We start from the raw sequence: 43,501 nt of genomic DNA on the forward strand, positions 1-43,501 counted from the left end.
CAGGACCGTGCCGATGATGCTCGCGATCGACAGCACCACCAGCAGCGCAATGGCGAAGCGCATCGAGCTCAACAGCTCGACCGCGCGCTTCGACGCACCCTGACTCGACTTCGACTGCAACCCCGACGTGGTAACGCTCATTCAAACTCCGACTAAGGGGAAACAGCCCCTACGCTCACTATGTTCGCTTGGGGGACGCAGCCCCCATCGCCCTGCAAGCCTCTCCAGCCCGACTTGGTCCGGCGAGTGCCAACAAAAAAGGGCAAGGCGGCCGCAACGTTGCGGCGCCCCACCCTTTTCTTGTTCTGACTCCGGCCGCCCTTCGGGCGACCGGTCATTCCCTTCGCGACCGGCCGGTCAACGCAGGCCCGCGATGTAATCCGCGACGGCCTTGATCTCGTTGTCCGACAGGCGCGTGGCGATCTGATGCATCGCCTCGTTGTTGTTGCGCGCGCCGGCACCCTGCTGGAACGCGGTCAACTGCGCGACCGTGTAATCGGCCCACTGCCCCGACAGACGCGGATACTGGACCGGCATCCCCTGGCCCGTCGGCCCGTGGCAGCTCGCGCAGGCAGGTACGCCCTTCTCCGCGATGCCGCCGCGATAGATCTTCTGGCCGACCGGCACGGTCGCCGCATCGCGTGCGGTACCGAGCTTCGTCGTCTGCGACCCGTAGTACGCAGCGACGTTGCGCATGTCGTCCGCGCTCAACGCGCTCGCGAATCCGACCATCACCGCGTTGTTACGCACCGGCCCCTTCGCGCCCGGCTGCGCCTTGAAGTCGTTCAACTGCTTGACCAGATATTCGGGATGCTGGCCGGCCAGCTTCGGGAAGCTGCCCGACGCGCTATTGCCGTCGGCGCCGTGACACGACGCGCAGACCTGCCCGGCAATCGCCTTGCCGCGGTCGAGATCCGGCTTTGCCGCATCCGCCGCGTTTGCCTCCGCTACGAAACCTACGAACCCTGCTGCAACCTGAAGCACCATCAGAGACTTGCACAGTCGATTCATTCGCACACCCTGTTTCGTCTTGTGGGAATTTGAGGTTCTGCAAAAAACGACGGCGTTCAGTCTACCGCAGAAGCTACATAAAAGCGCGAGGCAGGCGCCCGGTAGCCTTTGGTAAAACCGCCGTATTGTACAATATCGTGTTGAAAGCTCCGGCGCCTATCGGGGCTACCCCGCCTCCACCAAGCGGCTTGCGCCGCCCGTCCTTCCGGTTCCCATGGCCTTTCTGCTCCATCAAGCCCGTTTCTACACGACCGTCAACCATCTGCGCGACCTGCCGCCGACGGTCCAGCCGGAAATCGCGTTCGCGGGCCGCTCGAATGCCGGCAAGTCGACGGCGATCAACGTGCTGTGCAACCAGAAGCGGCTGGCCTTCGCGTCGAAGACGCCCGGCCGCACGCAGCATATCAACTACTTCTCCGTCGGCCCGGCCGCCGAGCCCGTCGCGAACCTCGTCGACCTGCCCGGCTATGGCTACGCGGAAGTGCCCGGCGCCGCCAAGGCGCACTGGGAGATGCTGCTGTCGTCCTACCTGGCGACGCGCTCGCAGCTCTGCGGCCTGATCCTGATGATGGATTCGCGCCGTCCGCTGACCGACCTCGATCGCCGCATGATCGAGTGGTTCGCGCCGACCGGCAAGCCGATCCACACGCTGCTGACCAAGTGCGACAAATTGACGCGCCAGGAAAGCATCAATGCGCTGCGGACCACGCAAAAGGGGCTCGATGCGTATCGTGACCAGGGCGTCCAGGGCAAGCTGACGGTCCAGCTGTTCTCCGCGCTGAAGCGCACGGGGCTCGACGAAGCGCACGAGCTGATCGAGAGCTGGCTGCGGCCGTCCGTCGCCGACGAAGAAAGCGAGCCTGTAGCACAATGATCGGGCAACGCGCGGCCGGGTTCGGCGGCGCGCTCCTGACGGCGCCTGCGGATTCGGCCGGCTCATAAAAAAACCCGCCGTTGAACGGCGGGTCAAACAGCCTAATCGAAAAACGACAGGCACCCGCTCAGGGAGGAGAAGCGGGGAGCTACACGCGACGCGTGCCGCTCGATCGCTATCATATACCAACGCTCCCAAAAATCACCTAAGGGTTCCGTAAGGTCCTTACTGCCCTGATTTCTGCCAAATCGCCATGAGCTTCCATCCGCTTCATCGTCCGCGCAGGATGCGCCGCGACGACTTCTCCCGCCGCCTGATGCGCGAAAACCGCCTGACCACCGACGACCTGATCTATCCGGTGTTCGTCGTCGAAGGCACCAACGAGCGGCAGCCAGTGCCGTCGATGCCCGGCGTCGAGCGCGTATCGGTCGATCTGCTGATGCAGGTCGCCGAGCAATGCGTCGAACTCGGCGTGCCCGTGCTGTCGTTGTTCCCGGCCATCGACCCGTCGGTGAAAACGCCCGACGGTCGCGAGGCAGCCAATCCGGAAGGCCTGATTCCGCGCGCGGTGCGCGAGCTGAAGAAGCGCTTCCCCGAGCTCGGCGTGCTGACCGACGTCGCGCTCGACCCGTACACGAGCCACGGCCAGGACGGCGTGCTCGACGAGAACGGCTACGTGATCAACGACGACACGATCGAGATCCTGATCGAGCAGGCACGCGCGCAGGCCGAGGCCGGCGTCGACATCGTCGCGCCGTCGGACATGATGGACGGCCGCATCGGCGCGATCCGCGAAATGCTGGAAAGCGACGGCCACATCCACACGCGGATCATGGCTTACTCGGCCAAGTTCGCGTCGGCGTTCTACGGCCCGTTCCGCGACGCGGTCGGCTCGGCATCCAACCTGGGCAAGGGCAACAAGATGACCTACCAGATGGATCCGGCGAACAGCGACGAAGCGCTGCGCGAGGTGCGCCTCGACATCGACGAAGGCGCCGACATGGTGATGGTCAAGCCCGGCATGCCGTATCTCGACATCGTGCGCCGCGTGAAGGACGAATTCCGCTTCCCGACCTACGTGTACCAGGTGAGCGGCGAATACGCGATGCTGAAGGCGGCCGCGATGAACGGCTGGCTCGACCACGACAAGGTCGTGCTCGAATCGCTGCTCGCGTTCAAGCGTGCGGGCGCCGACGGCGTACTCACGTACTTCGCGCTCGACGCGGCGCGCCTGCTGAAAGCGCAGCGCTGATCGCGCGTCGGCAGGCCCAAGAAAAAACGGCGGGACACCTCGGTGTTCCGCCGTTTTTTGTTTACCGTCGATCGTGGCCGTGGCCGCGTCGAGCGCCCCGGTTCGCTATACCGTCGGGACGGCGGCGCGATCCAGGCTGCGCAGGAACGTCTCGGCCGCCTGATAACCGACCACGCGACCGATCTCGTTACCGCTGCGATCGAAGAAGATGATGCCCGGCGGCCCGAACAGGTTGAAGCGCTTGAGTAGCGCCTGGTCGTCCGGGTTGTTCGCGGTGACGTCCGCGCGCACGAGGTGGAGCTGCGCGAGGCGCGCCTGCACACGGGCATCGGTGAACGTCAGATGCTCCATCTCCTTGCAGCTCACGCACCAGTCGGCATAGAAGTCGAGCATCACGGGCTGGCCCGACGTCTTCAGCAGCGTGTCGAGCTCACCGCTGGAGCGCACCGATGCAAACGCCGGACCGTCCTGCGCAGCGGCCGTGCCGGCCGTCGCAGCCCCGCCGGACGCCACCGTGCGCGTCGCCAGCACGGCCAGCGGCTTCACGGGATCCGTCGAGCCGGCAGCCAGGCCGACGAGCAGCGTCGCGGCCCAGATTGCGAGCGCGGCGCCCACGCCGCGGCCCAGGCGGCGCCAGATCGACGCGGCGCCGGCATTCGGCGTGAACAGGCCGAGCGCCGCGGCCGCGATCAACAGCCACAACGCGGCGAGCACCATCTTCAAGCCGCCCGCCAGCACCGGCCACACGATCCACAGCGCGGCCGCGAGCAGCACGATGCCGAAGAACACCTTCACACCGTCCATCCATGCGCCTGCGCGCGGCAGCACCGTCCCGGCGCCCACGCCGACGACCAGCAGCGGCACGCCGAGCCCCAGCCCCATCGCGAACAGCGCCGCACCGCCGAGCAATGCATTGCCGGTGTGCGCAATGAAGGCGAGCACCGCGAACAGCGGCGCCGTCATGCATGCGCCGACCACCAGCGCCGACAGCGCGCCCATCGCCGCGACCGCGATGAAGTGGCCGCCCTGGCGCATGCTCGATGCTTCGGCCGCACCGTTCTGCCAGCGTGCGGGCAACGCGATGTCCTTGCCCGAGATCAGCGACACCGCAAACGCGGTCAGCAGCACGCCGAACGCGCCGAGCACCCACGGGTTCTGCAGCCACGCGCCGAGGCTCTGGCCGACCAGCGCCGCGGCGATGCCGAGCACCGTGTAGACGAGCGCCATGCCGATCACATAGGTCAGCGACAGCGCGAAGCCGCGTGCATGCGTCGCGCGCGTGCCCTGGCCGATGATGATCGCGGACACGATCGGAATCATCGGGTACGAGCAGGGCAGGAGGCTCAGTACGACGCCCGCGACGAAATACAGTGCGACGATCGTGAAGAAGCCGTGCCCTTCGAGCAGCGACTGCGCGAAATCGGCGCTCGTGACCTTGTCGAACCAGTTGCCCGCGGCTGCCGTGTCGCCGCCGGACGACGATGCCGCGCCGAGCGCGGCGCCGTCGACCTTCACGACGTGCTCGGCCGGCGGATAGCAGATTCCTTCGTCCGCACACCCCTGCGACGTCACCGCGAGCTCGAACGGCCCGGCCGCCTGCTTCACCGGCACGTGGATGACGACTTCGTCACGATAGGTCTCGACGTTCTTCTGGAACGTCTGGTCGAACTTGACGTGGCCGGCCGGGAATTGCGGTTCGCCGAGCGTCGCCTGTCCGCTCTTCACCGCGAAGGCAAACCGCTCGCGGTACATGTAATAACCGTTGGCTACCTTGAAGCGAACGTCCACCTGTCCCGGCGATTCGCTCGCGCTGAACTTGAACGCGACCGACGGATCGAGGAAATCATCGGCCGCGCGCGCGACCGACAGGCCGCCCAGCATGACCGCGACCGACAACAGAACTGCAAGGAACCGCAGCGCGCGCACGCGCACGGAAAGCGCCATACCGTTAAACATGAAATAGACGTTGAGTTTCGCTGGTCACCCACTGGCCGTACGCGGCCGATGCCGTCGTTTGCCACGAGACGATTTCGGGCGTCTCGTATGGATGATGCGCGAGAATAAATCGCTCCAGTTCGAGCGCCCGCACGGGGCTCGTCTTGAACAACAACTGGATCTCGTCGGCCGTTTCGACCTTGCCCTGCCAGTGATAGCGCGACTTGATCGCACCGAGCTCCGACACGCACGCGGCCAGCCGCGCGTCGAGCGCGCCATCGGACAGCGCCGCGGCCGTCGCCGCATCGGGCACCGTCGTCAGCATCAGCACCACTATCATCCGCGCCCTCCTGACTGGTCTACCGGCTCCGGCCGGCGCGAATTGCATATCCTCGGATCACGCCGGCTGCCCGTATCGTAGCGCAGCCCGCGCAATGCTGCCGGTGCTGGCCTGCGACAATCGATCGCAGCCGGCGCCTCAAAAACAAAAAGGGCCAAGCAATCGCTCGGCCCTTTTCAGATACTGCAGCGTACCGGAAGCTTACTCAGCTTCTTGCACGGTTTCCGTTTCGTCGACTTCCGGACGGTCGAGCAGTTCGACCAGTGCCATCGGTGCGTTGTCGCCCACGCGGAAGCCGAACTTCAGCACGCGCAGGTAGCCGCCCGGACGGTTCGCGAAACGCGGACCGAGGACGTCGAACAGCTTCGCGACCGAGTCACGATCGCGCAGGCGGTTGAACGCCAGGCGACGGTTTGCCAGCGACGGCTTCTTGCCGAGCGTGATCAGCGGCTCGACGACTTTACGGAGTTCCTTCGCCTTCGGCAGCGTCGTCTTGATGACTTCGTGCTCGATCAGCGAGTTGGACATGTTACGGAGCATAGCCAGACGGTGGCTGCTCGTGCGGTTCAGTTTCCGCAGACCATGACGATGGCGCATTTCAGTTTCCTTGATTCAAAGTTTTGATCCAGCTCTTCTATCGCACCTCGAGGGTGCACGGGCCGGTAGCGAAAAAAGCAAGATGCGGATTTTAAAGGAAAATCCGCATCTTTGCCAACTACAGCAACAGCAGCGCTACAAGCGGGCTTACTTGTCGAGACCAGCCGGCGGCCAGTTTTCGAGCTTCATGCCCAGCGTGAGACCGCGCGAAGCGAGCACTTCCTTGATCTCGTTGAGCGACTTGCGACCGAGGTTCGGCGTCTTCAGCAGCTCGTTTTCCGTGCGCTGGATCAGATCGCCGATGTAGTAGATGTTCTCGGCCTTCAGGCAGTTCGCCGAACGAACCGTCAGCTCGAGATCGTCCACCGGACGCAGCAGGATCGGGTCGATCTGCGGAGCGCGCGACGGCGCTTCGGCTGCCGTTTCCGTGCCTTCCAGCGCCGCGAACACGGACAGCTGGTCGACCAGGATGCGAGCCGATTGACGGATCGCTTCTTCCGGCGTGATCACACCGCTCGTTTCGATGTTCATCACGAGCTTGTCGAGGTCGGTACGCTGCTCGACACGTGCGCTTTCGACAGCGTAGCTCACGCGGCGAACCGGCGAGAACGATGCGTCGAGGACGATGCGGCCGATGATCTTGGCCGTGTCTTCGCCGTAGCGACGGACGTTGCCGGGCACATAGCCGCGACCCTTTTCGATCTTGATCTGAACGTCGAGCTTGCCGCCCTTCGACAGGTGCGCAATCACGTGATTCGGGTTGATGACTTCGCAATCGTGGGCCAGCTCGATATCGCCGGCCGTGACAACGCCTTCACCTTCCTTGCGCAGCGTAACCGTCACTTCGTCACGGTTATGCAGCTTGAACACCACGCCCTTCAGGTTCAGCAGCAGGTTGACGACGTCTTCCTGCACGCCATCCAGCGTCGAGTACTCGTGCACCACGCCTGCGATCGTGACTTCGGTCGGCGCGTAGCCAACCATCGACGACAGCAGCACGCGGCGAAGCGCATTGCCCAAGGTATGGCCGTAACCGCGTTCGAACGGTTCCATGACCACCCTCGCGTGGTTCTCGCCAAGCGATTCCACGGCGATGATCTTGGGTTTCAGCAAACTGGTTTGCATGGGCTTTCCTTTTCAATACCCTCGGCTCGTTACACCGATAAGGCTGACCGGTAACAACCAGAAAATAAACAGCCGAGGCCCCTCCTTGCGCAACGCAATCGGGGTACCTCGGCCGTCAATCGGATTAACGCGAATACAATTCGACGATCAGGCTTTCGTTGATGTCGCCTGCGATCTCAACGCGTTCCGGCATTTGCTTGAACGTGCCTTCGAACTTCTTCGCATCGACTGCAACCCAGCTCGGCATGCCGCCTTGCTCGGCCAGCGACAGCGCTTCGACGATACGCGCTTGCTTCTTCGCCTTTTCGCGGATCGCGACGACGTCACCTGCCTTCACCTGCTGCGACGGGACGTTTGCGACGACGCCGTTCACGGTGATCGACTTGTGGCTCACCAGCTGACGCGCTTCAGCGCGGGTCGAGCCGAAGCCCATGCGATACACGACGTTGTCGAGGCGCGACTCGAGCAGTTGCAGCAGGTTTTCACCCGTGTTGCCCTTGCGGCGGTCGGCTTCGGCGAAGTAGCGGCGGAACTGACGCTCCAGCACGCCGTAGATGCGCTTGACCTTCTGCTTTTCACGCAGCTGCGTACCGTAGTCGGACGTACGTGCGCCCGAGGTACGGCCGTGCTGACCCGGCTTGCTGTCGAGCTTGCACTTGTCGGCGAGCGAGCGGCGTGCGCTCTTCAGGAACAGGTCGGTGCCTTCACGGCGGGACAGCTTGGCTTTGGGGCCGATATAACGTGCCACTTTGCATTCCTTTATCAATCAGTCACGCGGATCGAAATCCGCGCTAGTCCGCTCCCTTTGGGGCGAACGGTGGGCTTAGTCAATCAAAAAAGCAACGCCCGTCGACGCTGAGCGGCGACAGGCAATGCGCTAGCACGAACGTGCCAGCACATCCTCAGATACGACGACGCTTCGGCGGACGGCAGCCGTTGTGCGGAATCGGGGTGACGTCCGAAATCGCGGTGATCTTGATCCCGAGGCCGTGCAGTGCGCGCACTGCCGACTCGCGACCCGGGCCCGGGCCCTTGATCCGCACTTCCAGATTCTTCACGCCGTATTCCATCGCGACGCGGCCAGCCGACTCGGCTGCGACCTGAGCAGCGAACGGCGTCGATTTGCGCGAGCCCTTGAAGCCCTGACCGCCCGACGTCGCCCATGCCAGAGCGTTGCCTTGGCGATCGGTGATCGTGATGATCGTGTTGTTGAACGACGCGTGAACGTGAACCACGCCTTCAGCGACGTTCTTCTTAACCTTTTTGCGAACGCGTTGCGCCGCGGTATTCGAAGCCTTAGCCATTACGTTTTCCTGTAACTGTCAGTTCCGCTTACTTCTTCAGCGCTTGCGCTGCACGACGCGGACCCTTACGGGTACGTGCGTTCGTACGCGTACGCTGACCGCGCATCGGCAGGCCCTTGCGATGACGGACGCCACGGTAGCAACCGAGGTCCATCAGGCGCTTGATGTTCATCGTCACTTCACGGCGCAGATCGCCTTCGACGACAAACTTGCCCACTTCTTCACGCAGCTTTTCCAGGTCTGCGTCGGTCAGATCCTTGACCTTCTTCGAAAAATCGACGCCAGCTGCCACGCAGATGCTGCGCGAACGGGTGCGGCCGACACCAAAGATAGCCGTCAGGCCAATCTCGGTGTGCTGGTGATTCGGGATGTTAACCCCTGCGATACGAGCCATTGTTTTTCCTCAAACAAAAAGCGCAAACAAACGCGCGGTCAGCCTTGGCGCTGCTTGTGGCGCGGATCCGAGCTGCAGATCACGCGAACGACGCCTTTGCGCTTGATGATCTTGCAATTGCGGCAAATGCGCTTAACCGATGCCATCACTTTCATGATAATACCCTTTTTTCAAATCACTTCGCCCGGAACACGATCCGCGCACGAGACAGATCGTAAGGCGTCAACTCAACCGTCACCTTGTCGCCCGGCAGGATGCGGATGTAGTGCATCCGCATCTTTCCGGAAATATGTCCCAACACGACATGGCCGTTTTCCAGCTTCACACGGAAGGTCGCATTCGGGAGGTTTTCAATCACCTCGCCCTGCATCTGGATTACATCGTCTTTGGCCATAGTCCTTAACGCATCGGGATGTTGCCGCCCTTGAAGTTCGCCTTCTTGAGCAGTGACTCATACTGTTGCGACATAACGTACGACTGCACCTGCGCCATAAAGTCCATCGTGACGACGACAATGATCAGCAGCGACGTTCCACCAAAATAAAACGGCACGTTCCAGCGCAGCACCAGAAATTCCGGCAGCAGACACACGAAGACGATGTAGATCGCACCGGCCAGCGTCAGACGCGTGAGGATGCGGTCGATATATCGTGCGGTTTGATCGCCCGGACGGATGCCCGGAACAAACGCGCCGCTCTTCTTCAGGTTGTCCGCGGTTTCCCTGCTGTTGAACACCAGTGCGGTGTAGAAGAAGCAGAAAAACACGATCGCCAGCGTGTACAGCAGCACATAGACCGGCTGGCCCGGCTTCAGCGCTTCCGCTACGTTATGCAACGTATTGGAAATCCAGCTTCCCGTCGGCTGACCGGTACTGAACCAGCCGAGAATCGTTGCCGGGAACAGAATGATCGACGATGCGAAGATCGGCGGAATCACGCCCGACATGTTCAACTTCAGCGGCAGATGCGACGACTGCCCACCGTAGATCTTGTTGCCGACCTGGCGTTTCGCGTAGTTCACGAGGATCTTGCGCTGACCGCGTTCGATGAACACGACCAGGTAAGTCACCGCGGCAATCAGAACGACGATGATGATCGCCGAAATGATGCTCATCGAACCCGTACGCACCAGCTCGAACAACCCACCCACGGCATTCGGGAACCCTGCTGCGATCCCGCCGAAGATGATGATCGAGATACCGTTGCCCAGACCACGCTCGGTAATCTGCTCGCCGAGCCACATCAGGAACATCGTACCGGTAACCAGCGTCACGACCGTCGTCAGACGGAACAGCATGCCGGGGTCGGTGACGAGGCCCGGCTGGTTTTCCAGCGCAGCCGCGATACCGAACGCCTGGAAGGTCGCGAGCACCACGGTGAAATACCGCGTGTACTGCGTGATCTTCCGTTGCCCTGCCTGCCCTTCCTTCTTCAGCGCCTCGAGCTGCGGCGATACGATCGCCAGCAACTGCATGATGATCGACGCCGAGATGTACGGCATGATCCCCAGCGCAAAGATCGTGAAGCGGGAAAGCGCGCCACCCGAGAACATGTTGAACATGCCCAGGATGCCGCCCGCCTGGCTCTGGAACAGCTTAGCCAGTTGATCCGGATCGATGCCCGGCACGGGAATGTGCGCGCCGATGCGATAGACGATCAGCGCCAGGAGCAGGAACATCGCTCGCCGACGCAGATCGCCGAATTTCGCCGTGCTTCGACCGGGTTTTGCAAGACTCGGGCTGTTAGCCAAGTACCTTCTCCGATGAATGCAAGTGACGACGCGCTACGCGTGTCACTCGGCGAACGAACCGCCAGCCGCTTCGATCGCAGCGCGCGCACCCTTGGTGGCACCGAGACCCTTCACGACGATCTTGCGCTTCAGTTCGCCCGTCGCGATGATCTTTGCGCTCTTCGTCAGCTCGCCGACCAGGCCGGCTTGCTTCAGTGCGAGCAGATCGATCTCGTCGACCGGCAGCTTCTCGAGGTCGCCCAGGCGCACTTCACCGACGAATTCCTTCGTCAGCGACGTGAAGCCGCGCTTCGGCAGACGACGTTGCAGCGGCATCTGACCGCCTTCGAAACCGACTTTGTGGAAGCCGCCCGAACGCGATTTCTGACCCTTGTGACCACGGCCAGCCGTCTTGCCGAGGCCCGAACCGATGCCACGACCGACGCGACGCTTGGCGTGCTTGGCACCAGCGGCCGGCTTCAGGTTATTCAATTCCATATCAACTCCTTGATCCGTAGGGCCGCTTACGCGATGACCTTAACGAGGTACGAGACCTTGTTGATCATGCCGCGGACCGCCGGCGTGTCCTGGAGCTCGCTGACCGAGTTGAGTCGGCGCAGGCCCAGGCCACGCACGGTCGCGCGGTGCGATTCGCGGGTCCCGATCAGGCTCTTAACGAGCTGAACCTTGACAGTTTTTTCAGACATGGTGACCACCCGGGCTTAGCCCAAAATATCTTCGACGGACTTGCCGCGCTTCGCCGCGATGTCTGCCGGGGTCGACTGCTTGCGCAGACCGTCCAGCGTGGCGCGAACGAGGTTGTACGGGTTCGTCGAACCGTGGCTCTTCGCCACGACGTTCTGAACGCCCATCACGTCGAACACTGCGCGCATCGGGCCGCCGGCGATCACGCCCGTACCTGCCTTCGCCGGAGCGAGGAGGACAGCGGATGCGCCGTGCTTGCCGTGCACTTCGTGCTGCAGCGTGCCGTTCTTGAGCGGCACCTTGAACATGTTGCGGCGAGCTTGTTCCATTGCCTTCTGGACAGCGACCGGCACTTCCTTCGCCTTGCCCTTGCCCATACCGATGCGGCCATCACCGTCGCCAACCACGGTCAGTGCGGCGAAGCCGAGAATACGGCCACCCTTCACGACCTTGGTCACGCGATTGACCGAAATCATCTTTTCACGAAGGCCGTCGTCGCGCTCGTCAGCCTGAACTTTCGCTTGCATCTTTGCCATGACGAATTCCTTCCTTAGAACTTGAGCCCAGCTTCGCGAGCTGCCTCAGCCAGCGCCTTGACGCGGCCATGGTAGCGGAAGCCCGAGCGGTCGAAGGCGACGGATTCGATGCCGGCGGCCTTTGCCTTCTCGGCAATACGCTTGCCGATCAGCGTCGCAGCATTAACGTTGCCGCCCTTGCCCGACTTGTCGGCGAGCTCGGCGCGCACTTCAGCTTCGAGCGTCGACGCGCTGGCGAGCACCTTGGTGCCGCAGGGCGAGAACACTTGAGCGTAGATGTGCGTGTTCGTGCGATGCACGGCGAGACGCGCGACCTGCAGCTCAGCGATCTTGATACGCGTCTGGCGAGCGCGGCGCAGGCGAGATTGAGTCTTATCCATGATTGCGCACCCTTACTTCTTCTTCGTTTCTTTGAGGATCACAACCTCGTCGGAATAACGCACGCCCTTGCCCTTGTAGGGCTCCGGCGGACGGTAACCGCGGACTTCCGCAGCCACTTGACCGACTTGTTGCTTGTTGATCCCCTTGATCACGATTTCGGTTTGCGTCGGGGTTTCAGCCTTGACGCCTTCCGGCATCTGGTGCACCACCGGGTGCGAGAAACCCAGCGACAGGTTCAGCTTGTCGCCTTGCGCTTGCGCACGGTAACCGACGCCAACCAGCGTCAGCTTGCGCTCGAAACCCTTGGTCACGCCGTGCACGGCATTCGCGATAATCGCGCGCATCGTGCCCGACAGTGCATTTGCTTCGCGGCTTTCGTCGACCGGCGCCAGATTCAGCGTGCCGTCGTTGTTCGCCACGTTCACGAGCGGATTGATCGCTTGCGTGATGGTGCCCAGCGGGCCCTTGACGGTGATAGCACCGTCGGCCAGCTTGACTTCCGCGCCTTGCAGCGCGATCGGGCTCTTACCTACTCGAGACATGTTTCTCTCTCCTCGGCTTTAAGCGACGTAGCAGATGACTTCGCCGCCGACGCCGGTAGCGCGCGCCTTGCGATCAGTCATCACGCCCTTCGGCGTCGACACGATAGCCACGCCGAGGCCGTTCATGACCTGCGGAATGTCGTTACGGCCGCGGTACACGCGCAGACCAGGCTTCGACACGCGCTCGAGGCGTTCGATGACCGGGCGACCTGCGTAGTACTTCAGCGCGATATTCAGTTCGGACTTCGCACCTTCCGCCTTCACGGCGAAATCGTCGATATAACCTTCGTCCTTGAGGACTTGCGCGATTGCAACCTTGACCTTCGACGAGGGCATCGCAACCGATACCTTCTCGACCATCTGCGCGTTGCGGATGCGAGTCAGCATATCGGCGATAGGATCACTCATGCTCATTTACGTTTCTCCTATTACCAGCTCGCCTTGGTCAGGCCAGGAATCTCGCCACGGAATGCGATTTCACGAATCTTGTTACGCGCGAGGCCGAATTTACGGAACGTGCCACGCGGACGGCCCGTGATCGCGCAGCGGTTACGCTGGCGGGTCGGGTTTGCGTTGCGGGGCAGTTGCTGCAGCTCAAGGCGTGCTTCGTAGCGCTCTTCTTCCGACTTGCTTTGGTCTTCGACGATCGCCTTCAGCGCATCGCGCTTTGCTGCGAACTTCGCGACCAGGCGGGCGCGCTTCTTTTCACGTTCGATCAGTGCCAGTTTAGCCACGGTAACCTCAGTTTCTGAACGGGAACTTGAAGCTGGCGAGCAGAGCCTTTGCTTCGTCGTCGGTCTTCGCAGTCGTCGTGATGCTGATGTTCAGCCCACGCAGTGCGTCGATCTTGTCGTAGTCGATTTCGGGGAAAATGATCTGCTCTTTCACACCGATGTTGTAGTTGCCACGGCCATCGAAAGCACGACCCGACACGCCGCGGAAATCTCGCACGCGGGGCAGGGCAACCGTTACGAAACGGTCGAGAAATTCGTACATCGCTTGACCACGCAGCGTCACCATCGCGCCGATCGGGTAACCCTGGCGGATCTTGAAGCCTGCGATTGCCTTGCGAGCCTTCGTGACGACCGGCTTCTGGCCGGCGATCTTCGTGAGGTCGCCAACGGCGTTCTCGATGATCTTCTTGTCAGCGATCGCTTCGCCAAGACCCATGTTCAGCGTGATCTTGGTGATGCGCGGCACTTCCATGACCGACTTGTAACCGAACTTCTCGATCAGGCCGGGCACAACCTTTTCTTTGTAAAACTCTTGAAAACGAGCCATTTTTTACTCCGCTGCGTCAGGCGCTCAGTACGGCACCGGTCGTCTTCAGGAAGCGAACCTTCTTGCCTTCCTCGACCTTGATGCCAACACGCGACGCCTTGCCATTCGCGTCGACCAGTGCGACGTTCGAAATATGCAGGGGCATCGTCTTCGCTTCCACGCCACCCGTCGTACCCTTCATCGGGTTCGGCTTCACATGCTTCTTGACGAGGTTGATACCTTCAACCGTCACATGTTCAGCACCGACAGCCAGCACGACGCCGCGCTTGCCCTTGTCCTTGCCAGTGACGACGATGACTTCGTCACCCTTGCGAATCTTGTTCATCGCGACTCCTTACAGCACTTCCGGCGCCAGCGAAACGATCTTCATGAATCGTTCGCTACGCAGCTCACGCGTCACCGGCCCGAAGATACGGGTGCCGATCGGCTCGAGCTTGTTATTCAAAAGCACAGCGGCGTTGCCGTCGAACTTGATCAGCGAGCCGTCTTGACGGCGCACGCCCTTGGCGGTGCGGACCACCACGGCGTTGTAAATTTCGCCTTTCTTCACGCGCCCGCGCGGCGTTGCCTCTTTGACGGTCACCTTGATGATGTCGCCAATGCCGGCATAACGACGCTTCGAGCCGCCGAGCACCTTGATGCACATGACTTCACGTGCACCCGTGTTGTCGGCTACTTCGAGCCGAGATTCGGTCTGGATCATGGTTTGTCTTTCCCAACTTAATCCGGATGCACCACCATGATGCATTCGGTCAGTCTTGGTCCCGTCAGCCAATCGGCTGCTTGGGTTGGAACAGCAGCGACGGCAAACGAAACCCGCCATCGCAATTCGGTGAATCTTTCGGACAGGCAGGCGCCAGTCCGCTTCCCCCACCAACTTCGCCCGCGACGGGGCTCCCATAAAGAGGGAAGACCAGGATTATAACAAATAATCCTGGTCACGCAAGCAAAAACTTTGCGATTTCAAGCACTTCGTGGAGAAGTGCCTGTTACTGCCTACTGCGCTGCCCGCTTAGATGACGCGAGCGGCTTCGACGAGGCGCGACACCGTCCAGGCCTTCGTCTTCGAAACAGGACGAGTTTCCTGGATTTCGACGAGATCGCCTTCGTTGCAGGTGTTCGCTTCATCATGCGCGTGGTACTTCTTCGAGCGCACGACATACTTGCCGTAGATCGGATGCTTGACGCGGTGCTCGATCAGCACGGTGACGGTCTTGTCCATCTTGTTGCTGACGACCCGACCGACCAGCGTCCGCTTCAGCGAGGTTTTCACGCTATCGTTCATTTCTGGTTCGCCTTCTGAGTCATGACGGTCCGCACACGTGCGATGTCGCGACGAACCTTCTTCAGCTGGCTCGTGTTCGTGAGCTGCTGGGTCGCGAGTTGCATGCGCAGGCCGAATTGCGCCTTCAGCAGGTCCGCCAGCTCCTTGTTGAGCGCGGCCTGGTCTTTCTGGAGAAGTTCGGAAGCCTTCATGTTTTCTCCTTAGGCGCCGAGCTGGCGCACGATGAATGCCGTCTTCAGCGGCAGCTTGGCTGCAGCCAGACGGAACGCTTCGCGTGCCAGTTCTTCGGTTACGCCGTCCATTTCATAGAGCATCTTGCCCGGCTGAATCTCGGCGACGTAGTACTCCGGGTTACCCTTACCGTTACCCATACGTACTTCGGCCGGCTTCTGCGAAATCGGCTTGTCCGGGAAGATCCGGATCCAGATGCGGCCGCCACGCTTGATGTGACGCGTCATTGCACGACGCGCCGCTTCAATCTGGCGTGCGGTCAAACGACCGCGACCGATAGCCTTCAGGCCGAATTCACCGAACGACACTGCGTTGCCGCGCGTCGCCTTGCCGGTGTTACGACCCTTCTGCTCTTTACGATACTTTCTGCGTTTCGGTTGCAGCATCGTTATTCTCCAGTCTTGCCGTCTTCGGGCTTGCCGGCGCCACGGCGCGGTGCGCCACGACGAGCACCCGGAGCGCCGCCTTCGCCATCACGGCGCGGACGACGGTCGCCCGGACGCGCATTGCGACGCGGACGCTTGTCTTCGGCTACTTCTTCCACCACCGGTGCGTCGTTGCGGCCGAGCGTATCGCCCTTGTAGACCCACACCTTGACGCCGATGATCCCGTAAGTCGTCTTCGCTTCCGAAGTCGCGTAGTCGATATCGGCACGCAGCGTGTGAAGCGGCACGCGACCTTCGCGATACCACTCCGTACGAGCGATTTCGATACCGTTCAGACGGCCCGCGCTCATGATCTTGATGCCTTGAGCACCCAGACGCATCGCGTTCTGCATCGCACGCTTCATCGCGCGACGGAACATGATCCGGCGCTCGAGCTGTTGCGTGATCGAGTCAGCGATCAGCTGAGCATCGGTTTCCGGCTTGCGGATTTCTTCGATGTTGACGTGAACCGGAACGCCCATGCGGCGTTGCAGTTCCGTCTTCAGCTGCTCGATATCCTCACCCTTCTTGCCGATGACAACACCCGGACGCGAGCTGTAAATCGTGATACGCGCGTTCTTCGCCGGACGCTCGATGACGACCCGACCGACCGAAGCGTTCTTCAGCTTCTTCTTCAGGTATTCACGAACACCGATGTCTTCCTGCAGCATCGCCGCGAAATTGTTGTTGTTCGCGTACCAACGCGAAGCCCAATTACGGCTGACAGCCAGGCGGAAGCCAGTCGGATGAATTTTCTGTCCCATCGTATGGCTCCTTAATTCCCGACCGTCACAGTGATGTGACAGGATTGCTTCTCGATGCGGTTACCGCGGCCCTTGGCGCGCGCGGTGAAACGCTTGAGCGATGCAGCCTTGTCGACGTAGATGCTCTTGATCTTGAGCTCGTCGATATCGGCGCCTTCGTTGTGCTCCGCATTCGCGATTGCCGACAGCACAACCTTCTTCACGATGCCAGCCGCCTTCTTCGGCGAGAACGTCAGAACGTTCAGCGCCTTGTCGACCGGCAAACCGCGGATCTGGTCAGCCACAAGGCGCGTTTTTTGCGCCGAGATGCGGGCACCGCGATGAATTGCTTTCACTTCCATCTTGATTGCCCCTTATTTCTTGGCCTTCTTGTCGGCTGCGTGACCCTTGAACGTACGGGTCAGTGCGAACTCGCCAAGCTTGTGGCCGACCATGTTTTCCGAGATGTACACCGGAACGTGTTGACGGCCGTTGTGAACAGCGATCGTCAGGCCGATGAAATCCGGCAGAATCGTCGAGCGACGCGACCAGGTCTTGATCGGCTTTTTGTCGCGCGAAGCTGCAGCCGCCTCAACTTTCTTCAGCAAATGGGCGTCGCAGAACGGACCTTTTTTAACAGAACGTGCCATTGCCTACTCCTTAACGCTTGTGACGGCGCTGGACGATCATCGTCGTCGTGCGCTTGTTGCTACGGGTGCGATAACCCTTAGCCGGCGTACCCCACGGGCTAACCGGATCGCGACCTGCAGCCGTCTTGCCCTCACCACCACCGTGCGGGTGATCAACCGGGTTCATCGCAACGCCACGCACCGTCGGGCGGATACCGCGCCAGCGGTTCGCGCCAGCCTTGCCGATCTGGCGCAGGCTATGCTCTTCGTTGCCGACTTCACCGATCGTTGCACGGCACTCGATGTGCACGCGGCGGATTTCGCCCGAACGCAGACGAACCTGCGCGTAGACGCCTTCACGTGCCAGCAGCATGGCCGACGTACCAGCCGAACGCGCCATTTGCGCGCCCTTGCCCGGCAGCATCTCGATGCAGTGGATCGTCGTACCGACCGGAATGTTGCGGATCGGCAGCGTGTTGCCTGCACGGATCGGCGCTTCCGAACCCGACATCAGCTGCTGGCCGACCGTCAGACCCTTCGGGGCGATGATGTAGCGACGCTCGCCGTCTGCGTAGAGCACCAGCGCGATGTTCGCGCTACGGTTCGGGTCGTACTCGAGACGCTCGACCTTTGCCGGGATGCCATCCTTCGTGCGACGGAAATCGACGATACGATAGTGCTGCTTGTGACCACCACCCTTGTGACGCGTGGTGATACGACCGTTGTTGTTACGGCCGGCGGTCGAGCTCTGCGAGTCGAGCAGTGCCGCGAACGGCTTGCCCTGGTGCAGATTCTTGTTGACCACCTTGACCATCGCGCGGCGACCCGGCGATGTCGGCTTAACTTTAACGATTGCCATGATTACTTGGCCTCCGCTTCAAAGTTGATTTCCTGGCCGGGCTTCAGGCAAACGTACGCCTTCTTCACGTCCTTGCGACGGCCCATCGAACGGCCAAAGCGCTTTTGCTTGCCCTTCTGAACCAGCACGTTGACGGAATCAACTTCAACCTTGAACAGCAGCTCGACAGCCGCCTTCACTTCCTGCTTCGTGGCATCCGGTGCGACTTCGAACACGACTTGCTCGTTCTTGTCGGCAACCAGCGTCGCCTTTTCCGAGATCACCGGTGCGAGCAGGACCTGCATCAAACGATGATCGTTCTTGCGAATCTCGCTCATGACAGCAACTCCTCGATCTGGGCGACCGCAGCCTTCGTGACCAGCACTTTCTTGAAGTAGATCAGCGACAGCGGGTCAGCGTAGCGCGGCTCGACAATTGCCACGTGCGGCAGGTTGCGCGATGCCAGGTACAGGTTTTCGTCAACCGTGTCGGTGATGATCAGCACGGAGTCGAGACCCATGGTCTTGAATTTGTCGGCCAGCAGCTTGGTCTTCGGCGCTTCGAGGATGATGTCCTCGACGACCGACAGACGGCCTTCACGGGCCAGCTGCGAGAAGATCGAGCAGAGACCTGCGCGATGCATCTTCTTGTTGACCTTGTGCGAGAAGTTTTCTTCCGGCGAATTCGGGAAGATACGACCACCGCCACGCCACAACGGGCTCGACGACATACCGGCACGAGCGCGGCCCGTACCCTTCTGGCGCCACGGCTTCTTGGTCGTGTGCTTGACTTGCTCACGGTCCTTCTGTGCGCGGTTACCCTGGCGAGCATTCGCCTGGTAAGCGACGACGACCTGGTGGATCAGCGCTTCGTTGTAGTCACGACCGAACACGACGTCCGATGCGTTGACCACTGCACCTTCCTGACCATTTTCGTTCAGGAGCTTGAGTTCCATTATTTCGCCCCCTTGGTCTTGACGGCCGGCGTCACGAAGACCTTGCCGCCCTTCGCGCCCGGAATCGCACCCTTCACGAGCAGCAGCTTGCGCTCTGCGTCGATACGAGCGATTTCGAGGTTCTGCACCGTCACCGTCACGTCACCCATGTGACCCGTCATGCGTTTACCCGGGAAAACACGACCCGGATCCTGCGCCATACCGATCGAGCCCGGCACGTTGTGCGAGCGCGAGTTACCGTGCGTGGCACGGCCGGAGGAGAAGTTGTAACGCTTGATCGTACCGGCGTAGCCCTTACCGATCGACACGCCTTGCACGTCGACCTTCTGGCCCACTTCGAAAAGATCAGCACCGACAACGGCGCCATTCGACAGCTCAGCTGCCTTGGCCGCGTCAATGCGGAATTCCTTGAGGATTTCACCGGCTTCGACACCGGCTTTGGCGAGATGACCTGCCAGCGGCTTCGTCACGCGCGATGCACGACGGGAGCCGAATGCAACCTGCACGGCCGTGTAGCCGTCGGTTTCAACAGTCTTGATCTGCGTCACGCGGTTGTCCGACACGTCCAGCACGGTGACGGGAATCGAATCCCCTTCAGCCGTGAAGATACGGGTCATGCCAACCTTGCGACCTACGAGTCCAAGGCTCATCATTTTCTCCATTCCCGACTGCGATTGGTCGGGGCTGATTTACAAAATGCCGGGCACGCAAGGCCCAACTTTTTTACGCGAATACGCGAAAAGCCAAGCAGTATAGCCCGACTTCGCGATTTCCGCAAGCAATACAAAGACTTAGCACCGCCCAGCGAGCCGGTTGGCGCCGAAAGCCTTACTGCAGCTTGATTTCCACGTCGACGCCAGCCGGCAGATCGAGCTTCATCAGCGCGTCAACGGTCTTGTCCGTCGGGTCGACGATGTCCATCAGGCGCTGGTGGGTGCGGATTTCGAGCTGATCGCGCGACGTCTTGTTGACGTGCGGCGAACGCAGGATGTCAAAACGCTGAATGCGCGTCGGCAGCGGCACCGGGCCACGGACGATTGCGCCAGTCCGCTTCGCGGTATCGACGATCTCGGCAGCCGATTGATCGATCAGACGATAGTCGAATGCCTTCAGGCGAATGCGGATTTTCTGTTGCTGCATGACGATTCCTTGAAAAGAGCGAGGCGATGTTGCATCGCCGGACACTAAAAGAACGTGAAACACGACGCCTGCGGGGAGCGAGACATCATGTTCCTAACGGCACTTCCACTGCTAAGCCCGCGATTCTACACGAAATTCCGAAACCGTGGCGAGCATTTCTCGAGCAGCGCAACGCGCCGCCCAAAAACAAAACCGGGTGCCAGCGCAAGCTGGACACCCGGTTTCGGCGGTACAACTGCCTACCGCGGAATCGCGGACCCCGGCGGGATCCGCGGATCGTCGATATTACTCGATGATCTTGGCGACGACGCCGGCGCCGACCGTACGGCCGCCTTCGCGGATTGCGAAGCGCAGACCTTCTTCCATCGCGATCGGAGCGATCAGCTTCACCGTGATCGACACGTTGTCGCCCGGCATCACCATTTCCTTGTCCTTCGGCAGCTCGATCGAGCCCGTCACGTCCGTCGTACGGAAGTAGAACTGCGGACGGTAGTTGTTGAAGAACGGCGTGTGACGGCCGCCTTCGTCCTTGCTCAGCACGTACACTTCAGCCGTGAAGTGCGTGTGCGGCGTGATCGAACCCGGCTTCGCCAGAACCTGGCCACGCTCAACGTCTTCACGCTTCGTGCCGCGCAGCAGGATACCAACGTTGTCGCCTGCTTGACCTTGGTCCAGCAGCTTGCGGAACATTTCAACGCCCGTGCAGGTCGTCTTCACCGTCGGCTTGATACCGACGATTTCGATTTCTTCGCCGACCTTCACGATGCCGCGCTCGACACGACCCGTCACAACCGTACCACGGCCCGAGATCGAGAACACGTCTTCCACCGGCATCAGGAACGCACCGTCAACTGCACGCTCCGGCGTCGGGATGTACGTGTCCAGCGCGTCGGCCAGGCTCATGATCGCCACTTCGCCCAGCTCGCCCGTGTCGCCTTCCAGCGCCAGCTTCGCCGAACCCTTCACGATCGGCGTGTCGTCGCCCGGGAAGTCGTACTTCGACAGGAGTTCGCGAACTTCCATCTCGACCAGCTCGAGCAGTTCAGCGTCGTCCACCATGTCGCACTTGTTCAGGAACACGATGATGTACGGAACGCCAACCTGACGTGCCAGCAGGATGTGCTCACGCGTCTGCGGCATCGGGCCGTCAGCTGCCGAGCAAACCAGGATCGCGCCGTCCATCTGCGCTGCGCCCGTGATCATGTTCTTCACATAGTCAGCGTGGCCCGGGCAGTCAACGTGTGCGTAGTGGCGGTTAGCCGTTTCGTACTCGACGTGTGCCGTGTTGATCGTGATGCCGCGCGCCTTTTCTTCCGGTGCCGCGTCGATCTGGTCGTATGCCTTCGCTTCGCCGCCGAACTTCTTCGTCAGAACCGTCGTGATCGCTGCCGTCAGCGTCGTCTTGCCGTGGTCAACGTGACCAATCGTACCAACGTTCACGTGCGGCTTGGTCCGCTCGAATTTACCTTTTGCCATGATTCTCTTCTTTCAATAATAATCGATTGTGATAGCGAATTACTTCGACTTCGCGCTGATGATCGCTTCTGCAACGTTCTTCGGAGCTTCAGCGTAGTGCTTGAACTCCATCGTGTACGTTGCACGACCTTGCGTGAGCGAGCGCAGCGACGTGGAATAGCCGAACATTTCCGACAGCGGCACTTCGGCGCGCACGATCTTGCCGCCGCCAACCATGTCGTCCATGCCCTGGATAATGCCGCGACGACCCGACAGGTCGCCCATCACGTTACCCATGAAGTCTTCCGGCGTTTCCACTTCCACTGCCATCATCGGCTCGAGCAGAACCGGATCAGCGCGGCGCATTGCTTCCTTGAACGCCATCGAACCGGCCATGCGGAACGCATTTTCGTTCGAGTCGACGTCGTGGTACGAACCGAACGTCAGCGTGACCTTCACGTCGACGACCGGGAAGCCTGCCAGCACGCCGCTCTTCAGCGTTTCCTGGATACCCTTGTCAACCGACGGGATGTATTCACGCGGAATCACGCCGCCCTTGATCGCGTCGATGAACTCGTAGCCCTTGCCCAGTTCGCTGCGCTCGAGCGTGATGACCGCATGGCCGTACTGACCGCGACCGCCCGACTGCTTGACGAACTTGCCTTCGACGTCCGCGGCCGACTTGCGGATGGTTTCGCGGTAAGCAACCTGCGGCTTGCCAACGGTCGCTTCCACGCCGAATTCACGCTTCATCCGGTCAACCAGAATTTCGAGGTGGAGCTCGCCCATGCCCGAAATGATCGTTTGACCCGATTCTTCGTCGGTCTGCACGCGGAACGACGGATCTTCCTGAGCCAGACGGTTCAGCGCCAGGCCCATCTTTTCCTGGTCAGCCTTCGTCTTCGGCTCGACGGCCTGCGAAATCACCGGCTCCGGGAAGATCATGCGTTCGAGCACGATCGGATGTGCCGGATCGCACAGCGTGTCGCCCGTGGTCGCTTCCTTCAGGCCGACCGCTGCAGCGATGTCGCCTGCGCGCACTTCCTTGATTTCTTCGCGCTGGTTCGCGTGCATCTGCAGAATACGGCCGAGACGTTCCTTCTTGCCCTTGGTCGCATTGAGCAGCGTGTCGCCCGAATTGACGACGCCCGAGTAGACGCGGAAGAAGATCAGCTGGCCGACGAACGGGTCGGTCATGATCTTGAACGCGAGCGACGCGAACTTCTCGTCGTCGGAAGCACGACGCTCCGTCTTCTCGCCGTTTTCGAGCTCGCCCGTAACCGGCGGAATGTCGACCGGCGACGGCAGGAAGTCGATCACGGCGTCGAGCATACGCTGCACGCCCTTGTTCTTGAACGCGGTACCGCACAGCATCGGCTGGATTTCGCACGCGATCGTACGGTCACGCAGACCCTTCACGATCTCGTCTTCCGTCAGCGAACCTGCTTCCAGGTACTGGTTCATCAGGTCTTCGCTCGACTCTGCAGCCGCCTCGACCATCTTTTCACGCCATTCGTTGCACGTGTCGACGAGTTCCGCCGGGATGTCGACGTAGTCGAACTTGGTACCTTGCGACGCTTCGTCCCAAATGATCGCCTTCATCTTGATCAGATCGACGACGCCCTTGAAGCCTTCTTCCGCACCGATCGGCACCACGACCGGAACCGGGTTCGCCTTCAGGCGCAGACGGAGCTGGTCGTAGACCTTGAAGAAGTTCGCGCCGGTACGGTCCATCTTGTTGACGAACGCGAGACGCGGCACCTTGTACTTGTTCGCCTGGCGCCACACCGTTTCCGACTGCGGCTGCACGCCGCCCACTGCGCAGTACACCATGCATGCGCCGTCGAGCACGCGCATCGAGCGCTCGACTTCAATCGTGAAGTCGACGTGGCCCGGGGTGTCGATGATGTTGATGCGGTGTTCCGGATAGTTGCCGCCCATGCCCTTCCAGAAGGCCGTGGTAGCAGCGGACGTGATCGTGATGCCACGTTCCTGTTCCTGCTCCATCCAGTCCATCGTGGCTGCGCCGTCGTGGACTTCACCGATCTTGTGGTTCACACCGGTGTAAAACAGAATGCGCTCGGTCGTCGTCGTTTTGCCGGCGTCGATGTGAGCGCTAATACCGATATTGCGGTAGCGCTCGATAGGAGTCTTGCGAGCCACTTTGATCCTCTACTGGGATGACACGATGCAGCCCGGCTGCATCATGCTTCAACACAAACGGGCGAGGCGCCTGAAAAGCGCACCCGCCCGGAATTTATTTCCGCTAACAGCCCAGCCAGGCGCTTAGAAACGGAAATGCGAGAACGCGCGGTTGGCTTCTGCCATGCGGTGAACTTCGTCGCGCTTCTTCATCGCGCCGCCACGGCCTTCGGCCGCTTCGGAGAGTTCACCTGCCAGGCGCAGGGCCATCGACTTCTCGCTACGCTTCTTCGCAGCCTCACGCAGCCAGCGCATCGCCAATGCCATACGACGCGACGGGCGCACTTCGACCGGAACTTGATAGTTGGCACCACCAACGCGGCGGCTCTTCACTTCGACCACCGGCTTCACGTTGTTGAGCGCAACCGTGAACACTTCCAGCGGGTCCTTGCCACCCTTGGTCTGGATTTGTTCGAATGCGCCATAAACGATGCGCTCTGCGACCGACTTCTTGCCGGACAGCATCAGCATGTTCATGAACTTGGCAACATCAACGTTACCGAACTTCGGATCCGGCAACACTTCCCGCTTGGGGACTTCGCGACGACGCGGCATGATTCTTCCTTTACTTGTTCAGTTGGAGCTGGTTCCAGCTCCGCGGCCACCAACAAACCCGATCACATCTTCACGACTAACCAGCTTGGCCGGGTGACCACTTACTCGACAGCACCAGCAATCCGGCACTCCCGCCTTGACCGCCCTGCGGCGATCCCTGATCAAAAACTGCTTACTTGGCAGCCTTTGCACGCTTCGCGCCGTACTTCGAGCGCGCTTGCTTACGGTCCTTGACGCCCTGGGTATCCAGCGAGCCGCGAACCATGTGGTAACGCACACCCGGCAAGTCCTTCACACGGCCGCCGCGGATCAGCACAACCGAGTGTTCCTGCAGGTTGTGGCCTTCACCGCCGATGTACGAAATCACTTCGAAGCCGTTCGTCAGACGAACCTTGGCGACCTTACGGAGTGCCGAGTTCGGCTTCTTCGGCGTCGTCGTGTACACACGGGTGCACACGCCGCGACGCTGGGGGCAGTCCTGCAGGGCCGGGCTCTTGCTCTTCGTCGTTTCCGACTGACGGCCTTTGCGAACCAGTTGGTTGATGGTTGGCATTGTTTATTCCTGAAATTGAACAAAATCTGCGCATCGATTTCGGGCAAAGCGAGAATCGGCGCACAGTTGACTTCCGAACTGGCGAATCGGGTGCGAGCTTTCGAACGCGACACAGCCCACCGAATACCGGAACCCAGCATCATATTCCGGAAATGCCAACTAAGTCAACGGCTTGCGTGATTTGCCGGTCGACTGCGTGGTTTACTGGAAGGGTCGGAACGCCTGTATCAGGCCGATTCAACGACGTCGATGATCTCGTCGCCGAAGCGTTCGAGCTTGCGTACGCCCATGCCGGGGATGTGGCGCAGGTCGTCGATCGACTCCGGCGCGTTGCGCGCGATTTCCGCGAGCGTCGCGTCATGGAAGATCACGTAGGCCGGCACGCCGTCGGTCTTGGCGGTTTCCGCGCGCCACGCGCGCAGCGCGTCCCACCGCGCGCGCTCGCGCGTGCCCATGCCGGCCGTCGGGTCGACACGCGTGCCGCCGCGGCTCGACGACTGGCGCGTGCGCTGCGGCTTCACGTAGCGGCGCAGCGTGACCTTCTCCTCGTTCTTCAGCACGGGCTTCGCGGCCTCGGTCAGCACCAGCGCGCCGAAGCCGCCATGATCGACGGCCAGGTAACCGTACGCGACGAGCTGACGGAAAATCGCGCGCCATTCGGGCTCGGACAGCGATGCGCCGATCCCGAACGTCGTGAGCTGGTCGTGGCCGCGCTGCAACACCTTCTCGGTGCGCCCGCCGCGCAGGATCTCGATCAGGTGGCTCGAGCCGAAATTGAAGCCGCTCGCGCGCTGCGCGCGGAACACGCAAGACAACGCCATCTGCGCCTCGCGCGTGGCATCCCACGATGCGGGCGGCTCGAGGCACGTGTCGCAGTTGCCGCATGGCTGGCTCTCTTCGCCGAAGTAGTTCAGCAGCCGCACGCGGCGGCACGAGATCGTCTCGCACAGCCCGAGCAGCGCATCGAGCTTCGACGTCTGCACGCGCTTGTGCGCGTCGTCCGCATCGGACTCGTCGATCATCTTGCGCTGCTGGACGACATCGCCGAGACCGTACGCCATCCATGCGTTCGCGGGCATCCCGTCGCGGCCCGCCCGGCCCGTTTCCTGGTAGTAGCCTTCGACGCTCTTCGGCAGATCCAGGTGCGCGACGAAGCGCACGTCGGGTTTGTCGATACCCATACCGAACGCGATCGTCGCGCACATCACGATGCCTTCCTCGCGCTGGAACATTTCCTGGTGCTTCTGCCGCACCTCGAACTCCATCCCCGCGTGATACGGCAGCGCGCGCACGCCCTGCGCCTTCAGCCACTCGGCCGTTTCCTCCACCTTGCGGCGCGACAGGCAATAGACGACGCCGGCGTCCGTCGTGCCGTCGGCATTCGTGTGTTCGGCGCGGATGAAGTCGAGCAGCTGCGAGCGCGCGTTGTCCTTCTCGACGATCCGGTAGCGGATGTTCGGGCGGTCGAAGCTCGACACGAACACGCGCGCGTCGTCGAGCGCGAGACGATGGATGATCTCGTCACGCGTGATCGCGTCGGCCGTGGCCGTCAGCGCGATGCGCGGCACCGCCGGGAACCGCTCGTGCAGTACCGACAGCTGGATGTATTCCGGACGGAAATCGTGCCCCCATTGCGACACGCAGTGTGCTTCGTCGATCGCGAACAAGCCGATCTTCGCGCGCTCGAGCAGGTCGAGGAAGCGCCCCGTCATCAGCCGTTCGGGCGCGACGTACAGCAGGTCGATTTCGCCTTCGCGCAGCGCGCGCTCGATGGCCGCGGCCTCGGCGCCCGACAGTGTCGAATTCAGATACGCCGCGCGCACGCCCACTTCTCTCAGTGCGGCGACCTGATCCTGCATCAGCGCGATCAGCGGCGACACGACGATACCGGCACCCTGTCCGGCCTCGCGACGCAGCAGCGCGGGAATCTGGTAGCACAGCGATTTGCCGCCGCCGGTCGGCATCAGCACGAGACAATCGCCGCCGCCGGCGACGTGCTCGACGATCTCGCCCTGCTGGCCGCGAAAGGCGGAATAACCAAAGACTTCGTCGAGAATTTCGAGGGCGCGGGACATGAATGAGAACAAGGACGGCTAAACGATGACCGCAATTTTAACAACCCGCTCGCGCAGCGCGTGGCGAATCGTTCGAAGTTGGTCGTTCGGCCAGGGTTCGTTCGCGTGCATCACGGGCCTGCCGCGGCCGCGCCGCAAGCAATCTCCGGGCATGCGGCGTTACTGCGCAGGCACGTCATGCACGTGAACGACAGATGAAAAAAAACCGCCCGGCAGAACCGGGCGGTTTCGGTGACAGCGTGGTGAGGCAAGGCGGCTCGCGCCGCCCGCGCTTACTCGGCTGCCGGGTGCTGTTGCGGCTCTTCCGCAGCAGGCGCGCTCGGCGTGCCGAAGTCGAATGCCTCTTCCGCTGCGATCTGGTCGAAACGCTCGCGATCCGACGATTCCTTCGCCTTGCGTGCCTTGTGGAACGCGAGACCCGTACCGGCCGGAATCAGGCGGCCGACGATCACGTTTTCCTTCAGGCCACGCAGATCGTCGCGCTTGCCCATGATCGCCGCTTCGGTCAGCACGCGGGTCGTTTCCTGGAACGATGCCGCGGAGATGAACGAGTCGGTCGACAGCGATGCCTTCGTGATACCGAGCAGCACGTTGTCGTACGAAGCCGGACGCTTGTCCTCGGCGATCATGCGATCGTTCTCGTCCAGCATGTCGGAACGCTCGACCTGTTCGCCCGGGATGAAGCGCGTATCGCCGTTGTCGGTGATCTGCACACGACGCAGCATCTGGCGAACGATCACCTCGATGTGCTTGTCGTTGATCTTCACGCCCTGCAGACGATACACGTCCTGCACTTCGTCGACGATGTAGCGCGACAGCGCCTCGATACCCTGCAGACGCAGGATGTCGTGCGGATCGGCCGGACCGTCCACGATCATTTCGCCCTTGTTGACGACCTGTGCATCGTGAACCAGAACCTGCTTTTCCTTCGCGATCAGGAACTCGTGCTGGTTGCCCTCGAGATCCGTGATGACGAGACGCTGCTTGCCCTTCGTGTCCTTACCGAACGACGTCGTACCGGTGACTTCCGCGAGAATGCCGGCATCCTTCGGCGAACGCGCTTCGAACAGTTCCGCCACCCGCGGCAGACCGCCGGTAATGTCACGCGTCTTCTGCGCTTCGGTCGGGATACGTGCGAGCACTTCACCGACCTGCACCTGCTGGCCATCCTTCACGGTGATCAGTGCGCCGACCTGGAAGCCGATCTGCACTGCGTGCTCCGTGCCCGGAATCTTCACTTCTTCGCCGTTCGCGTCGAGCAGCTTCACCTGCGGACGCACGCTCTTCGAAGCCTGCGAACCGCGACGCTTCACGTCGATCACGACCAGCGTCGACAGGCCGGTCACGTCGTCGATCTGCTTCGCGACGGTCACGCCTTCCTCGACGTTCTCGAACTTCACCGTACCACCGTACTCGGTGATGATCGGACGCGTCAGCGGATCCCACGTGGCGAGCTGCGTGCCTGCCTTGATCGTCACGCCGTCGAGCTGCAGCAGCGTCGCGCCGTACGGCACTTTGTGACGCTCGCGCTCGCGACCGAAGTCGTCGGTGATCATCGCTTCGCCCGAACGGGAAATGACGATCTGCTCGCCCTTCGCGTTCGTGACGTAGCGCATCGTCGCCGTGAAGCGCACGATACCGTTGCTCTTCGCTTCGACCGACGAAGCCACTGCCGCACGCGATGCCGCACCACCGATGTGGAACGTACGCATCGTCAGCTGCGTGCCCGGTTCACCGATCGACTGTGCCGCGATCACGCCGACTGCTTCGCCGACGTTCACGAGCGAGCCGCGGCCGAGGTCTCGACCGTAGCAGGCTGCGCACAGGCCGTAACGCGTTTCGCAGGTCAGCGGCGTGCGCACGCGCACTTCGTCGATGCCGAGGCGTTCGATTTCCTCGACCGCCGTTTCGTCGAGCAGCATGCCCGATTCGTACACCGTTTCCTGCGTTTCCGGGTTGACGACGTCCGCAACCGCGACGCGGCCGAGGATACGGTCGCGCAGCGCTTCGACGACTTCACCGCCTTCGACCAGCGCCTTCATCGCGACGCCGTTCGACGTGCCGCAATCGTCTTCCACCACGACCAGATCCTGCGTGACGTCGACGAGACGACGCGTCAGGTAACCCGAGTTCGCGGTCTTCAGTGCCGTATCAGCCAGACCCTTACGTGCACCGTGGGTCGAGATGAAGTACTGCAACACGTTCAGGCCTTCGCGGAAGTTCGCGGTAATCGGCGTCTCGATAATCGAGCCGTCCGGCTTCGCCATCAGGCCTCGCATACCGGCCAGCTGACGAATCTGAACCGCCGAACCCCGGGCGCCCGAGTCGGCCATCATGTAGATCGAGTTGAACGATTCCTGGCGCGTTTCCTTGCCGTCGCGGTCCGTCACCGGCTCCGTCGACAGCTGCTCCATCATCGCCTTGCCGACCGCTTCCGACGTTGCCGACCAGATGTCGACCACGTTGTTGTAGCGTTCCTGCGCGGTAACGAGACCCGACATGTACTGACGGTCGTACTCCTTCACCTTCTTCGCGGCGTCGCCGACGATCGTTTCCTTCTGCGGCGGCACGAGCATGTCGTCCACGCAGATCGAAATGCCGGCACGCGTCGCAAGACGGAAACCCGACTGCATCAGCTGATCGGCGAACACCACCGTCGCGCGCAGACCGCACTTGCGGAATGCCGTGTTGATCAGGCGCGAGATTTCCTTCTTCTTCAGCGGCTTGTTCAGCACCGAGAACGGCAGGCCGTGCGGCAGGATCTCCGACAGGATCGCGCGGCCGACGGTCGTCGCGTACAGCGAGATCTTCGGCACGAATTCCGGCGCGCCTTCCGACGTGTCTTCGTTGCGGACCATTTCGGTGATCCGCACGTTGACGCGCGATGCGAGCTCGACTTCCTTGTTCTCGTACGCGCGGATCGCTTCCGACACGCCCGTGAACGACAGGCCTTCGCCCTTGCCGTTGATCGCTTCGCGGGTCGCGTAGTACAGACCCAGCACGATATCCTGCGACGGCACGATCGACGGATCGCCGTTGGCCGGGAACAGCACGTTGTTCGACGCCAGCATCAGCGTACGCGCTTCCATCTGCGCTTCGAGCGACAGCGGCACGTGAACGGCCATCTGGTCGCCGTCGAAGTCGGCGTTGAACGCCGCGCAGACGAGCGGGTGCAGCTGAATTGCCTTGCCTTCGATCAGCACCGGCTCGAACGCCTGGATACCGAGACGGTGCAGCGTCGGCGCACGGTTCAGCATCACCGGGTGCTCGCGGATCACCTCTTCGAGGATGTCCCACACCACCGGCGTCTGGTTCTCGACTTCCTTCTTCGCAGCCTTGATGGTCGTCGCGACGCCCATCACTTCCAGCTTGTTGAAGATGAACGGCTTGAACAGCTCGAGCGCCATCAGCTTCGGCAGGCCGCACTGGTGCAGCTTCAGCGTCGGGCCGACCACGATGACCGAACGGCCCGAGTAGTCGACGCGCTTGCCCAGCAGGTTCTGACGGAAACGACCGCCCTTGCCCTTGATCATGTCGGCGAGCGACTTCAGCGGACGCTTGTTCGCGCCCGTCATCGCCTTGCCGCGACGACCGTTGTCGAGCAGCGAGTCGACGGCTTCCTGCAGCATCCGCTTTTCGTTGCGGACGATGATTTCAGGCGCCTTCAGCTCGAGCAGACGCTTCAACCGGTTGTTACGGTTGATCACGCGGCGATACAGGTCGTTCAGGTCCGACGTCGCGAAACGGCCGCCATCCAGCGGCACGAGCGGACGCAGTTCCGGCGGCAGCACCGGCAGCACTTCGAGGATCATCCACTCGGGCTTGATGCCCGAGCGCTGGAATGCCTCGAGGACCTTCAGGCGCTTCGCGTACTTCTTGATCTTCGCTTCCGAGCCGGTGTTCTTCAGCTCGGTGCGCAGCGTCTCGACCTGCTCGTCGATGTTGATCGCGCGCAGCAGTTCACGCACGCCTTCCGCGCCCATCTCGGCACGGAATTCGTCGCCGTATTCCTCGACCTTGTTGTAGTAATCCTCTTCGGTCATGATCTGCCGCGCCTTCAGCGGCGTCATGCCCGGTTCGATCACCACATATGCTTCGAAGTACAGCACGCGTTCGATGTCGCGCAGCGTCATGTCGAGCACCATGCCCAGACGCGACGGCAGCGACTTCAGGAACCAGATGTGCGCGACCGGCGAGGCCAGTTCGATGTGGCCCATCCGTTCACGACGCACCTTCGCCAACGTCACTTCGACGCCGCACTTCTCGCAGATGACGCCGCGGTGCTTCAGACGCTTGTACTTGCCGCACAGGCACTCGTAGTCCTTGATCGGCCCGAAGATCTTCGCGCAGAAGAGACCATCGCGTTCCGGCTTGAACGTACGGTAGTTGATGGTCTCCGGCTTCTTCACTTCGCCGAACGACCACGAACGGATCTTGTCAGGCGAAGCCAGACCGATCTTGATCGCGTCGAAAACTTCTTCCTGTTGGACTTGCTTGAATAGATCGAGCAGAGCTTTCATTGCTTTCTCTCCGTAGTCCGATTAATTGCGGTCGAGATCGATGTCGATACCGAGCGAGCGGATTTCCTTCACGAGCACGTTGAAGGATTCCGGCATGCCTGCATCGATGACGTGATCACCCTTGACCAGGTTCTCATAGACCTTGGTCCGGCCGTTCACGTCGTCCGACTTCACCGTCAGCATTTCCTGCAGCACGTAGGACGCGCCGTACGCTTCGAGTGCCCACACTTCCATTTCACCGAAACGCTGGCCACCGAACTGCGCCTTACCACCCAGCGGCTGCTGCGTGACGAGCGAGTACGGGCCGGTCGAACGCGCGTGCATCTTGTCGTCGACCAAGTGGTGCAGCTTCAGGTAGTGCATGTAGCCGAGCGTCACGCGACGTTCGAACATTTCACCCGTGCGGCCGTCGTACAGACGGACCTGGTTCTTCGACGGGTTCATGCCGAGCTGTTCAGCGATGTCGTCCGGGAACGCGAGGTCGAGCATCTTGCCCATTTCTTCCTCGGTTGCACCGTCGAACACCGGCGTTGCGAACGGCACGCCTTCGCGCAGGTTCTTCGCGAGTTCGAGGATCTCGTCGTCGGTGAAGCTTTCCAGATCTTCCTGGCGGCCCGAGTCGTTGTAGATCTTCGTCAGGAACGCGCGCATTTCCTCGATCTTCGCCTGACGCTGCAGCATTTCGCCGATACGCCAGCCGAGACCCTTCGCGGCCCAGCCGAGATGCACTTCCAGAACCTGACCCACGTTCATCCGCGACGGCACGCCGAGCGGGTTCAGCACGACGTCTGCCGGACGGCCGTCGGCCATGTACGGCATGTCTTCGATCGGGACGATCTTCGACACGACACCCTTGTTACCGTGACGGCCTGCCATCTTGTCGCCAGGCTGCAGACGACGCTTCACCGCGAGGTACACCTTGACCATCTTCAGCACGCCCGGCGGCAGTTCGTCGCCTTGCGTGAGCTTCTTGCGCTTCTCTTCGAACGCGAGGTCGAACTGGTGACGCTTTTCCTCGATCGAGTTCTTGATCGCTTCGAGCTGCGCCGCTGCTTCGTCGTCCGCGAGGCGGATGTCGAACCAGTGGTAGTGGTCGAGGTCTTCCAGGTAAGCCTGGTCGATCTTCGTACCCTTCGCGAGCTTCTTCGGGCCGCCGTTCGCGACCTTGCCCACGAGCATGCGTGCGAGACGCTGGAACGCGTCGCCTTCCACGATGCGCAGCTGGTCGTTCAGGTCGAGACGATAGCGCTTCAGTTCATCGTCGATGATCTGTTGCGCACGCTTGTCGCGCTGGATGCCTTCACGCGTGAACACCTGGACGTCGATCACGGTGCCGCTCATGCCCGACGGCACGCGCAGCGACGTGTCCTTCACGTCCGAAGCCTTCTCGCCGAAGATCGCGCGCAGCAGCTTTTCTTCCGGCGTCAGCTGGGTCTCGCCCTTCGGCGTGACCTTGCCGACCATCACGTCGCCCGCTTCGACTTCCGCACCGATGTACACGATGCCCGATTCGTCGAGACGGCCGAGCTGGATTTCCGCCAGGTTCGAGATGTCGCGCGTGATTTCTTCCGGCCCGAGCTTCGTGTCACGTGCAACGACGTTCAGCTCTTCGATGTGGATCGACGTGTAGCGATCGTCCGCGACCACCTTCTCCGAGATCAGGATCGAATCCTCGAAGTTGTAGCCGTTCCACGGCATGAACGCGATCAGCATGTTCTGGCCGAGCGCGAGCTCGCCCAGGTCCGTCGAGGCGCCGTCGGCCAGCACGTCGCCGCGCGAGACCTTGTCGCCCATCTTCACGATCGGACGCTGGTTGATGTTCGTGTTCTGGTTCGAACGCGTGTACTTGATCAGGTTGTAGATGTCGACACCGACTTCACCTGCGACCGCTTCTTCGTCGTTCACGCGAATCACGATACGACCTGCGTCGACATAGTCGACGACGCCGCCACGGAACGCCTGAACCGTCGTACCCGAGTCGACCGCACAGGTGCGCTCGATGCCCGTCCCGACGACCGGCTTTTCCGGACGCAGACACGGCACGGCCTGACGCTGCATGTTCGAACCCATCAGTGCACGGTTCGCGTCATCGTGCTCGAGGAACGGAATCAGCGAGGCTGCAACCGACACGATCTGCGACGGCGCGACGTCCATGTACTGGATACGGTCCGGCGTGACCATCATCGTTTCGCCGGCTTCGCGCGACGACACGAGTTCGTCGATCAACTGGCCGTTCTCGTCGATCGCGGCGTTTGCCTGCGCGATCATGTAACGGCCTTCCTCGATCGCCGACAGATAGTCGATCTGATCGGTCACCTTGCTGTCCACGACCTTGCGGTACGGCGTCTCGAGGAAGCCGTACTCGTTCAGGTGCGCGTACAGTGCGAGCGAGTTGATCAGGCCGATGTTCGGACCTTCCGGCGTTTCGATCGGGCACACGCGGCCATAGTGGGTCGGGTGCACGTCGCGGACTTCGAAGCCTGCGCGTTCGCGCGTCAGACCGCCCGGGCCCAGTGCGGAAACACGGCGCTTGTGCGTGATTTCCGACAGCGGGTTGGTCTGGTCCATGAACTGCGACAGCTGCGACGAACCGAAGAACTCGCGGATCGCCGACGAAATCGGCTTCGAGTTGATCAGGTCGTGCGGCATCAGGTTTTCGCTTTCGGCCTGGCCGAGGCGTTCCTTGACCGCGCGCTCGACACGCACGAGACCGGCGCGGAACTGGTTCTCCGCCAGTTCGCCGACGCAACGCACGCGACGGTTGCCGAGGTGGTCGATGTCGTCCACTTCGCCCTTGCCGTTGCGCAGCTCGACGAGGATCTTGATCGTCGCGAGGATGTCGTCGTCCTGCAGCGTCATCGGGCCGGTGATTTCGTCACGGCTGACGCGGCGGTTGAACTTCATACGGCCGACCTTCGACAGGTCGTACGCTTCTTCGCTGTAGAACAGACGGTTGAACAGTGCCTCGACCGCTTCTTCGGTCGGCGGCTCGCCCGGGCGCATCATGCGGTAGATCGCGATACGAGCGGCCGTACGGTCGGTCGTTTCGTCGACACGCAGCGTCGACGAGATGTACGGGCCCTGGTCCAGGTCGTTCGTGTAGAGCGTCTGGATGTCCTTGATGCCCGCTTCGCGCAGCTTCTCGAGCACGCTTTCCGTGACTTCGTCGTTCGCGCTCGCGATCACTTCGCCGGTGTCGCCGTCGACGACGTTCTTCGCCAGCACGCGGCCGAGCAGATAGTCTTCCGGCACCGAGATGAACTTGGTCTTCGCGGCTTCGAGGTCGCGAATGTGCTTCGCGTTGATCCGCTTGTCCTTCTGGACAATGACCTTGCCATCACGGTCCGTGATGTCGAAACGCGCGACTTCACCACGCAGGCGCTCGGGCACGAACTCGAGTTGCGCGCCTTCGTCCATCAGCGTGAAGTTGTCGAACACGAAGAAGTTCGCGAGGATCTGTTCCGGCGTCAGGCCGATGGCCTTCAGCAGGATCGTCACCGGCATCTTGCGGCGACGGTCGACGCGGAAGTACAGGATGTCCTTCGGATCGAATTCGAAGTCGAGCCACGAGCCGCGGTACGGAATGATCCGTGCCGAGAACAGCAGCTTGCCCGAGCTGTGCGTCTTGCCCTTGTCGTGTTCGAAGAACACGCCCGGCGAACGGTGCAGCTGCGAGACGATGACACGCTCGGTGCCGTTGATGACGAACGAGCCCGTCGGCGTCATGAGCGGAATTTCGCCCATGTACACTTCCTGCTCCTTCACTTCCTTGACGACCGGCTTGTTCGGCGATTCCTTGTCGAGAATGACAAGGCGGACCTTCGCGCGCAGCGCGGAGCAGTACGTCAGGCCCCGCTGCTGGCATTCCTTGATGTTGAATGCCGGCGAGGACAGCGCATAGCTCACGAACTCGAGGCGCGCGAAACCGTTGTGCGAAACAATGGGAAATACCGATGTGAACGCGGCCTGCAAACCTTCAGGCTTGCGTTGTGTCGCCGGCACATCGGCTTGCAGAAACGTGCTGAATGATTCAAGCTGGGTAGCCAGCAAGAACGGAACTTGGTGAACGATGGGGCGCTTCGCGAAACTCTTGCGAATGCGCTTCTTCTCGGTGAAGGAATATTGCATACGATCTCCGAATCACGGCGGGTGCTATCGAGGCGGAATACCTGGACGTTTCAAACCCGAGTGTTCACCGACTGAGACCCGATGGCCGTTGACGGCTTGAACGAGCCGAGAAGCTTGGTGGTTGGCCGCTACCAACCGCTGGCTGACGGCAGCGGATGCCTGTGTTGCCCGCTACCCGACCAAACTTGCCTTCTGCAGTCGCTTCAGAAGACAAAGAGAACCGCCAATCGTGAGTGATCTTTCACAACGATCAGGCGGTTTTCTTTGGCCTCTAGGGTCGATTATTCGGCCTCCCGAATGAGTGCCAGAATAACGTTCCCACAAAGCACAAAAAGGCCGGCGGTGAAAATACCGCCAGCCTTCGCACAGCGCGTCGAAACTTACTTGATTTCGACCTTCGCGCCTGCTTCTTCCAGCTTCTTCTTGGCTTCTTCAGCAGCAGCCTTGGCGACGCCTTCCTTGACGGCCTTCGGTGCACCGTCAACCAGGTCCTTCGCTTCCTTCAGGCCCAGGCCCGTCAGTTCGCGAACGGCCTTGATGACCGAAACCTTGTTGGCGCCAGCTTCAGCCAGAACGACCGTGAATTCGGTCTGTTCTTCAGCTGCAGCAGCAGCGCCGCCGCCTGCCGGGCCAGCGACTGCCACTGCAGCTGCCGACACGCCAAACTTCTCTTCGAACGCCTTGACCAGTTCGTTCAGTTCCAGAACGGTCATCCCTTCGACTGCTGCCAGGATGTCTTCTTTTGCGATTGCCATTTGAAATACTCCTAAATTGAATTCGGATACAGCCAGCGATCAATGACGCTGATGCACGCTCGATTACGCAGCTTCCGCTTGCTTCTTCTCGGCCAGCGCGGCCAGAGCGCGCGCGAAACCCGAAACAGGCGATTGCATAACGAACAGCAGCTTCGAGAGCAGTTCTTCGCGGCTCGGGATGCTTGCCAGCGCTTGCACGCCAGCCTTGTCCATCACCTTGCCATCGAACGCACCAGCCTTGATGACCAACTTGTCATTGCTCTTGCTGAAGTCGTTGACGACCTTAGCAGCAGCAATTGCATCTTCCGAGATGCCGTAGATCAGCGGACCAGTCATCTGCTCTGCCAGCGGAGCAAACGGCGTACCTTCGACGGCGCGACGCGCCAGCGTGTTCTTCAACACGCGCAGGTAAACCTGTTGCTCACGCGCTTTCGCGCGCAGCTTGGTCAGATCGCCAACCGCAATTCCACGATACTCAGCCAGCACAACGGTCTGGGCCTTCGCGACTTGCGCGGAAACCTCAGCGACGACGGCTTGCTTGTCTTCTCTATTAAGCGGCACGGTTAGCCTCCAGAAACGATACGTTCGGCGCGGCCGGCATGGCCGAAACCTCACGTACCTCGTTCAACAACGGCGTCCGACCTCGTTAGGAGTATTTCCACCTCACGCCGCGAATCGCTTCACGGCCTGCGGCTTCACCACTGCAAAACTTTTTCGGGTTCGCCATCTGCGTTGGCTTGAATTAAGGGATCACCTGACTGCTGCGCCCCACCAACGGTCTTTGATAACCGGTTGCCCGCCACACTGCACGAACAACCGCCCAAAGCCCATGTAGGCCGCTTCGCGAACGAAGCGGCCCGAATACTTGCTTACTGTGCTGCCAGCGTAGCCTGGTCGACACGCACGCCGACGCCCATCGTGCTCGACAGTGCGATCTTGCGCAGGTACACGCCCTTGCTCGTTGCCGGCTTGGCCTTCTGCAGCGCTTCGATCAGTGCCGACAGGTTCGAACGCAGTGCGGTCGGCTCGAACGATGCACGGCCGATGGTCGCGTGGATGATACCGGCCTTGTCGACACGGAATTGCACCTGACCAGCCTTCGCGTTCTTGACGGCGGTTGCGACGTCCGGCGTGACCGTACCGACCTTCGGGTTCGGCATCAGGCCGCGCGGGCCGAGGATCTGGCCGAGCGTACCGACGATACGCATCGTGTCCGGCGAAGCGATCACGATGTCGAAGTCCATCTGGCCAGCCTTGATCTGCTCAGCCAGGTCTTCCATACCGACGATTTCCGCGCCTGCTGCACGAGCTTGCTCGGCCTTTTCGCCTTGCGCGAACACGGCAACGCGAACCGACTTGCCCGTACCGGCCGGCAGAACGACCGAACCACGAACGACCTGGTCCGACTTCTTTGCATCGATGCCGAGCTGGACTGCGACGTCGATCGACTCATCGAACTTCGCGCTCGCGCATTCCTTCACGAGGCTCAGTGCGTCTTCGATCGCGTACAGCTTCTGACGATCAACCTTGGCGGCAAATGCCTGACGGCGCTTGGAGATCTTAGCCATTTACACGCCCTCCACAGTGATGCCCATCGAGCGTGCGCTACCAGCGATGGTGCGAACGGCTGCGTCCAGATCAGCTGCCGTAAGGTCCGGCATCTTGGTCTTTGCGATTTCTTCAGCTTGAGCGCGCGTGATCGAACCGACCTTGTCGGTGTGCGGCTTGCTCGAGCCCTTGTCCACCTTCGCCGCCTTCTTGATCAGGACGGTTGCCGGCGGCGTCTTCATCACGAACGTGAAGCTCTTGTCAGCGAATGCCGTGATGACCACCGGCACCGGCAGACCCGGCTCCATGCCTTGAGTCTGCGCGTTGAACGCCTTGCAGAACTCCATGATGTTCAGGCCGCGCTGGCCCAGTGCCGGACCGACCGGCGGCGACGGGTTGGCTTTACCTGCAGGGATCTGCAGCTTGATAAAGCCGATAATCTTCTTTGCCATTTGTGAACCTCATTGGAACGCCGGAGGGGCGTTCGGTGAGTAATAACGCGCGTTCGCCGCTGGCTACTGACGCTCCTCAACGGCCATGACGCGGGCCGTAAGCGCGAAGGTGGGCAGCCGAGGCTGCCCACCGAATCGGGATCAAACTTTTTCGACCTGGCCGAACTCGAGTTCGACCGGGGTCGATCGGCCAAAGATGGTGACCGACACACGCACGCGCGATTTTTCGTAGTTGACTTCTTCGACGGTGCCGTTGAAGTCCGTGAACGGGCCTTCCTTGACACGCACCATCTCGCCGACTTCGAACAGGGTCTTCGGGCGCGGCTTTTCGACGCCTTCCTGCATCTGCGACATGATCTTCTCGACTTCCTTCGGGGAAATCGGGGTCGGGCGGTTACGCGCACCGCCGACGAAACCGGTGACCTTCGCGGTGTTCTTCACGAGGTGCCACGTTTCGTCCGTCATTTCCATTTCCACCAGCACGTAGCCGGGGAAGAAACGACGCTCGGTCACGGCCTTGTGGCCGCCCTTGACTTCGACCACTTCTTCGGTCGGGACCAGGATCTGACCGAATTTGTCCTGCATGCCAGCACGTTCGATGCGCTCCTGAAGCGCACGTTGCACGCTCTTCTCCATACCGGAGTAGGCGTGCACGACGTACCAACGTTTTCCGCTCGGGGATGCCGGAGTATCGCTCATATCATTTCCAACCCAGAATCGCCGAGAAAATCACCCATTCGATCGATTTGTCACTCAACCAGAGGAAAATCGCCATCACGAGCACGAAACCGAACACGACGAGTGTGGTTTGCGTTGCTTCCTTGCGGGTGGGCCAAACGACCTTCCGGACTTCCTTGTACGAATCCTTGGCAAAGGCGATGAGGCTCTTGCCAGGGGCGGACATCAGCCCGACGGCCACGCCGGCGATGATACCTACCGCCAACGCGGCACCGCGGACATACCACTGCTGATTAGCCAGCCAGAAGAAGCCCACGAATCCGGCCAACACCAGCAATACGCCCAGGGCCAGCATCAGCTTATCGCCGGAGGTATTTACAGTTTCGACGGATGGATTCGCCATAACACCTTAAAACAAATGCCACGTAGGACACGTGGCTATTTTTTGGCAGGGGCAGAGGGAATCGAACCCCCAACCTTCGGTTTTGGAGACCGACGCTCTGCCAGTTGAGCTATACCCCTAAACCATGTTGGGGCCGGCTGTTGCCAGCCCCAAAACTGTCGATCAACGAATAACTGGCTTACTCGATGATCTTGGCGACGACGCCGGCGCCGACCGTACGGCCGCCTTCGCGGATTGCGAAGCGCAGACCTTCTTCCATCGCGATCGGAGCGATCAGCTTCACCGTGATCGACACGTTGTCGCCCGGCATCACCATTTCCTTGTCCTTCGGCAGCTCGATCGAGCCCGTCACGTCCGTCGTACGGAAGTAGAACTGCGGACGGTAGTTGTTGAAGAACGGCGTGTGACGGCCGCCTTCGTCCTTGCTCAGCACGTACACTTCAGCCGTGAAGTGCGTGTGCGGCGTGATCGAACCCGGCTTCGCCAGAACCTGGCCACGCTCAACGTCTTCACGCTTCGTGCCGCGCAGCAGGATACCAACGTTGTCGCCTGCTTGACCTTGGTCCAGCAGCTTGCGGAACATTTCAACGCCCGTGCAGGTCGTCTTCACCGTCGGCTTGATACCGACGATTTCGATTTCTTCGCCGACCTTCACGATGCCGCGCTCGACACGACCCGTCACAACCGTACCACGGCCCGAGATCGAGAACACGTCTTCCACCGGCATCAGGAACGCACCGTCAACTGCACGCTCCGGCGTCGGGATGTACGTGTCCAGCGCGTCGGCCAGGCTCATGATCGCCACTTCGCCCAGCTCGCCCGTGTCGCCTTCCAGCGCCAGCTTCGCCGAACCCTTCACGATCGGCGTGTCGTCGCCCGGGAAGTCGTACTTCGACAGGAGTTCGCGAACTTCCATCTCGACCAGCTCGAGCAGTTCAGCGTCGTCCACCATGTCGCACTTGTTCAGGAACACGATGATGTACGGAACGCCAACCTGACGTGCCAGCAGGATGTGCTCACGCGTCTGCGGCATCGGGCCGTCAGCTGCCGAGCAAACCAGGATCGCGCCGTCCATCTGCGCTGCGCCCGTGATCATGTTCTTCACATAGTCAGCGTGGCCCGGGCAGTCAACGTGTGCGTAGTGGCGGTTAGCCGTTTCGTACTCGACGTGTGCCGTGTTGATCGTGATACCGCGCGCCTTTTCTTCCGGTGCCGCGTCGATCTGGTCGTATGCCTTCGCTTCGCCGCCGAACTTCTTCGTCAGAACCGTCGTGATCGCTGCCGTCAGCGTCGTCTTGCCGTGGTCAACGTGACCAATCGTACCAACGTTCACGTGCGGCTTGGTCCGCTCAAATTTACCCTTGGCCATTTTCGACTCCCAAAAGGAATTTCACAGGTTGCGCCGCGCGCAAACAAGACACTGACTTTTTTTACTGCTGGTGCCCATGGGCAGGATCGAACTGCCGACCTCTCCCTTACCAAGGGAGTGCTCTACCACTGAGCCACATGGGCGCTTAACGCTTCAACTTAGCGGTCTGGAGCGGGTGAAGGGAATCGAACCCTCGTCGTAAGCTTGGAAGGCTTCTGCTCTACCATTGAGCTACACCCGCACGGGCCACTAACGATTCCTTACCGCTCACTGCGCTGATATCTTGGTGGAGGAGGTTGGATTCGAACCAACGTAGGCGTAAGCCAACAGATTTACAGTCTGCCCCCTTTAGCCACTCGGGCACCCCTCCGTAGAGAACTGACGATTATGGGGGTGCATCGCACTCGTGTCAAGCATATCCGGAAGATTATTTTCACTTTCTTCCCGACTCCTGCTTTACCGCCGATCCCCCGCCCCTGCCCGGCTAAGGCAAGTACGAGACGCTGCCGACCGGCGCCACATCTTCGTCAGACTCCGCCCTTAGCGCCGATCTGCATCTGCGCTAAAAACGAAAGACCGCCATCATACGACCTCTTTCGCACAATGCCAAGCGGGTAGACGCAAATTTCCGCAAATTTCATGCCGGGCGGCTTCGTCGATCCCGTCTGCGGCGTTCGCGACGGCTTCAGTACCCGACTGTTTGCCGGAAATCGGGGTTTCGCGCTACCCATTTCGCGGCTGCCTGGCTCGATCTGCCGACCGTACCCAGCGGGGTTTATTCGCGCTCCCCGGCGCGTGGGCCTGGCAACGGCTCCAGCGCGTTCGCACGAAACGCCGGCAGATTCCCCCGCCTCTGGCGACGTCGGCGGCCGGCGCAATACCACTCCAAGCCTCCGATCATCTTCCCGTGCGACTTCTTGTGCACCTGCCGGCTCTTGCGATTGCCTTCATGGCCTTGATCGCAAATGCCACCAACCCGGCCGACAACTGCTGTCGTTCGAGCACGATCGCAGAGATCCGTCATCCAACCTCGGAAGGCAGCCGCACTGCGAAACGCCCCAGGCCAGGTGTAGCGCCCGCTGCGTATGACAGGCTGAAGCCGGCGCTCGATGCCGGACGCCTGAGCTCGATACATAGCCGCTCGTCCGCCGCGCGGTCAATGGATTAGGACGCGACAGCCCATGCACTCCTGCTCAACGATGAGTCCGTCTACGTCATCGCCGCCGGCGACAGTGCTCCGCCAACCAAATCCGACGGTACGGCCTGCCTGGACGCGTAACAGCCCTTGCTCGGCGACGATATGCCTCCACACGCAGGCTTGTCTCACAAGCTCCGCGCCGCGACCTCGGCAAACGTCCTACGGGGCAGCGCGCGTTGCCTCGCCCCGTCGTCGTGCAAGCCGGCCAACGTCAGCATCCGGTCGGCTTATCGCAGCGAATCCTCGCCGTACACCCGGCATCCTGAGTGCCCGTTCGACGCACGCCGCGTTCAGCTGAACGCGAATATTTGCGTGAGGTTCGAAGCGGGCGCTTTCGCCGCGCCGCATAACTCCGAAGATGCTGGAGAGTTGGCCTGCAGCTCCGTGGCGTTGACGTCCGACACGCGCTGGTCAGCGCTGGTCAGCGATGCTCGCGCTGACCCGGGATCAAGGCCGGAGCGCGATGCGCCGGTTTCCGCCAGGCAAAGATTCCGCACCGAGCGACCCAAACACGGAGTGCTCGGTGCAATCGATCGGCGTCAACACAAGCTTTGCGCTGATCGAGGAAGGAAGGGATTGCTTCGGCGGTACCGCCTATTCGCTCATCGAGGAAATCTACGAGTTACGAGACGGCCAACCGATACCCACCAAAAGGAACAGCACTGATTTTTGACGGCGCCCGCCCGGCGACGCGCACACGCGCTGCAACCGGCGCTGCGTCCGGATCCCTGGCCTTTGCTACGAACCGGGCGCTCAACGCCTCGGATGAGCCGATTGCGTGCGATATCTTGAGGATTAAGCGAAGAACGACGCTTGATAACGCCACATCGCGTTATCCGACGCAATTCTGGCGCGCAGCTTCATTGCTCCTCGATCATTCGGTGCCTTCGACAAGAAACGTCGGAGTTCATACGAGCCGAACCCAGTACACCGCTCACACGGGCGGCGAACTGGGGTGCGAGAAATGCAAAGCACACCTCGTAGCATCGTGATAAATGTCGCGGTTTTCGCAGGAAAAGCGCTCAATAAGCGCGCAGATGGGATGAGATGGCAGATTGCCGGGCGGCAAGACGTATTGCGCCGTGCCGCGGTGTTGTGCGAAGCCGCCGAGAGGAAGTTGCCGCGAATAGTCGTTCGAGCGCTCGACCATATCGGCTGCCAACTGAGAGCGCCGCCACTTCGAACAGGGGGCGAGGGGATAGCAGCCTTGGCAACACCAGTTGCTAGTGCTTGGCCAACCCGGGTAGCCGGAATGAATTTGCGCCGATTGCGAGGATACGACCTCGGCCCGGATCGACGTCGTCAACGCCCCGGTTCCGGCGGCATTGCGCCTGGCCAGCTCACGCACATTTCCGTCGC

General features: G+C 61.2%; 51 protein-coding genes and 4 tRNA genes (1 of these 55 running past the window's edge). 3 read left to right on the plus strand and 52 right to left on the minus strand.

Features of this window, described 5'->3' with window-relative positions; translation table 11 throughout:
• Both U5809_RS21700 and U5809_RS21705 read right to left on the minus strand, forming a co-directional pair.
• Positions 1-141 carry the 5' portion of a cytochrome c biogenesis protein ResB gene (locus U5809_RS21700; protein WP_282506438.1) on the minus strand. It extends 2,076 nt beyond the left edge of the window, so only the first 141 of its 2,217 coding nucleotides appear in the window; its start codon is at positions 139-141; its stop codon lies beyond the left edge, outside the window.
• Between the two features lie 216 nt (positions 142-357).
• Positions 358-1,011, minus strand: coding sequence for a c-type cytochrome (locus U5809_RS21705; protein ID WP_176051134.1), 654 nt, complete (start codon positions 1,009-1,011; stop codon positions 358-360).
• 214 nt (positions 1,012-1,225) lie between these two features.
• Here U5809_RS21705 and yihA point away from each other — a divergent pair, with 214 nt between their 5' ends.
• Positions 1,226-1,885, plus strand: coding sequence for a ribosome biogenesis GTP-binding protein YihA/YsxC (gene yihA, locus U5809_RS21710; protein ID WP_176051120.1), 660 nt, complete (start codon positions 1,226-1,228; stop codon positions 1,883-1,885).
• Positions 1,886-2,138: 253 nt separating this feature from the next.
• Positions 2,139-3,137: a porphobilinogen synthase gene (hemB, locus tag U5809_RS21715; protein ID WP_176051121.1), complete on the plus strand. Its 999-nt coding sequence runs from the start codon at positions 2,139-2,141 to the stop codon at positions 3,135-3,137.
• 105 nt (positions 3,138-3,242) lie between these two features.
• On the opposite strand, the gene dsbD is transcribed toward hemB, so the two are convergent.
• The 49 genes from dsbD to U5809_RS21960 all read right to left on the minus strand — a co-directional run bounded on the left by dsbD (position 3,243) and on the right by U5809_RS21960 (position 41,314).
• On the minus strand, positions 3,243-5,093 hold the full coding sequence (dsbD, locus tag U5809_RS21720) for a protein-disulfide reductase DsbD (RefSeq protein ID WP_322088071.1): 1,851 nt from the start codon (positions 5,091-5,093) through the stop codon (positions 3,243-3,245).
• A complete protein-coding gene (gene cutA / locus U5809_RS21725) occupies positions 5,086-5,412 on the minus strand; it encodes a divalent-cation tolerance protein CutA (protein ID WP_034189858.1) in 327 nt (108 codons plus the stop codon). Before cutA ends, dsbD begins: the two co-directional genes overlap by 8 nt.
• A gap of 201 nt (positions 5,413-5,613) precedes the next feature.
• Positions 5,614-6,009 carry a 50S ribosomal protein L17 gene (gene rplQ, locus U5809_RS21730; protein WP_027788579.1) on the minus strand — a complete coding sequence of 132 codons (396 nt, stop codon included), beginning with the start codon at positions 6,007-6,009 and terminating at the stop codon, positions 5,614-5,616.
• Positions 6,010-6,156: 147 nt separating this feature from the next.
• Positions 6,157-7,134 carry a DNA-directed RNA polymerase subunit alpha gene (locus U5809_RS21735; protein ID WP_006477176.1) on the minus strand — a complete coding sequence of 326 codons (978 nt, stop codon included), beginning with the start codon at positions 7,132-7,134 and terminating at the stop codon, positions 6,157-6,159.
• Between the two features lie 124 nt (positions 7,135-7,258).
• Positions 7,259-7,882 carry a 30S ribosomal protein S4 gene (gene rpsD / locus U5809_RS21740; RefSeq protein WP_047899585.1) on the minus strand — a complete coding sequence of 208 codons (624 nt, stop codon included), beginning with the start codon at positions 7,880-7,882 and terminating at the stop codon, positions 7,259-7,261.
• A gap of 154 nt (positions 7,883-8,036) precedes the next feature.
• Positions 8,037-8,438, minus strand: coding sequence for a 30S ribosomal protein S11 (gene rpsK, locus U5809_RS21745; protein WP_004197937.1), 402 nt, complete (start codon positions 8,436-8,438; stop codon positions 8,037-8,039).
• Positions 8,439-8,466: 28 nt separating this feature from the next.
• Positions 8,467-8,832 (minus strand): 30S ribosomal protein S13, encoded by a 366-nt coding sequence (gene rpsM / locus U5809_RS21750; RefSeq protein ID WP_006477178.1) that lies wholly within the window; start codon positions 8,830-8,832, stop codon positions 8,467-8,469.
• A 38-nt stretch (positions 8,833-8,870) separates the two neighbouring features.
• Positions 8,871-8,987, minus strand: coding sequence for a 50S ribosomal protein L36 (gene rpmJ, locus U5809_RS21755; RefSeq protein WP_004199844.1), 117 nt, complete (start codon positions 8,985-8,987; stop codon positions 8,871-8,873).
• Between the two features lie 20 nt (positions 8,988-9,007).
• A complete protein-coding gene (infA, locus tag U5809_RS21760) occupies positions 9,008-9,226 on the minus strand; it encodes a translation initiation factor IF-1 (RefSeq protein ID WP_004521905.1) in 219 nt (72 codons plus the stop codon).
• A 5-nt stretch (positions 9,227-9,231) separates the two neighbouring features.
• Positions 9,232-10,581: a preprotein translocase subunit SecY gene (gene secY, locus U5809_RS21765; RefSeq protein WP_006482915.1), complete on the minus strand. Its 1,350-nt coding sequence runs from the start codon at positions 10,579-10,581 to the stop codon at positions 9,232-9,234.
• Between the two features lie 42 nt (positions 10,582-10,623).
• Entirely contained in the window at positions 10,624-11,058 is a 435-nt protein-coding gene (gene rplO, locus U5809_RS21770) for a 50S ribosomal protein L15 (RefSeq protein WP_006482880.1), read from the minus strand.
• 26 nt (positions 11,059-11,084) lie between these two features.
• Complete coding sequence (gene rpmD / locus U5809_RS21775; protein ID WP_006400644.1) at positions 11,085-11,267, minus strand: 50S ribosomal protein L30; 183 nt, start codon at positions 11,265-11,267, stop codon at positions 11,085-11,087.
• A 15-nt stretch (positions 11,268-11,282) separates the two neighbouring features.
• Positions 11,283-11,801: a 30S ribosomal protein S5 gene (rpsE, locus tag U5809_RS21780; protein WP_006752931.1), complete on the minus strand. Its 519-nt coding sequence runs from the start codon at positions 11,799-11,801 to the stop codon at positions 11,283-11,285.
• Between the two features lie 14 nt (positions 11,802-11,815).
• Positions 11,816-12,181: a 50S ribosomal protein L18 gene (gene rplR / locus U5809_RS21785; protein ID WP_006477183.1), complete on the minus strand. Its 366-nt coding sequence runs from the start codon at positions 12,179-12,181 to the stop codon at positions 11,816-11,818.
• 12 nt (positions 12,182-12,193) lie between these two features.
• Positions 12,194-12,724 (minus strand): 50S ribosomal protein L6, encoded by a 531-nt coding sequence (gene rplF / locus U5809_RS21790; RefSeq protein WP_011350678.1) that lies wholly within the window; start codon positions 12,722-12,724, stop codon positions 12,194-12,196.
• 18 nt (positions 12,725-12,742) lie between these two features.
• Positions 12,743-13,138, minus strand: a complete 396-nt coding sequence (gene rpsH / locus U5809_RS21795; protein ID WP_006477185.1) for a 30S ribosomal protein S8 — start codon at positions 13,136-13,138, stop codon at positions 12,743-12,745.
• A gap of 14 nt (positions 13,139-13,152) precedes the next feature.
• Positions 13,153-13,458: a 30S ribosomal protein S14 gene (gene rpsN / locus U5809_RS21800; protein WP_011350676.1), complete on the minus strand. Its 306-nt coding sequence runs from the start codon at positions 13,456-13,458 to the stop codon at positions 13,153-13,155.
• A 7-nt stretch (positions 13,459-13,465) separates the two neighbouring features.
• Positions 13,466-14,005, minus strand: coding sequence for a 50S ribosomal protein L5 (rplE, locus tag U5809_RS21805; RefSeq protein ID WP_006477186.1), 540 nt, complete (start codon positions 14,003-14,005; stop codon positions 13,466-13,468).
• A 16-nt stretch (positions 14,006-14,021) separates the two neighbouring features.
• Positions 14,022-14,330 (minus strand): 50S ribosomal protein L24, encoded by a 309-nt coding sequence (gene rplX, locus U5809_RS21810; RefSeq protein WP_006477187.1) that lies wholly within the window; start codon positions 14,328-14,330, stop codon positions 14,022-14,024.
• 9 nt (positions 14,331-14,339) lie between these two features.
• Positions 14,340-14,708: a 50S ribosomal protein L14 gene (rplN, locus tag U5809_RS21815; protein WP_006752929.1), complete on the minus strand. Its 369-nt coding sequence runs from the start codon at positions 14,706-14,708 to the stop codon at positions 14,340-14,342.
• 309 nt (positions 14,709-15,017) lie between these two features.
• Positions 15,018-15,290, minus strand: a complete 273-nt coding sequence (rpsQ, locus tag U5809_RS21820; protein WP_006752928.1) for a 30S ribosomal protein S17 — start codon at positions 15,288-15,290, stop codon at positions 15,018-15,020.
• A complete protein-coding gene (gene rpmC, locus U5809_RS21825) occupies positions 15,287-15,481 on the minus strand; it encodes a 50S ribosomal protein L29 (protein ID WP_006400652.1) in 195 nt (64 codons plus the stop codon). The genes rpsQ and rpmC overlap by 4 nt, the downstream gene beginning before the upstream one ends.
• A gap of 9 nt (positions 15,482-15,490) precedes the next feature.
• Positions 15,491-15,907, minus strand: coding sequence for a 50S ribosomal protein L16 (rplP, locus tag U5809_RS21830; protein WP_006482873.1), 417 nt, complete (start codon positions 15,905-15,907; stop codon positions 15,491-15,493).
• Positions 15,908-15,909: 2 nt separating this feature from the next.
• Positions 15,910-16,710, minus strand: a complete 801-nt coding sequence (rpsC, locus tag U5809_RS21835; protein ID WP_006482899.1) for a 30S ribosomal protein S3 — start codon at positions 16,708-16,710, stop codon at positions 15,910-15,912.
• 11 nt (positions 16,711-16,721) lie between these two features.
• On the minus strand, positions 16,722-17,051 hold the full coding sequence (rplV, locus tag U5809_RS21840) for a 50S ribosomal protein L22 (protein WP_004199272.1): 330 nt from the start codon (positions 17,049-17,051) through the stop codon (positions 16,722-16,724).
• A gap of 12 nt (positions 17,052-17,063) precedes the next feature.
• On the minus strand, positions 17,064-17,339 hold the full coding sequence (gene rpsS, locus U5809_RS21845) for a 30S ribosomal protein S19 (RefSeq protein ID WP_004199273.1): 276 nt from the start codon (positions 17,337-17,339) through the stop codon (positions 17,064-17,066).
• A gap of 10 nt (positions 17,340-17,349) precedes the next feature.
• A complete protein-coding gene (gene rplB / locus U5809_RS21850) occupies positions 17,350-18,177 on the minus strand; it encodes a 50S ribosomal protein L2 (RefSeq protein ID WP_006482900.1) in 828 nt (275 codons plus the stop codon).
• 2 nt (positions 18,178-18,179) lie between these two features.
• Complete coding sequence (gene rplW / locus U5809_RS21855; protein WP_004199275.1) at positions 18,180-18,494, minus strand: 50S ribosomal protein L23; 315 nt, start codon at positions 18,492-18,494, stop codon at positions 18,180-18,182.
• The gene (rplD, locus tag U5809_RS21860) at positions 18,491-19,111 is read right to left on the minus strand and encodes a 50S ribosomal protein L4 (protein WP_006477192.1); all 621 of its coding nucleotides are present in this window, start codon (positions 19,109-19,111) and stop codon (positions 18,491-18,493) included. The genes rplW and rplD overlap by 4 nt, the downstream gene beginning before the upstream one ends.
• Positions 19,111-19,761, minus strand: a complete 651-nt coding sequence (gene rplC, locus U5809_RS21865; protein WP_006482922.1) for a 50S ribosomal protein L3 — start codon at positions 19,759-19,761, stop codon at positions 19,111-19,113. Before rplC ends, rplD begins: the two co-directional genes overlap by 1 nt.
• Before the next feature lie 178 nt (positions 19,762-19,939).
• On the minus strand, positions 19,940-20,251 hold the full coding sequence (rpsJ, locus tag U5809_RS21870; protein WP_004199280.1) for a 30S ribosomal protein S10: 312 nt from the start codon (positions 20,249-20,251) through the stop codon (positions 19,940-19,942).
• Between the two features lie 285 nt (positions 20,252-20,536).
• On the minus strand, positions 20,537-21,727 hold the full coding sequence (gene tuf, locus U5809_RS21875) for an elongation factor Tu (protein ID WP_011350666.1): 1,191 nt from the start codon (positions 21,725-21,727) through the stop codon (positions 20,537-20,539).
• Between the two features lie 39 nt (positions 21,728-21,766).
• On the minus strand, positions 21,767-23,869 hold the full coding sequence (gene fusA / locus U5809_RS21880; protein WP_322088081.1) for an elongation factor G: 2,103 nt from the start codon (positions 23,867-23,869) through the stop codon (positions 21,767-21,769).
• A 123-nt stretch (positions 23,870-23,992) separates the two neighbouring features.
• A complete protein-coding gene (gene rpsG, locus U5809_RS21885; protein ID WP_006477195.1) occupies positions 23,993-24,463 on the minus strand; it encodes a 30S ribosomal protein S7 in 471 nt (156 codons plus the stop codon).
• Between the two features lie 172 nt (positions 24,464-24,635).
• Positions 24,636-25,016: a 30S ribosomal protein S12 gene (gene rpsL / locus U5809_RS21890; RefSeq protein ID WP_006400662.1), complete on the minus strand. Its 381-nt coding sequence runs from the start codon at positions 25,014-25,016 to the stop codon at positions 24,636-24,638.
• A gap of 227 nt (positions 25,017-25,243) precedes the next feature.
• On the minus strand, positions 25,244-27,091 hold the full coding sequence (gene recQ / locus U5809_RS21895; protein WP_322088082.1) for a DNA helicase RecQ: 1,848 nt from the start codon (positions 27,089-27,091) through the stop codon (positions 25,244-25,246).
• A 272-nt stretch (positions 27,092-27,363) separates the two neighbouring features.
• On the minus strand, positions 27,364-31,611 hold the full coding sequence (gene rpoC / locus U5809_RS21900; RefSeq protein WP_176051126.1) for a DNA-directed RNA polymerase subunit beta': 4,248 nt from the start codon (positions 31,609-31,611) through the stop codon (positions 27,364-27,366).
• Between the two features lie 21 nt (positions 31,612-31,632).
• The gene (rpoB, locus tag U5809_RS21905) at positions 31,633-35,739 is read right to left on the minus strand and encodes a DNA-directed RNA polymerase subunit beta (protein ID WP_176051127.1); all 4,107 of its coding nucleotides are present in this window, start codon (positions 35,737-35,739) and stop codon (positions 31,633-31,635) included.
• 380 nt (positions 35,740-36,119) lie between these two features.
• Positions 36,120-36,494 carry a 50S ribosomal protein L7/L12 gene (rplL, locus tag U5809_RS21910; protein WP_176051128.1) on the minus strand — a complete coding sequence of 125 codons (375 nt, stop codon included), beginning with the start codon at positions 36,492-36,494 and terminating at the stop codon, positions 36,120-36,122.
• A gap of 63 nt (positions 36,495-36,557) precedes the next feature.
• Entirely contained in the window at positions 36,558-37,055 is a 498-nt protein-coding gene (rplJ, locus tag U5809_RS21915) for a 50S ribosomal protein L10 (RefSeq protein ID WP_085043647.1), read from the minus strand.
• A 308-nt stretch (positions 37,056-37,363) separates the two neighbouring features.
• Positions 37,364-38,062 (minus strand): 50S ribosomal protein L1, encoded by a 699-nt coding sequence (gene rplA / locus U5809_RS21920; RefSeq protein ID WP_006482906.1) that lies wholly within the window; start codon positions 38,060-38,062, stop codon positions 37,364-37,366.
• Positions 38,063-38,494 carry a 50S ribosomal protein L11 gene (gene rplK, locus U5809_RS21925; RefSeq protein ID WP_006477201.1) on the minus strand — a complete coding sequence of 144 codons (432 nt, stop codon included), beginning with the start codon at positions 38,492-38,494 and terminating at the stop codon, positions 38,063-38,065.
• Positions 38,495-38,635: 141 nt separating this feature from the next.
• Positions 38,636-39,193, minus strand: coding sequence for a transcription termination/antitermination protein NusG (gene nusG, locus U5809_RS21930; RefSeq protein ID WP_006400672.1), 558 nt, complete (start codon positions 39,191-39,193; stop codon positions 38,636-38,638).
• Between the two features lies 1 nt (position 39,194).
• Positions 39,195-39,575: a preprotein translocase subunit SecE gene (gene secE, locus U5809_RS21935; protein WP_006482892.1), complete on the minus strand. Its 381-nt coding sequence runs from the start codon at positions 39,573-39,575 to the stop codon at positions 39,195-39,197.
• Between the two features lie 43 nt (positions 39,576-39,618).
• Positions 39,619-39,694 (minus strand) — tRNA-Trp (locus tag U5809_RS21940).
• Positions 39,695-39,753: 59 nt separating this feature from the next.
• The gene (gene tuf, locus U5809_RS21945; RefSeq protein ID WP_011350666.1) at positions 39,754-40,944 is read right to left on the minus strand and encodes an elongation factor Tu; all 1,191 of its coding nucleotides are present in this window, start codon (positions 40,942-40,944) and stop codon (positions 39,754-39,756) included.
• Positions 40,945-41,012: 68 nt separating this feature from the next.
• Positions 41,013-41,087, minus strand: a tRNA-Thr gene (locus tag U5809_RS21950).
• A 24-nt stretch (positions 41,088-41,111) separates the two neighbouring features.
• Positions 41,112-41,185: transfer RNA gene (locus U5809_RS21955), tRNA-Gly, on the minus strand.
• A 43-nt stretch (positions 41,186-41,228) separates the two neighbouring features.
• Positions 41,229-41,314: transfer RNA gene (locus U5809_RS21960), tRNA-Tyr, on the minus strand.
• A 1,255-nt stretch (positions 41,315-42,569) separates the two neighbouring features.
• Here U5809_RS21960 and U5809_RS21965 point away from each other — a divergent pair.
• Positions 42,570-42,815: a hypothetical protein gene (locus U5809_RS21965; protein WP_322088083.1), complete on the plus strand. Its 246-nt coding sequence runs from the start codon at positions 42,570-42,572 to the stop codon at positions 42,813-42,815.
• A 261-nt stretch (positions 42,816-43,076) separates the two neighbouring features.
• Here the strand turns inward: U5809_RS21965 and U5809_RS21970 are convergent.
• Positions 43,077-43,501 (minus strand): hypothetical protein (locus U5809_RS21970; RefSeq protein ID WP_322088084.1); only part of this gene is annotated, 425 nt, incomplete at its 5' end.

The sequence above is a fragment of the Burkholderia sp. BCC1999 genome (assembly GCF_905339975.1).
GTDB lineage: Bacteria > Pseudomonadota > Gammaproteobacteria > Burkholderiales > Burkholderiaceae > Burkholderia.

What these genes read in the sequence shown, in the direction of transcription:
- rpoB (WP_176051127.1), bottom strand. Translation starts at nt 35,739, where the DNA reads ATGCAATATTCCTTCACCGAGAAGAAGCGCATTCGCAAGAGTTTCGCG.
- rplO (WP_006482880.1), bottom strand. Translation starts at nt 11,058, where the DNA reads ATGGAATTGAATAACCTGAAGCCGGCCGCTGGTGCCAAGCACGCCAAG.
- rpsK (WP_004197937.1), bottom strand. Translation starts at nt 8,438, where the DNA reads ATGGCTAAGGCTTCGAATACCGCGGCGCAACGCGTTCGCAAAAAGGTT.
- rpmD (WP_006400644.1), bottom strand. Translation starts at nt 11,267, where the DNA reads ATGTCTGAAAAAACTGTCAAGGTTCAGCTCGTTAAGAGCCTGATCGGG.
- rpsJ (WP_004199280.1), bottom strand. Translation starts at nt 20,251, where the DNA reads ATGCAGCAACAGAAAATCCGCATTCGCCTGAAGGCATTCGACTATCGT.
- rplE (WP_006477186.1), bottom strand. Translation starts at nt 14,005, where the DNA reads ATGGCTCGTTTTCAAGAGTTTTACAAAGAAAAGGTTGTGCCCGGCCTG.
- rplW (WP_004199275.1), bottom strand. Translation starts at nt 18,494, where the DNA reads ATGAGCGAGATTCGCAAGAACGATCATCGTTTGATGCAGGTCCTGCTC.
- rplA (WP_006482906.1), bottom strand. Translation starts at nt 38,062, where the DNA reads ATGGCTAAGATCTCCAAGCGCCGTCAGGCATTTGCCGCCAAGGTTGAT.
- U5809_RS21965 (WP_322088083.1), top strand. Translation starts at nt 42,570, where the DNA reads ATGCTCGCGCTGACCCGGGATCAAGGCCGGAGCGCGATGCGCCGGTTT.
- hemB (WP_176051121.1), top strand. Translation starts at nt 2,139, where the DNA reads ATGAGCTTCCATCCGCTTCATCGTCCGCGCAGGATGCGCCGCGACGAC.
- cutA (WP_034189858.1), bottom strand. Translation starts at nt 5,412, where the DNA reads ATGATAGTGGTGCTGATGCTGACGACGGTGCCCGATGCGGCGACGGCC.
- rpmJ (WP_004199844.1), bottom strand. Translation starts at nt 8,987, where the DNA reads ATGAAAGTGATGGCATCGGTTAAGCGCATTTGCCGCAATTGCAAGATC.
- rpsS (WP_004199273.1), bottom strand. Translation starts at nt 17,339, where the DNA reads ATGGCACGTTCTGTTAAAAAAGGTCCGTTCTGCGACGCCCATTTGCTG.
- rpsE (WP_006752931.1), bottom strand. Translation starts at nt 11,801, where the DNA reads ATGGCAAAGATGCAAGCGAAAGTTCAGGCTGACGAGCGCGACGACGGC.
- rpsL (WP_006400662.1), bottom strand. Translation starts at nt 25,016, where the DNA reads ATGCCAACCATCAACCAACTGGTTCGCAAAGGCCGTCAGTCGGAAACG.
- U5809_RS21705 (WP_176051134.1), bottom strand. Translation starts at nt 1,011, where the DNA reads ATGAATCGACTGTGCAAGTCTCTGATGGTGCTTCAGGTTGCAGCAGGG.
- rpsQ (WP_006752928.1), bottom strand. Translation starts at nt 15,290, where the DNA reads ATGAACGATAGCGTGAAAACCTCGCTGAAGCGGACGCTGGTCGGTCGG.
- rpsH (WP_006477185.1), bottom strand. Translation starts at nt 13,138, where the DNA reads ATGAGCATGAGTGATCCTATCGCCGATATGCTGACTCGCATCCGCAAC.
- rplC (WP_006482922.1), bottom strand. Translation starts at nt 19,761, where the DNA reads ATGAGCCTTGGACTCGTAGGTCGCAAGGTTGGCATGACCCGTATCTTC.
- rplB (WP_006482900.1), bottom strand. Translation starts at nt 18,177, where the DNA reads ATGGCAATCGTTAAAGTTAAGCCGACATCGCCGGGTCGCCGCGCGATG.
- rplR (WP_006477183.1), bottom strand. Translation starts at nt 12,181, where the DNA reads ATGGATAAGACTCAATCTCGCCTGCGCCGCGCTCGCCAGACGCGTATC.
- nusG (WP_006400672.1), bottom strand. Translation starts at nt 39,193, where the DNA reads ATGAGCGATACTCCGGCATCCCCGAGCGGAAAACGTTGGTACGTCGTG.
- rpoC (WP_176051126.1), bottom strand. Translation starts at nt 31,611, where the DNA reads ATGAAAGCTCTGCTCGATCTATTCAAGCAAGTCCAACAGGAAGAAGTT.
- secE (WP_006482892.1), bottom strand. Translation starts at nt 39,575, where the DNA reads ATGGCGAATCCATCCGTCGAAACTGTAAATACCTCCGGCGATAAGCTG.
- U5809_RS21735 (WP_006477176.1), bottom strand. Translation starts at nt 7,134, where the DNA reads ATGCAAACCAGTTTGCTGAAACCCAAGATCATCGCCGTGGAATCGCTT.
- dsbD (WP_322088071.1), bottom strand. Translation starts at nt 5,093, where the DNA reads ATGTTTAACGGTATGGCGCTTTCCGTGCGCGTGCGCGCGCTGCGGTTC.
- rpsC (WP_006482899.1), bottom strand. Translation starts at nt 16,710, where the DNA reads ATGGGACAGAAAATTCATCCGACTGGCTTCCGCCTGGCTGTCAGCCGT.
- infA (WP_004521905.1), bottom strand. Translation starts at nt 9,226, where the DNA reads ATGGCCAAAGACGATGTAATCCAGATGCAGGGCGAGGTGATTGAAAAC.
- rplP (WP_006482873.1), bottom strand. Translation starts at nt 15,907, where the DNA reads ATGCTGCAACCGAAACGCAGAAAGTATCGTAAAGAGCAGAAGGGTCGT.
- rpsG (WP_006477195.1), bottom strand. Translation starts at nt 24,463, where the DNA reads ATGCCGCGTCGTCGCGAAGTCCCCAAGCGGGAAGTGTTGCCGGATCCG.
- rplF (WP_011350678.1), bottom strand. Translation starts at nt 12,724, where the DNA reads ATGTCTCGAGTAGGTAAGAGCCCGATCGCGCTGCAAGGCGCGGAAGTC.
- recQ (WP_322088082.1), bottom strand. Translation starts at nt 27,091, where the DNA reads ATGTCCCGCGCCCTCGAAATTCTCGACGAAGTCTTTGGTTATTCCGCC.
- tuf (WP_011350666.1), bottom strand. Translation starts at nt 21,727, where the DNA reads ATGGCAAAAGGTAAATTCGAGCGGACCAAGCCGCACGTGAACGTTGGT.
- rpmC (WP_006400652.1), bottom strand. Translation starts at nt 15,481, where the DNA reads ATGAAGGCTTCCGAACTTCTCCAGAAAGACCAGGCCGCGCTCAACAAG.
- rplV (WP_004199272.1), bottom strand. Translation starts at nt 17,051, where the DNA reads ATGGAAGTGAAAGCAATTCATCGCGGTGCCCGCATCTCGGCGCAAAAA.
- rplL (WP_176051128.1), bottom strand. Translation starts at nt 36,494, where the DNA reads ATGGCAATCGCAAAAGAAGACATCCTGGCAGCAGTCGAAGGGATGACC.
- rplD (WP_006477192.1), bottom strand. Translation starts at nt 19,111, where the DNA reads ATGGAACTCAAGCTCCTGAACGAAAATGGTCAGGAAGGTGCAGTGGTC.
- rplX (WP_006477187.1), bottom strand. Translation starts at nt 14,330, where the DNA reads ATGAACAAGATTCGCAAGGGTGACGAAGTCATCGTCGTCACTGGCAAG.
- yihA (WP_176051120.1), top strand. Translation starts at nt 1,226, where the DNA reads ATGGCCTTTCTGCTCCATCAAGCCCGTTTCTACACGACCGTCAACCAT.
- rplQ (WP_027788579.1), bottom strand. Translation starts at nt 6,009, where the DNA reads ATGCGCCATCGTCATGGTCTGCGGAAACTGAACCGCACGAGCAGCCAC.
- tuf (WP_011350666.1), bottom strand. Translation starts at nt 40,944, where the DNA reads ATGGCCAAGGGTAAATTTGAGCGGACCAAGCCGCACGTGAACGTTGGT.
- rplN (WP_006752929.1), bottom strand. Translation starts at nt 14,708, where the DNA reads ATGATCCAGACCGAATCTCGGCTCGAAGTAGCCGACAACACGGGTGCA.
- rplK (WP_006477201.1), bottom strand. Translation starts at nt 38,494, where the DNA reads ATGGCAAAGAAGATTATCGGCTTTATCAAGCTGCAGATCCCTGCAGGT.
- rpsM (WP_006477178.1), bottom strand. Translation starts at nt 8,832, where the DNA reads ATGGCTCGTATCGCAGGGGTTAACATCCCGAATCACCAGCACACCGAG.